Raw genomic sequence first — 53,782 nt, forward strand, 5'->3', positions numbered from 1 at the left:
GGCTATGATCACCGAAACCGCATAGGCTCCTTTAAACTTTGCCCCTGGCATGGCGCTCTTTACTTATCGTGAAATAACTTATCACCTCTGGCAACATGGTAAATACGACAATGCCCAGGCCAACGATCATGACCAGTGGCTGCAGCCAGAAATAAGTTGTGAGTACTATTTGAACTGTAATCCAGGTAACCGTTAGGATACCTGTAAAAAGCGAATAGGTCCAGGCCCAGTGTTTAGCAGGGTAAATGTTCAGCAGGCCCGCCCACGCCCAATCAGGCTTAAACAGAAGCCCGACCAGTGTTAGAAGCGGGAACACGCCCATACAAAACAGCAGCAGGATACCCGGCAACAAGTAAGTACTGAAGGGCGAATGCCCCAACCAGGCTGTGCTCATGCCCAGCAGGCTTCCCCTTGGTTCCAGGATCAACAAGGCTCCACCGACAAGCCCGTTCAGGCCAAGTAGCAGGTGTAGCAAGCCAAGCAGGTACAGTGCAGCAGGAGGCTTCATTTCAGTAGGATTAAGGGGCACATTACTGCTATAAAGTTATATCTCCCTTTAGCTGCATACACTGATGTTTATCAACGCACGGCATGATGCTCATCAGCTTAACGCGCTAATTCCCATACGTTAACCGACTCAACCCGCAAAGTAAAAACGCGGTTTAGTTACGGTGCCCCTCCTAAACGATGCCCCTTAAAATACCAGTGGGAAATTAACCAATAAGATTGCTCTCCGTTTTATAGTTTAAGTGTAATGAGAAACGAAAACCGCATGAAAACTAACAAAGGCAGAACGGCTGAAAGGCCTTCCGATATTCCAGGTTCTGGCTGGAAACAAGTGATGCTAAGGGTAAAAGATCAAATCAGCAGCGACAACATAGGCATTGTGTCTGCCGGTGTCGCCTTTTACTTTTTCCTGGCCCTGTTCCCTACCCTGACGGCCATCATCTCAATTTATGGCCTTGTAACTGACCCGGCTACGGTAGAGCAACAAATGGAGCAGCTCACGAATGTGTTACCGCAGGAGGCACACCAGTTGCTGACGGAGCAGCTGCGCTCAATTGCAGAGAAATCAGGTTCCTCCTTGGGCTGGGGGGTAGCACTGAGTATTCTTCTAAGCCTGTGGAGTGCCAACAGTGGTACGAAGTCCCTGTTTGAGGGCATCAACATTGCCTATGACGAAGAGAACGATCGTAGCTTTTTGAAGCTAAACGCCATCACCCTGCTCTTTACGCTGGGGGGGATCATATTGGGTATTATTACGGTGACCCTGGTGGTGGGCTTCCCGGCCCTGGCGGGTAATCTTGGATTGTCAGACACGATACAAACCGTTATCAGTTGGGGCAGGTGGCTTATACTGGCAGCCATCGTGATGTTCGGATTAGCGCTGATCTATAAAGTAGCCCCTACCCGCGACGATCCCAAGTTCAGGTGGGTGAGTTGGGGCTCTGCCATCGCTACTGTTTTGTGGCTGGTGGGCTCGCTGCTGTTCTCCTGGTACGTCAACAATTTCGGTAGCTACAGCGAAACCTATGGTTCGGTGGCTGCCGTGATCATCCTGATGCTGTGGTTTAATCTGACAAGTTTCATTATCCTGCTAGGGGCCGAAATCAACGCAGAACTGGAGCACCAGACAGCAAAAGATACGACTGTTGGCAAGCCTGAACCGATGGGGCAAAGAGGTGGCTACCATGCCGATCACGTGGCTGACGGACAGAAGAACAAATAAAAAATAGAGCAAACAGTAAAAGCCCGCCGGGAGTGCAGACGGTGCATCCGGCGGGCTTTTACTGTTTAACTAACTTCCTTAAAATTTAGCAGTAAGGCGGGGTTAAATGGTAAACTTGGTACCTACGTTTTTGCCTTCCACGATATCCAGGATCACGTTTTTACGCTTTCCGTTGGCGATATAGGTCACGATGTTCTTGGCAGCCGTTTCTTTTGCGATCTTTAACTTAGACTGCATTCCGCCTCTGCCCTCGGCCTCTCCTTTTTCCGTTTGCTGCACGTACTTCTCTACGTTCTCTTCCACTTGCACCTGGTGCAGCAACTCAGAGCTCTCATCATCCGGATGCCCGGTGTACAAGCCATCTGTATCCGTTAAAATAATCAGCATGTCTGCACTGATCAGCTCAGCCACCAGGCTGGCTAACTCGTCGTTATCCGTAAACATCGACATCGTCAGGGACACGGCATCATCTTCGTTCGCGATGGGCGTTACACCTTCCGATAACAGGCCCTCATAGCAATTGAGCATGTTCTCGTGGTGCCGGCCCGGGCTAAAGTCCCTTTTGGTGGCCAGTACCTGCGCGCACCGCAGGCCGTAATCATGAAACAGGCTGTAGTAATGCCGCATCATGCGGGGCTGGCCAACAGCCGAGTACACCTGCCTGCGGACAGAATCATCCTGTATGCTTATCTCTCCCAGGATCTCCTTTCCGGCAATGGCAGACCCGGAAGAAACTAACACGCATTGTATCCCCTGCTCATACAGTTGGGCGATTTGACGTACCAGACTTTTTAGAATTGGTCCTACAATCCGGTTGTCCCGGTTGGTCATTACGTTGGTACCAACTTTTATAACTACTCTTTTCTTATGCATTAGAAATCATTTTAGTACAACAACCTATTCCTTCCCTAATTCAACTGCACGGTTAAACGCTGCATAGGCTGCTTCTTTAATCCGTTCTTTTACATTGTTGTCTTCCATGGAGTCCAGCGCTGCCCTGGTGGTACCTCCTTTAGAGGCTACCCGGTTCATCCAGGTGCTTGGCGACAGGTCATGCTGGTTGAAGAGTTCTACTGCTCCTTCAAAGGTCTGGCTCACCAGTACTTTGGCATCGCTGTCACTAAAGCCCATCTTTAACGCAGCTTCCATCATCGACTGCATAAAGTAAAAGACATAGGCTGGGCCACTACCAGATATGCCGGTAGAGGCATCGATAAAGTTTTCGTTCTTAACCTTGATTGACTTACCCGTGGTGTCCAGTAAGTTTTTGATCGTGAGCAATTCTACCCGCGACACTTCCTCTGATCCGGTGTAGGACGTCACGCCTTTCCCTACCAGGGCAGGCAGGTTTGGCATCGTGCGCACCACTTTGCGAATGCCCAGGGAACTCTGTATTTTGTCGATCGTAACACCGGCCATCAGGGAGATAAAGATCTGCTGCTGGTTAACCATCCCCTTTATGTTCTCGAAAAGCTCCTCGCTGTGAAAGGGTTTTACAGCAATAAAGATCAAATCGGCCTTTGGTACGCAATCCTCCAGTGTTTCATACACCTTGAAATACGAGATTTTCTTTAACTCCAGGATCTTCTCCGGAGAGATGTCATAAATCATCAAATTGCGACCACTCAGTAATGGGGACTTCGCCATTCCTTCGGCGTACGTGAGGCCCATGTTACCTGCACCGATTACTAGTACTTTCATGCTTATTTTTAATTTTTTTAATACGGCAATACTGCCATTTTGCAATGCATACCATTTACGAAATGCGCAAAGCATTTTTGCGGGCATTATCGAAAATGTAAGGTGATAGCTTTAAAATTAATAAAAATTGCACTTTATCCCTAGCTTTACTTCATAAGATTTGCCCTTGTAGTTCTTTCAGACTGTTTTACAGGTAGATGCAGCCATGGATTTTTCCCGGGAAGCCAGGCCGCATATACACAGAAGCGGCTGGGCAATTCTGTCAAAAAAAACTATTTGCAGCAACTTTCGGAGCTATTTGGGGTAGTAGAAACCTACAGACACTGAAAGAAGCAAATAGAATTATTTAATGGGACTTTTCGACAAGAAATACAGTGCAGTAACAGCAAGTACCTTTACGCCCCAAAACGAACAGGAAGCCTGGATTGCCATTATGCACGCCTGCATTGCCGTAGACGAGGACATCGCCGATGAAGAACTGGATGAGTTAGCAGAAACGTTAGCTTATAAAGACTTCTTTGAGGGGCATAACGTGCGGGAGTATTACAAGGCGGTCTTGTTGGCGCACGCTAAAATTGGCAGCAAACAACTGATCGACAACAGCGTGGAATATATAAGCCCTGAGAGTAAAAACACCCTTTTTGCCTTAACCATTGAATTACTTCTTGCTGATGAGGTATTAGCCGATAAAGAAAAGGAGTTAATCGGTTACCTGACTTCTGCCTTGGATATAGAGGAAGAAATTGCTGACAGTATCGTAGATAAAAAGCTGAAGCAGCACAAAGGAAATGAGGGGGTATAAATGCAGCAAGTACTGTATTTATACCCCGGCCGCCGGCAATCTCGTGCACGGTGGATAAAAAAAGGAGCTTCAAGCTCCTTTTCTGATAGGTCTTACCATCTATCCTTAAAATCTGTCTGAGGTATCTGCTTCACCGGCTTCTTCGAAGTGGGTGGCTTGTTTTATCTTCTTTTCTTTGCCCTCCGCATCTTCATAAGAACGCTCCTCCACTTCAATGGACAGGACTTTTCCTTTCAACTCTTTAGAGTCTACCTCTGTCTTTTCTATCCCAGCTGCTTTTAAAAAGGCTGCCAGTATTGGCTGGCCGGGTTCGCTCAAATAAAAGCGTTGGTTGATAAAACCATCCTCGTTCTCAAAACGACAGTTGATGAAGGGCACATCTTTGTTTTCACTTCTTCCTTCATCTACTTCCGTTATTTTTACCACGTGCCGTCCTTCCGGCAGATAGGGCTTTTCATGTACGTTCAATTTCATAATGTTCTTCTTTTTGCTAATTTTTTACGCAAAAAGAGTAAAAAAGGTTAAACAGCAGAAGTAATCACACCATATTAGCTAATATTATTAGTTTTACCTCCACAAAATGTGCCCCCTAGCATTTTCCTATCTAAACCGTTGGATTACCCGTACAACAAAGTAGCCCGGGAGAAATCCTGGGCGGAATTAAATTTTGTTGAATAAAAGAAGGAGACCGATTATGGCAGATCAGAAAGATAAAAGCAATGAATTAAAATCACACGCAGGCGAGGGTGGAAACCTAAAGGACCAGCGCCAATCCAATACAGGTCCACAGGCAGGAAGTGCTGCAAACACACGCGGCGAGAACAAGCCTCATACAGAAGGTGACAGCGCTGGGGCCAAGAAAGCGAAGCCAGACCTTGAAAAGGACAGCCCGCAAGGCTCGCACAGAAACTCAACGACCACGACTCGTGGTGCAGACAGTACTGACAAGGAGTTCCGCAACAACCAGCCGAACGCCAGTACCCTGAAAGGGCATAAGAGCAGCTCTGGCTTGGGTAACGAAAAGCAGTAGTAAAAAGCTATAAAGTTATATAGGTGCTTTGGCACCTGTAGCAAAAGCCTCGGATATCTCCGGGGCTTTTGTTTTGTCTACCTGTGTCCGAGCTTCATGACTGCACGCTCTGTTTCCTCAACCTCTGTCATTTCTTGACCATTTTGTCTAAGCTAGCATAGTTACTGCTAATCCTATAGAATTACTTGCTTCCTTTTTTTGTGGAGTCAGTCACTGTACACAAGCGGACGCTTGCCCAGGGACGGGCATCTCTTAACTATGAGACAGACACCTTTGCCCAGAACATGAATGATGTTTTTTTGTAGAGCGTTCAACGAGTAGGTGCAGGGTTCTCAACAAACAAATTTGCTTGGCTCTTTTGCACTCCCCTCCTTTTTTCAAGGAGGGGTGCCGAAGGCGGGGTGGTTCATCTCTTTTTCGAAGAGAAACTCAGGCCCAGCCGGCGAGGTGAGAAGCCAGCCCAAAGCTACATAGTCTCAGTCTTGCCAACCCCTCCGTAACCTGGACAAACTTTTCTGAGCTAAGCTCTCCTCATACTACCTTCCCCTTAAAAAACGAGCTAAGTAAGGAGCGGTTCGGCTTTCTGATGAAGCCGCTATTTCTGCAGGAATGCCCGCTGCCACTACCATACCTCCCTCCTCTCCTGCTCCCGGACCGATGTCCAGTACCCAATCACTGCCTGCCACTACCCGCATGTCATGCTCGACCACCACGACAGTGTTACCAGCTTCTATCAGGCCGTTTAATTGCGTCATTAGCTTTTCCACATCAGCGGGGTGTAGCCCTGTGGTGGGTTCGTCTAACACATAAAGGGTATTTCCGCGCTGCATCTTTTGAAGCTCAGTCGCCAGTTTGATGCGCTGGGCCTCGCCGCCGGATAACTCCGTAGCGGACTGCCCTAACCGCAGGTAACCAAGGCCTACTTCGCGTAAGACTGTGAGCGGCCGCAACACTTGGGGCTCTTCGCTAAAGAACTCCCAGGCCTCATCCACTGTCATACCCAGTACTTCCGCGATGTTTTTATCGCGGTAGGTTATTTCCAGGGTCTTCACATTGTAGCGTGTGCCATGGCAGGTAGGGCAAGGCGTGTACACACTGGGCAGGAAAAGCAGTTCTACCATCACGAAGCCTTCTCCTTTGCAGGTTTCACAGCGGCCTTTCGATACGTTAAAAGAAAATCGGCCGGCATCGTATCGGCGTTTCCGGGCCTCTTTTGTTGCGGCAAAAAGCTTACGTACATGGTCGAAGAGACCTGTGTAGGTGGCCATGTTAGAGCGCGGTGTACGACCGATCGGTTTCTGGTCTACCCGCACCAGGCGCTTGATATGCTCCATCCCAGCCGTGATCTGGCCGCCACTTTTGGCCTGTTCCTGTCGCTCCAGTTCTTCGCTTTCCTCTTCCTCAGCAAGTACCTCCTGCCCCAGGTGCTCCGACACTAACTCCACCAGGGCCTGGCTTACCAGGCTCGATTTACCGGAACCCGATACACCTGTTACGGTCGTCAGCACACCAAGCGGAAAAGCAACATCCAGCTGATGCAGGTTATTACGCGCCACCCCTGCTAATTGCAGCCATGCAGTTGGTTTACGTGGCGTATGACTGGTACCCTCAGAATGGTCAAACAAGTAGCGCCGCGTTTGGGACGTTTCCACTTGCTCTAAGCCTTGAGGTGGGCCACTGTAGAGTACCTCCCCGCCTTTTTCCCCGGCGGCCGGGCCTACGTCTACCAGCCAATCGGCCTTTCGGACGACATCCAGGTTATGCTCCACGATGAATAAAGAGTTTCCGGCCTCCTTCAGGCGCGCTAGGGCCGAGAGGAGTGCTTCGGTATCCGAGGGATGGAGCCCGGCAGAGGGTTCGTCGAGCACGTACACCACCCCGAAAAGATTCGAGTACAGCTGTGTGGCTAAGCGCAGGCGTTGCAGCTCTCCGGGAGATAAGGTAGGCGTGCTGCGCTCCAGAGACAGATACCCGAGGCCAAGATCGAGCAAAACCTCAAGCCGTGCCAACAAATCCGCAGCAATCCGCTGGGCCACGAGTACCTGCTCCGGGTGCTCGTTTTCCTGCTGCCCGTCCTTCGCGCCTGTGCCAATAGCGTAAGGCTGCAGGAGGCTGACGAGCCGTTTCAGGGGCAAACGGGAGAAATCCGCAATATCCAGGCCCGCAAAGGTTACCGACAGGGACTCGGGGCGCAGGCGCTTGCCGTGGCAGAGCGGGCACGCCACGCTAAGCATGTACTGGGCCACCCGCTTTTTCATCATCTCACTGTTGGAGTTGGCAAAGGTGTGCATCACATGCCGCCTGGCACTCGAGAAGGTGCCCATATAGTTCGGTTCTGCCTTCCGCTGTAGGGCCCGCTGTGTCTCCTCGGGTGACAAGCCCGGGTATACCGGCACTACAGGCTGTTCCTCCGTGAAAAGGATCCAATCCCGCTCTTCCTGCGGCAGCTCGTGCCAGGGGCGGTCCACATCATAGCCCAGCGTCACCAGAATGTCACGCAGGTTCTGTCCGCCCCAGGCCGTTGGCCAGGCAGCAATAGCCTTCTCCCGAATCGTGAGCGAATCATCCGGCACCATCGACTGCTCTGTCACCTCATAGATTTTGCCCAGGCCATGGCAGGTAGGGCAAGCACCCTCTGCCGTATTCGGTGAAAAAGCATCGGCATAGATAATGGATTGCCCCGGCGGGTAGTTACCGGCACGGGAATACAGCATGCGCACCAAATTGGAAAGGGTCGTTACGCTGCCCACCGAGGAGCGCGTTGTAGGCGTGCCCCGCTGTTGTTGCAGGGCCACGGCAGGAGGCAAGCCATCCACTGTATCTACCTCTGGCACCGACATCTGGTGAAACAGGCGCCGGGCATAGGGCGAGACAGACTCCAGGTAGCGCCGCTGCGCCTCTGCAAAGAGGGTCCCGAATGCCAGCGAGGATTTTCCGGAACCAGAGACACCGGTAAACACAACCAATGCGTCACGGGGAATGTCGAGGTCTACATTCTTTAAATTGTGCTCGCGTGCGCCCCGCACACGTACATAACCACTACTTTTATCTGAATTTGGGAAAGAGACAGGGATATTTTTTATCATGTTGGAGAGGCCCGGCTTCTTTGCTGACACCGGGCTTTCGACTGTGCTTTACAAAAAGTGACAGCTGCTAAGTTAAGCAGCTTTGTCCTAAATTATAAATCAGCCTTATAGACAACTGCTTATCAAATACCTAGCAGGCACAAAGGAATTTTGCTTTATAAAAAGGGGTTATTGGAGTACCTTTCGTGCCTAAACCGATCATGATTGGAGGTAAAGATACCAGACGATGAGACTTACAGGAAATTTACGCGACATCAAAACCCAAAGAGACGACCAGCTTCAAGACATAGTGCTGCACATTGATAAAGTAGAGTACCTTACCCAGAAGAAGGATGGCAAATACTTTCAGCCCTTTGAGTTTGTGGATGAACTGGATACCCCCCTGGTGATTACCGGTGATCGCCTGTCGCGCACAGACACTAAGCACCTGGAAGAGGGAGAGCACGAGTTTAACGTGTACGATAAGGTGGATGGCGCGTACGAGCTCAACCCAAACAAGCACCTTTCAGTCACCACAGAATACGATTTCGACCTGGACCTCACCATCCTCACTTCTGTGTCTTACGTGGTAACAGTATCGAACGAGGAGTTCACAGAGATAAAACAGGAAAAGCATAAAGCCAGGAAAGGAAAAAGGAGGCACAGGTAAATGTTTCTTCCTGCTTGTGAAAGAACATTGCCTGCCCACCCGCCTTCACCTGTGCTCATGGCCTCAGTCATTGCCTGTTAACCGGCTTTCGCTGCCGTTGTTCCCGGTAAACCAGTCCACACCGCTCCTGCGGATAAGCTCGGGCACCTCATGCGCTCCGTTAAACTCCTGGTAGTTGACCTGTAGGCCCCTGCGCTGCAACTGCGCTACAATACGCCGGCTACATGGGTCAACCGGGAGCACAGCGTCTTTGATGCCGTGCGAGATAAAAACGTCAGGCTCCCCTGCTGTCGTAATGGTATAGGCAAAGCCGGGCGAAAAGGCAAGGAGGTGCGTAAACAGGTCACCATTCGTCAGGCCGAGGCAAAGCCCATAGGAAGCTCCATCAGAAAAACCACCGATGGCGATGCGGGTTGGATCAATATGGTAGCGGGAAAAAGCCTGTTCAAGCGCCTGGTCTATGAAAATTACGTCGGCGCCAAAAGCATCGCTGGCGATAATATCCCAGGAATATTCCCGGGAAGCGGGAGCAATAAGGATCATATTATGCGCATCGGCATAGCGCTGCAACAAGGACAAGCCTTGCTCGGCAGGAGCCCCTGCCCCATGTAACATAACGGCCAGGGCAGCCGGTTTGTCCTGGCTGTAAGTATCGGGCACATACAGAAAGCCGTCTTTCTGGTCATCCAGGCCCAGCCGTTGTACACCTCTTTTAAAGTCGGCTTTTTTCGCTTCAGTGTCTGGCCTTGCCGTTAAGCGGCCCACATCATAAATGTCTCTGTTCGTAACCATGTCTTTCCTTTCTACACTTTCCATTGTTTTTCGACAGGCTAGCAAGCGTGCGAGTATTTAATGTACAGCTGCTAAGCCTGACTACCGGGCGCCACTCTACGCTTACCCTTCGTCTACGGTAAGAGAGGGCTTTAGTCCGGAATCATTTAAGTTTCGAACCCTAGTTAGAAAAGCCAGCACTAGAGGTAGGAAGCAGGCGCTTGAGGGGAGACCTTGGACCAGGCTTAACTATTCTGGGCCATTCCCTGTTATAGAAAGAACGGGGAAGCTAGATCAAAAAGCTGTACCGGAATAACATACCATTTAAACCAGACCTATGGAGAGCCTGAGCTCAAAAGAATATAAGAATGAATTTGTAAATACCTTCGAAGGCGATGACAGCGGCGATAAACGCCCGCGCCAGACGCCAGGCGTACTGTACAGTAAAGTATCCCCTACCCCTGTTGCGGAGCCAAGATTACTGGCGTGGTCCGAAGACCTGGCCAGAGAGCTAGGCGTCCAAAAACCAAGTACCCCCGAGGAAATGGCTATACTGGGCGGAAACCTTGTAACTGATTCCATGCAGCCGTATGCGGCCTGCTATGCCGGTCACCAGTTCGGGCACTGGGCCGGCCAGCTAGGCGACGGACGCGCCATTACCTTAGGGGAGTGGGAGACGGCTTCCGGAAAGACCTGGGAGCTGCAGTTGAAAGGCGCTGGGCCTACCCCCTATTCCCGCCGTGCCGATGGCAGGGCCGTGCTGCGCTCTTCGGTGCGGGAGTACCTGATGAGCGAGGCCATGTATTACCTCGGTGTACCTACCACCCGGGCCCTGAGCCTTGTTTCGACCGGTGACCAGGTGCTGCGTGATATGTTTTACAACGGCAATGCCGCCTATGAGCCCGGAGCCATCGTGATGCGCGTGGCCCCAAGCTTTTTACGCTTTGGCAACTACGAAATGCTGGCCGCCAGAAAAGAGGTCGAGCACCTGCGAAAGCTGGTTGGCTGGACCATTGAGCGGTATTACCCGCACCTACAGGGAGAGGACAAAGTGCTGGCCTGGTTTAAGGAAGTGGTGGAGCGTACCGCCAGCCTGATGGTAGCGTGGCAACGGGTAGGCTTCGTGCACGGGGTAATGAACACTGATAATATGTCCGTCCTCGGCCTGAGCATTGACTACGGCCCCTTTTCCTTCCTGGATAACTATGACCCGAATTTCACGCCGAACACCACTGACCTGCCAGGCCGGCGCTACGCCTTTGGCCAGCAACCCGGTATTGCTTACTGGAACCTGGGCTGCCTGGCCAGCGCCCTTGCGCCCCTGTTCCCGGATACCAAGGCACTGGTGTCCGTTTTAGAGGAGTATAGCGACCTCTACGGACAGAAATACCTGACGATGATGGGCCACAAGCTGGGACTGGACCAGGTAAAGGGCAATGACGTGAACCTTATTGTTGATCTTGAAGAGGTTTTAGCTACCCTGCAGCCCGATATGACCATCTTTTACCAACTGCTCATCGACCTGCCGCTAGACCTGAAGGATGCCCAACAGGTGGCAAGCCATTTCGCTGACAGCTTTTATACAGCACCGGATGCAGCAGAAAAAGAGGCTCTTTACTCTTTCATACAGCGTTATACAGCGCGGATCACAGAAAACACCTGCTCCCGGGAAATATCCCGAAAGCGTATGCGCGAAAGTAACCCGCGCTTTATTTTGCGCAATTACCTCCTGCACCAGGCGATAGAGGAGTTAGAAAAAGGAGAGGACCAGCTCTTCCGGGAGCTGCAGGAAGCGATAAAAGCACCTTATTCTGACAAGTCTGATGCCTTCCTGGTTAAACGGCCGGCGTGGGCAAACCAAAAAGCAGGCTGCTCCATGCTCTCCTGCAGCTCTTAATAGTTTGTTGAAGGGCTCAGACATTTGCAAGCTAATTACACAAGAAAGGCTACCGCTCTGATGGCCTTTCTTTTTTTTCACCTCTTTCGTACGCCTTCTTCCCTTGCCTTTACAGCCATAGCTGTCTGCTCACAGCTAACAGTGAGATGGCTCTCTTTCACTACTATCCTGGTATAAAATTAGGCCTTAACATTAGCTGTAATCCCCGCTTTACCGTTTAAGAAGAAGCCTTATCAAAAGATAACAACACACAGCTTTGAATAAACAACACCGATGATAGAGGACCTTTGGTATAAAAATGCCATCATTTACAACCTGGACATCAAAACCTTTATGGATGTAAACGGTGATGGCATCGGGGACTTTGAGGGGCTGACCCGCCGGCTCGACTACCTGGATGCCCTGGGCGTTGATGTTATCTGGTTGGCTCCCTTTCAGCCCACCCCTGATAAAGACAACGGCTACGACATCAACGATTACTATGGCGTAGACCGTAAGTTCGGCTCCAGCGGCGACTTTGTGGAGTTCATGCACCAGGCCAACAAGCACGGCATCAAGGTGATCCTGGACCTGGTGGTAAACCATACCTCCAACGAGCACCCCTGGTTCCTGGAAGCCCGAAGCAGCGCGGCGTCACGGTACCGGGACTGGTACGTGTGGTCCGAAAAGAGACCCGCTAACTGGAACAAGGGCATGGTTTTCCCGGGGGTGCAGGAGGCCACCTGGACCTATGACAGAGAGGCCGAAGCCTATTACTTTCACCGTTTCTACAACTTCCAGCCTAACCTGAACATGGATAACCCGGAGGTGCGTGCGGAAATACGGCGCATTATGGGCTATTGGCTTCAGCTGGGGATCGCGGGCTTCCGGGTGGACGCCGTGCCGTTTATTCTGGAATGCCCTACCCCCGGCCTGGAAGAGCACGAAATGAAGTTTGAGTACCTGCGCGAAATGCGTCACTTTCTGCAATGGCGAAAGGGAAACGCGATCCTGCTGGGGGAGGCCAATGTATTGCCGCACGAAAGCGAGAACTACTTCGGTGAAGAGGGAGACGGGGTGCACCTGATGTTTAACTTTTATGTGAATCAGCACTTGTTCTATGCCCTGGCAACCGCTGAGACGGAGCCTTTGGTACAGGCACTGGAAGCCACCCGCCACATATACCCCACCTCGCAGTGGGCCCACTTCCTGCGGAACCATGACGAGTTAGACCTGGGACGCCTGACGGAAGAGCAGCGACAGAAAGTTTTTGACCGCTTTGGCCCGGAAGAGCACATGCAGCTGTACCACCGCGGTATTCGGCGGCGCCTGTCCCCCATGCTGGGAAGCCGCCAGCAGACAGAACTGGCCTACAGCCTGATGTTTTCCTTGCCGGGCACCCCTGTCTTACGCTATGGCGACGAAATAGGCATGGGCGAGGACCTTAGCCTACCGGAGCGGGAGGCAGTGCGTACTCCCATGCAATGGTCTGATGATCTTCATGCTGGTTTCTCAAGGGCCGGAAAGATAGTCCAGCCCATTATTGACCAGGGCCCCTACGCCTACTCACACATAAACGTGGAAGACCAGCGCCGTAAGCCTGAGTCCCTGCTTAACTGGATGACGGCCCTGATACGCCTTCGGAAAGAATGTCCAGAAATAGGATGGGGAGATTGGGAAATACTGCCGACCGGCTTACCCCAGGTGCTGTGCCTGTACTACTGCTGGCGCGGCAACTCCCTGGTCATATTGCACAACTTCGATGTAAGGCCCCATGTAATTTCACTGAACCTGAACCTCCAGCAAAAGAAAGAGTACAGGCTGGTGGACCTGATGGTGAACGATGAGAGCATGGCAGACGAGAAGGGAAACCACACCATAATGCTGGAAGCTTATGGTTACCGCTGGTTCCGGGTAGGCGATCTAAGCCATTTGCTTTACCGAAGTAAACAGTAAGAACAGGAAGGCGCCGCGCAGCAATGCAAGCAGACTGCGCTGCTTATGCTTCTAAATTGCCTTAATAAAAAAGAGCACTTCTGTTAGAAGTGCTCTTTTTTTCATCTTTGCGTTAGCTTTTTACTCACCAAAGAAGGTATCAAACCGGTCCGTAAACTCATCGTCACTCAGGAAATCATCCCCATCGTCATCCCACAGTCCGAAGATGCCATCGGTAAGCTCCTGTTCGTTTACCATATCGTTATTGTCCGCATCAAAGTCTGAGAACATTTCTGTTCCAGACAGTCCGGTCATGAACTCTTCCTGACTTAGTGATCCGTTGCTGTCCGTGTCCCAGGCAGTAAAGTTAGCCGTCTCCATTCCAAAGGCCGCCGCAAAGTCGTTAAACTCCGTTTGAGAGATGGCGTCGTTATCGTCCATGTCTGCAATGCTAAAGAAACTGCCTCCGAACTCATCCTCGTCCAAAGAGGTATCATCGTTCGCATCAAAGTCCTCGAACCAGGAGGTGGCAGCAAAAACAGAGTTAAATCCTGCAGCATCCATTTGCGCCGCGTTCACCGTCACATTTCGGACTTGCTCTGCTATATTACCTGCCTCGTCTTCTGCTTCCACAGTAAACACATAAGCGCCAGGGGTTGCATCTTCTGGTAGGGTATAATCCAAATCCAGGTCATAGTTCCTGTTGTCATTCAGGAAATCGCTGATCTCTTCGTCAAATTGAGAGAGACGGGTACCATTCGGACCGGTTACAAACACCCTTACTTCCTCAAGGCCCATGTTGTCTGTTATGTCGGCAGTCATTTCAAACTCGTCACCTGCCGTAAAAACAGCGTTTTCGGCCGGATTAGTAATGTTGATCACAGGATCAACGGTGTCAAGCTCAATATCATCGTCATCGTCGCAGGCCACGAAGGCGAAGGAGAAGAGGAACAAGAAAAGCCAATTAAATTTTTTCATAGCTGTAAAAAATTAGATAGAAAATATGAACATAGTAACAACATTTATCACAAAAGAGCCCTTTGCCATGATTTATGCTACTTCAACAGTATAAACGGTATGGCGGGAACAAGGTTATCGCTCGACCTTAATTAACAAATTGATTCACAATAAGATATATAAGTATAACCCCATAATTGAGTATTCAAATCCTACCGTTCACTTGATTGGAAAGAAGACTTGCAAGACGCACGGCAAGCACCTGGATAGGAGCCAAAGGCCGTGCAGAAGGGCCTGGGAGCCAAAACAAACAAGAAGGGATAACAAATTGCTCCTGCAACAGGGGCATAAAAAAGCTTTGCAACAGCACTTAAAATAGTACTGTTTACACGGCGACAGCAAAGTAGAATTGGACTGTTTTTTTAAGTTTAAACGCCGAGCCAACGGAGGGCTTCCTCCTGATCAGAGAAGTTCTTTACCTCAAACTTGGTATAGCCTCCTGCCTCCGCCCTGGTCACCACCGACTCCAGGGCTATTCTGTAGAACAGGGTGTCTGGCAGCACGCGGGCAAGCTTTTTCAGGTTTGTCCGGGAAAGCAACTCATAGAACTTTGTGGCCATCCACTCCTTCGTTTCCGGGGTGAGCGAGGCCAGGGACTGGGCATTGGCGACCGCCCGCTCTACCTGGGTGTCGCGTAGCACCTCGTACAGCTTTGTCCCGCCCGTTATCATCTCGTCCCCGCCTATTGGCCGTAGCCACTGCGCCCTCAGAACACCCAGTCGGTGGTTCACCTCTATTCTGTAAAAGTCAGACTCATATTTTATCACAAATGGCATAGGACGTGGTCAGGTAGGTGGATCTAAAAACAAAAAGAGGTTTATCTATATACCGCGTTTTATATACGCATAAGCAGGAAAATCATTCCACGAACTGACCAAAAGCAGCGACAACAGTTGCCGTGTACCTCCTACTAAAGCTTTGCCAGGTAATGGAAGCCAAGAAGGCTTCATTTCGCCGCCTTAAAGTACAGCCTGAAAGTGGTTCCGCTCCCCTCCTCGCTCTCCACTTCTATTTTACCGCCGGAGTTATCCATCATGCGTTTCACAATGTAAAGCCCCATGCCGGTACCCTCTACTTCGGAATGGAAGCGCTTAAAGAGCGTGAACATCTTCGGAAGGTTGTCTTCACTGATCCCCGACCCGTTATCCTTCACTGTCAGCAACACGTGCCCGTCTATCTGTTCTGCTTTAATGTTTATTTCCGGCTGCCTTTCTGATGAGCGGTACTTAATGGCATTGCTGACCAGGTTGTAAAGAATGCTGTAAAGGTTCTTTCTGGAAAAGTTAACCTGCTTGCCACCACTAAAATCCGTCCGTACCCTTGCCTTGGTCTGAGCCACAAGATCCCCGATGTTCACGGTTACATCATCAAACACCTCCTGCAAGTCGACCAACTCTGCCTCCCCGTCCACATCACGCTGCACGCGGGCTACGTCTGTCAGGTCTTTGATCACATTTTGAAAGCGCCGGATAGAGTTCTTCATCATGTCGAAGACGGGCTGGGTTGGCTCTCCGACCAAAGGCGCCGATGACTCAATCTGCTCCTCCAGCAAGAGCAAGAGCCCCTCAATATTCGCGACCGGTGCCTTCAGGTCATGGGAGGCTGTATAAACAAAGGTGTCCAGATCCGCATTTACCTTTAGCAGGTGCTCGTTCGTGTCCTGCAGGCGCTGCTGTATGGCCTTCAGGTCCGACAGGTCTATAAAGGAGCCTAGCACGCGGTACGGCATTTTGTACTCGTTGTGCAGGATGTAAGCCCGGTTGGACACAAAAGCATAAGAACCGTCCTGCTTGACGATACGGTACTCCCCTGCCCACTGGTCTTTGCCCTGGTTAATGGCCTGGTTGATGCCTTGCCTGGTTTGCTCTCTGTCATCAGGATGCACCATGTCGAACCAACCGTTCACACCTTCTCCCATCTCTTCGGGGCCATAGCCCAGGATGCCTTTCAGGTTCTCACTCCACCACACCTCGTTTGTCACCAGGTTCCAGTCCCACACCACATCATTGGTGGCCATCGATACCAGCCTGAACCTTTCCTCACTTACACCCAGTGCCTGCGTACGCTCCGCTACCCGTTTCTCCAGCTCATTGTTCAGCCTGATCAGGTCTTCCTCGGCCTTCTTGATCTCTTCATAGGCCTGCAGCACCTTCTCTTCGCTTACTTTCTTCTCGGTGATGTCGGCCATCGTGACCGTGATACCGTCCCCCATTTTCACGGCGGCAATCTCGTACCAGCCTTTGTGGGCGTTGATTTCCAGTTGCTGCTCGATGTGCAGTTGCTGGCCTGTCTCGACCACCCCCACCAGTTTTCGGAACAGGCCGCTTTTCTTCAGGAAGGGCAGGTCAACCAGCACGCTCTTGTCCAAGATGTCGGCATTTGCCTTGCCGACCAGCTCCTCCCCTTTCCTGTTCAGCAGGCTCCAGGTAAAGTCCGTGATCTTTTGCTTTTCGTCGCGCACTGCCCGGAAAGCCATTATATTGTTCAGGGAGCTGTTGAGCACGCCCTGTACCACGTTGCTGAGTTCTTTCAGGGTAGTTACCTCCACAAAGCTCAGCACCACGCCGTCCTTGTTGCCGTCGTGCTTCAGGTAAGGGATAATGCGCATCAGGAAGAACCGGCCTTCTTCCGTCTCCACTTCCTGCTCTACCTCCACAGAGGTATTGTTCACCTTCTGGATGTCCTCCAGCAGGTGGGCATACTTCAGGTTATGCGACAGGTGGTGAATCGGGCGACCCAAGTCACTATCGATAATGTTGATCAACTCCTTGATGGAGGGGGTAAACTTACGGATCACGAGGTGATGGTCCACAAAGAGCTGGCCGATGTTCGAGCTTCTGATATAGTTGTCCAGGTCCTCGTTCAGTTCCTGCAGTTCCTTTATCTTCAGTTGGTGCTCTGAGTTAACGGTATGAAGCTCCTCGTTGAGCGACTGCATCTCCTCGTTAGAGCTCTGTAGTTCCTCGTTTGAGGACATCAGCTCCTCGTTGCTGGACTGCAGTTCCTCATTAGAGCTACTTAAATCCTGCACTGTCAGATGCAAGCCTTCCCGCGCTTCTTTCAGCTCCTGCTCCAGCGCGGCAAGCTGCTGGTAATAGTCCGAGCCGGACAACATCGTCAGGTCCGATGCCTTTACAGGGTGGTTCATTTTGCCTAATTCCTGCAGCAGCACCAGGATTATCCGCGGCTGGTTCTTTTCCGGGGCAATAGGCCGAATGGTCACATGCACGTAGCGCTCTTTCTTCCCTTTCTGGATGGCAACCTGCCGTACTACTACCTTCTGGTTCTGCTTCAGCGCCTTCCGGATGCCCACACTCAGGGCAACGGACAGTTCCTCGGGCACCATCTTCAGCAAGTTAAAGTGCAGGCGCCTGTCCGGGAAATTCAGGAAGCGGCTGATGTCCCCGATCCCGTGCAGCAGCTGGTAGTTCTCGTCCACGTAAAGGCCGGTCACCTTAAAGTCCTCCGCCACCGCGTCCATAAAGGTATCGTTATAACGACTGAGAGGCGATCCCTTAAAGGCTGAGCTGCTTTCCGAAGCGGTAGCTGGCCTGTAGTCTGTAATACCATAATTCGGCTGTATGCCCCGGCTTTCCTTTACCTTGCGGTACAACTTCCACTTACGGTTTTCCTCCGAGAAAAAGGACTTCATGTCCGCAATGTGCTCACTAGGGCCTAGGAGCAGGTAACCGTACAGGTTTAGAGCATAGGGGAACAGGGAGAGCACTTTGTTCTGAAGACCTGCATTGAGGTAAATGAGCATGTTACGGCAGGTAATCAGGTCCAGCCGGCTAAAGGGAGGGTCTTTTTGCAGGTCGTGCTGGGCAAACACCACCAGCTTCCGGATCTCTTCGTTGATGATGTAGCGCCCGCCCCGCTGATGGAAAAAGCGCTGTAGCCTTTCCTCAGACACGTCTTTACTGATAGTTGCAGGGTATATGCCTTTTGAGGCCTGGGTGATGGCCCGCTTGTCGATGTCTGTCGCGAAGAGCTTTACGTTTGGCTCCCGCCCCAGTTGCTGAAAGCACTCTGTAAAGAGTATCGCAAGAGAGTACACTTCCTCCCCCGTGCTGCAGGCAGTCACCCATACTTTCACTGGTTCACTGGCGGGTTTGGAAGAGACAATATTAGGAATCACCTCTTGCCTGAGCAGTTCGAATGCCTCCGGGTCGCGGAAGAACTTCGTCACGCCAATGAAGAACTCCTGCGAGATGTGGTTGATCTCGGCAGGGTTTTCGTGCAGGTAGTTCAAATAGCCACGCAGGCTTTTCAGCTTCAGGCTTTCCAGCCGTTTTTGGAGCCTGCGGTAAATGGTGGGCTCCTTGTAGTTCGAAAAGTCCATCTGCGTGTGGTGGCACACCACATCCAGAATTTCACGAATCACGGCACTGTCCTCACCGCCATTCGCATCTTCTGTTAAGGCGCGCACCAAAGGGACTTTCTGTGTATAGTCAATAATGGCCACTGGCATACGATCCGGCGACAGCACAAAGTCTCCCAGGCCTGCACTGATGGCACTGTGCGGCATGCCATTGAACTTGGCGGAACCGGGCTCCTGCACGACCACCATGCCGCCCGCCGCCTTTATCGCCTTACCTCCTTTTGTGCCGTCCGTACCGGTTCCCGATAAGATCACCCCAATGGCGTAGCGCCCACGGTCTTTGGCCAGCGATTCAAAAAACACATCGATGGCAAAGTTAGGCTCCCGGTCCCTGGTTTTGTCTACCAGGCGAAGCCGACCCTTCTTCAGTGTCAGCTGTTTGCCGCTGGGCAGCACATACACGCAGTTCGGCTTGGTGAGCATATTGTCCTCCGCCTCCTGCACCCGCATCTGGGTATGCTTGGTCAGCAGCTCCGCCATCAGGCTTTTGTGGTCGGGCGACAGGTGCTGAATAATGACAAAGGAAAAGCTGGAGTTGCTCGGGAAATGGTCGAACAGCTGGTGAATGGCCTGCAGCCCCCCGGCAGAGGCACCGATGCCCACCAGGTAATGGTCGGCTGCCTGCGCCGCTTCTTTCTTTTGGTCCACTAGTGTGTTTGGGTCACTCATAGAAGCACTGACAGAGTGTGACTCTGGAGAGAAGATGAATTAATATCTTTCCTTTAAGATTTTTTCCAGCACAGCGTTGCGCAGTGTTTCCCCTGCTTCTACTTCCTCTTCCGACCAGGCCAGGGACGTGTGCTTTACCGTTTCCTGGTAGGTGGCAAAGGAGTTGCGTGGATGATACGACTTCCCGTCCGGCTCCAGTTGGATCGCCTGGTTCGGGTTTCCTCCCCAGTTCACGGTTTGCAATACCTCTGGCCGGAAGCCAAGGATGTACTCTCCCTGCTCTGCGTTGAGCGGCAGTGCGATGAGCCCGCTCGCTACGTCCTTATAACCTTTGCTCTGCGGGTAATGTTTAGGCAGTTGATCGGTGACATACACCTTGTCTTTATGGTTGCGCCGCAGCCAGGACACCAGTTCTTTCATCTCCTGTTTCCCCGGCGTGTTTCCGCTTGTCTGTGAACTGCCCTCAAACAGCACCGCCGCCCCTGTCAGGTTCAACAATTCCTGCAGGTTAGTGGCTCCGTCCAGCAGCCCTTCGGCTAAGCCAGGGCTGGTGTAAAGCTGCTCAAGTAAGCGGCCGTGCAGGCCCCGCAACCTGGCCTGTAGTAAGATGGCCTGCTCCCGCTCTTTAGCCGCAATCTGGGCCGACACAATGCCGGAAAGTAACTCCAGGGCAGAGCGCAGCTCATAGCTGGGGTTTTTGGCGGTTTTATGATGGCAGGAGATCAGGCCCCACAGGTTATCGTTGATGATGAGAGGCAGGGACATGGAGGCCACAATGTTCATGTTCGCCAGGTACTCTAAGTGCACGGGTGCCACACTGCGCAGGTTACTGTCGCCCAGGTCGGTGAAGCGCTGTGTCAGGGGATTCACGACCGGGATCAGGCGCACAGGCGTGTAGTCGCGTGTCGGGATAAGCCGGTACGGATTGGTGAAATAAAGGTCCCGCGCTTGTTTGGGAACGTCCGATGCCGGAAAACGCAGGTCCATGTAATCATCCATGTCTTTCTCTTTTGCCTGCGCAATTACTATACCGTTCCATTGCGGATCAAACTGGTACACCAGCACGCGGTCGAAACCCGTAAACTTTTTGATCTCGGCCGCCACCAGCTGCGCAATTTCCTGTGTGTTGGCCGTCTGCTTCAGCAGGGTGGTGATGTACTTGATGTGCTGATAAAGGGATATAAAAGACTCCTGCGTTCCGGGGGTGGTATTCTCCTCCAGTTCCAGTAACACATGCTCTTCCCGGGGATGCAGCAGGGCTGTAAACGCAACATCCTTTTCCGCTACCTTTATTACAAGGCTAAGCGGTATCTTATCCGGGCTATCCTGCTGCGCCATCTTTGCCTGCAGGTCCTCGTACTGGCTGGCGGGCAGGTAAGAAGACAGGGGCTGCCCCAGCAGGTCATCTACTGAAATGGAGAGAAAAGACTCGACATTGGCACTGGCCTGCCTGATGCGCAGCTCCGGTTTATCCAGTACCAGCAACATGCCATGCGGCTGTATCAGGTTAACAAGGTGAAGGGGAATGCTCCCGCAAAACTCTGAATCGTAGTTTTGGTCGATGGTTACGTTAACCATAGCCGCTGTATTTTCCATAGTTGAGAGGTAATGATGCTCTGGTTGAGCAATTGCAAAATCTATAAAAGTAAGAAGGGCGGCAACAGGCGCCCTTACTACTGCGTCACTTGGTCGAAGAAGCGGACTTTCGTGCTGCCCGGCACCAGTTTCAGGCCTTTGGGCACACCTTCGTGGGCCTCCTTCATGTGATGTTTGTACCAGTCTTTATAGCTGCTATCATCCTCCCAATAGGTCATCACCCAGATCTCGTTCAGTTTATCCTGTGGCGAGAGTACCTTCATGCCCAAAAAACCGGCAGCACTGTCCACCAAATGAGGCCTCTTCACAAAAGCTTCTTTTACCTCTGCCTCCATGCCGTTGGCGACCTCAAACACGCTTAACGCTACAAACATTTCCTATCCTTAACAGATGTCACTATGTGTTTCATATTGCCATCCGCTAAGACAGCTTCCTGTAAAAGTAAGAATACCTTTGCCCCATTCAAAATTAAGCTTGCTATACCTTTAAGTAGGGGACAGGCCCGGAACAGAATCTCCCGGTGCTTCTTACAGCTTGAGGTATACTTTAAAGGTGGTCCCCTTGCCTATCTCACTCTCCACGGCAATGTGTCCGCCTACGTTGTCCACGATCCGTTTTACCATGTAAAGTCCAATGCCGGAGCCCTCCACGTGGTCGTGAAAGCGCTTGAACATGGAAAAAAGCTGTTCCTGCTGCTTTTGGCTCATGCCAAGCCCGTTATCCTGCACGTGGAGCACCAGCAGCCCCGCCTCCTCCTGGCAAAACAGGCGTACCACCGGGCGCCGCTCTGGCGCCCGGTACTTGATAGCGTTAGACACCAGGTTATAGATGATGCTGCGCAGGTTTTTCTCCGAAAAAGAGACAGCCGGGCATTCCGCTACCGCCACCTCTACCTGTGCTCCCGCCTCTTTCACCAGTTTCTCCAGGTCCAGCAGCACCTCCTCCACCACGGTCTGAACATGGACTAGGGTAGCCTCCTCGTTGTGACCTTTCTGTAACTTGGTCACCTCTGTCAGGTGCTCAATTGTTTTCCTGAAACGCTCCACGGAGCCCTGTATCATCCTCGTGATCTGCTGTATCCCTTCCTGTTGCAGGCTTTCCGCAGGAAGCTGGTGCAGCAGCTCCTGCACCAGTCCTTCAATGTTGTAGATGGGTGCTTTGAGGTCGTGGGAAGCCGTGTAAATGAAATTATCGAGGTCGGCATTGGTATGTCGCAACTGCTTGTTTGCCCTGCCTAGGTCCTGGTTCGCCACCACTAGTTCCTGATTCATGCTGGCCAGTTGTTCGTTCGCTGAGGCCAAGGCCCGTGTCAGCAACTGCAGCTGCTCTTCCGACTGCTTATGCTGGGTAATGTCGTTACAGGAACCAACAAAGCCGGCAAAGGAACCGTCACTTAAAAAACGGGGCACTCCTTCTGCCGCACACCAGCGGAAGGTTCCGTTAACGTGACAAATGCGGAAAGCAATGTGGTAGGCACTACGCGCATCAAAAGCCACCTTCAGTTTCAGTAATGCCCGCTCCCGGTCTTCTTCCGCTACAGACATCTCCCAGCCCTTGCCCAGGTGCACTTCAAATGGCCTGCCCGTCCAGTCTACCCATGTTTGGTTCACATAGGTAATGGCCCCTGTGGTATCGGTTAGCCACAGGGCTACCGGTGAGGTATCGGCCAGGCCCTGCAGTAAAACTTCGTTCTGTTCCCCCTCTTGCTTCCTCAGCACCTGCTCCGTCACGTTCGTTACCTGGTGAATGATATAAAGCACTTCGCCCTTGTCTCCCAATACTGGGGTGTTCAGGGGTAACCAGTAACGCGTTTCAAAACCGCCACCCTGCGCCGCTGCCCTTGGCACATCATAATGTTGCAGGGGCATCTCATGAGGTTTTCCGGTAGAAAGCACCCGTAACAGCGAAGCTTTTAAATTTGTAACCGCGTTTGCCTCCGGAGCTTCCGGATTGTCTGGGAAAGCATCAAACACGTACTTCCCCAACAGCTCTTCCCGCACAGTAAGGGTTTCCCGTAAATAAGCATCACTTACAGCCTGGATGACCAAATCCGGTGAGAGAATAAGGTACAGGGCAGGCAAGGATTCAAATATCTTTAACGCTGGAGCTGCGCTGCTGTGGGTGGCACTTGAAATTGAGGAGTACGGGTTATTCATGGTAAAAAAATTGCTACAATCAACGCAAAGGGGCATCAGCCCCCTGCTCTGAAAAAGCACGAGGCCTTTGCGAGAAAGTCTCAGACGCTCGTTTTGGGAACCCTGTAAGATACAAATAATTACGCCATCTGGCCAAGCAAGCCTTTGTTGCAGTGCCCTGTTTGTGTCCAAATCAGTTTCACTTTTATTGCCCTTCGACGAAGGGTAAGCTTAGCAGTTCCTGTCCGGCCAGGCGTTGTTCGGGCAAATGAGTGAGGGGCTATCATGAGCACTTTGAGAATCTCATTCCTTTAAAAGGAGAAATAAAGCGGCTTTAAGCCGCTCCGCTTTTTACTCGCTCCAATTATTTGTAAGTTAAACACTCGAAACAAAACACAACAAAGCATGAAGCATCCCTTCTTTCTGTTTGTTTTGCTGATGACATTCGGACAGTTTGCCGCATTAGCACAACAAAACTTTACCGTTCAGTCACCCGACGGTAAAATCAAAGCAACAGTAGACCTAAAAGACAAGATTACGTACGCTGTTTTCCACGAAGACGACCAGGTCATTGCCCCCTCTCCTATCTCCCTGCAGCTGACGAATGGAGAAACCCTGGGAGCAAAGCCACGCCTGAAGAACAGCAAGCGAAGCGCCGTGAACAAGACCATCCAGACGCCGATCTACAAACGATCTGAGATAAAGGACCACTACAACGAGCTGGTGCTGAATTTTAAAGACGATTACAGCGTCATCTTCAGGGCCTACAACGACGGTGTGGCGTATCGCTTCACCACCTCAAAGCGCAAGGACTTCAACGTGCAGCACGAGGAGGCAAACTTCAATTTCAACAAGGACTATACCGCCATTGTGCCCTACGTAAAGCAGGAGCGCAAAACCAGCATTGAGGAGCAGTTCAACAACTCTTTTGAAAACACCTACACCCATGCCCCCCTGTCTCAGCTAAACCCGGAGCGCCTCGCTTTCCTGCCGCTTGCCGTGGAAGTGGCGAATGGTAAAAAGGTGGTGATCACGGAGGCCGACCTGGAGAGTTATCCTGGCATGTACCTGATCAACAGGAACGGGCAGCCATCGTTATCAGGCGTGTTTGCCGCTTACCCGAAAAGAGTAGAGCAAGGCGGGCACAACCAGTTGCAGCTCTTCGTGAAGGAAAGGGAGAATTACATCGCCAAGGCGAAAGGCACGCAGGAGTTCCCATGGCGTGTGATGGTGATTGCCGAAGAGGACAAAGAACTGGCCGACAGCGACATGGTGTACAAGCTAGCGGACCCATCGCGGGTGAAGGATGTATCCTGGATTAAGCCGGGCAAAGTAGCCTGGGATTGGTGGAACGACTGGAACATCTCTGGTGTGGACTTCAGGGCTGGTATTAACAACGATACCTACAAGCATTACATCGACTTTGCCGCCGAGAATAACATTGAGTATGTGATTTTGGATGAAGGCTGGGCCGTAAACCTGCAGGCCGACCTGATGCAGGTAGTGCCGGAGATAGACCTGAAAGAGCTAATTGCGTACGGCAAGCAGAAGAATGTGGGTATTATCCTGTGGGCTGGCTTCCATGCCTTTGACCGCGACATGGAGAATGTTTCCAGGCATTATGCCGACATGGGCGTGAAAGGCTTTAAAGTAGACTTTATGGACCGCGACGACCAGAAAGCCGTGGACTTTTACTACCGTGCTGCCGAAGTAGGGGCTAAGAACAAGCTACTCATCGATTTCCACGGCGCCTACAAGCCAACCGGCCTGCAAAGAACCTACCCGAACGTGATCAACTTCGAAGGCGTGCATGGCCTGGAGCAAATGAAGTGGTCCAGCCCGGATGTGGACCAGGTAACCTATGACGTAACCATGCCATTTATCCGGATGCTGGCCGGGCCGATCGATTACACCCAGGGGGCCATGCGCAATGCCACGCGCAGCAACTACCGCCCGGTTAACTCAGAACCGATGAGCCAGGGCACCCGCACCCGCCAGTTGGCAGAGTACGTGGTGTTTGAGTCGCCTATTAACATGCTGGCCGACAGCCCGACCAATTACAGAAAAGAACAGGAAAGCACTGATTTTATAGCGGCTGTACCGGAAACATGGGATAATACTGTCGCCTTGGACGGCAAGATCGGGGAGCATATCGCCGTTGCGCGCCGCAAAGGAAACGAGTGGTATGTAGGTGCCCTCACGAACTGGGACCCACGCGAAATGGAACTGGACCTGTCTTTCCTGGGAGAGGGTAATTACAAAGCAGAGGTGTTTAGGGACGGCATAAATGCCGATAGAAAAGCGTCAGACTACAAGCACGAGGTAATTGACGTGCCGCAGGACAGAAAACTGAAGATTACCATGGCCCCAGGCGGCGGTTACGTAGCCCGCATTTACAAGCAATAAGTAAAACCAACTGACATAGAAAAGGGGCTTAAACAAGTGCTTAAGCCCCTTTTCTATGTCAGAATATGGATTCAATGGCAGGCATTCTTATGGCTGAAGCAGACGAAGCAAGGTTAGCTTTCAGCAAAAGCCTCCTTTAGGCATAGGTCGCACGTATACGGCGGCTCATCTCCTCCCCGATCTGCATCAGGTCCTTGGTCTCTTCTTCTGTAAAGTCATAGGGAACAGGCTTTGCAATTCCCAGCACACCATATAGCTCTCCTTCCAACAACAAAGGAACGGCAATAGAACCCTCTACCCTGGTCTCCTTGGCAGCTGGCCGTGCCACCCCTGACTCATCTGTTTGCAGGTTACACATCTCCACCGGCTCCCGACGCTCTGCGGCAATACCGGCCATGCCCTTCCCGATCGGGATCGCGCTCATCTTGGGCAGCAGGAACGGCGGAATGCCCTGGTGTGCCTGCAGCATCAGCAGGTTTGTTTTCTTGTCCAGCACATGAATGGTTCCGGTAGAACAGTCAAAAGCGGAGATAATGGCAGGCAGTAATTGTTGCCAGTCAATAGGAGTTTGACTGTTCTTAAGGGCCGAGTAAATGAAGGTAGAAGAGGATGGGGACAACATGGCTAATATATTTTAATGAAGTTACAACGTCAAATATCTTTGTATAGAACTAATGTTATTAACGAATATAGCATAAACAAGGATATGAAGCTATAGCGGATGTAGGGAAATTATAAGCATGAAAAGCAATTTCTTCTTTAAAGCAAACGCTTGTTTATCCCGGAAGTGAGACAGAAATTTTTTAAACCTGTGTCGGAATAAAGTTTCTTCTACTCCTAATGCAAAACTGCTGTCATGACGTAGGGCCTCCTGCTCAAAAAGAAAAGCACATAACTGTTTTAAAGGCAAAGGCATGCCCCCTACTTGTATTGTAGCCTTGTTGTAAAAGCCTTTTATACTTCCTGAGTGTGTTTCCCGGAAATTGTCTGCGCGTGGTTTAGTGCTGCTACGAGGGTTACCCCCCCTAAAATATTTCCAAGTAAAGCCGGAACGAAGTAATTGGTCAGTATGCTTAGCCAGGAAGCCTGCCCCATGGCTGCTAATGTAAAGATTTCTACAGAGCCAGCTATCACATGGCTGAAATGCCCGATCCCGACCAGGTAGGTCACAAGGATAATGACCCAAATGCGGCTGGTCTCTGCGAAAGGCAGCAGCCATACCATCAGCGCTATGAGCCAACCGGCGAAAATACCCCGCAGCATGGTGGTTACGAAGCCGGGTTTCATGGCCATGTGTCCAATTTCGGCAAAAGCATTTAGTACATGCCGGTCAAACGTTTGGGTATGGGCTACGGCCAGCGACATAAGCAGCGCTCCCAAAAGATTGGCAATCAGCACTACAGTCCACAAACGAAGTACATTACCGAATGTGGCTACTTTCATCCGGTGAAGGAGGGGTAAAATGGGGGTGAGTGTGTTTTCTGTAAAAAGCTGCTGTCGGCCGAGTATCACAATCAGGAACCCCGCACTGTAACCGAAATTAGATACCAACGGTCGCCACTTTTCGTCAGGTAAATAAGCTAGCAATAAACCTTCAGCAATCATAGAAAAGCCCATGGCCAGGCCGGCAGCAAGCCCCGACCAGAACAAAGCGGAGGAGGGACGGCTTAACTCCTCCTCTCCTTCTTGTAGGATCGCCTTATGAATGATTTTCGCAGAAGGTGAGCTTAACTTCTTTGCCTGCTGGTCTACTGCAATTTCCTTTTCTTTTTCTATCATAGCTACTCTATACTGCCTGAGCCCGCTTCTTTGTTGTGTTAACTCTTAAGGCCGTACGCCTTGCCCCTGCAATTCCAAGCGTCCTTTTTTTCCTAAAGTAGTTCTGCAAACACCAGCTCTCCCCTGCAAGCAGCAGTATGCGCATAAAAAAGGAGCACCTTGCTGGTGCTCCTTTTTTATGCGCATACTGCCTTAGTCTTATAAACCAAAGTAGGTATTGTAGGCGCCAAACTCGTTCGTATCGAGCACACCGTCTCTGTTCTCGTCCCACATTCCAAACATACCAGTGCCGTACTCGTTCTCGTCCAGCATGCTGTCCCGGTTCATATCCCAAGTTGAAAAGAAGTCGTTCTCGCCTATGTTCACGCTAAACTCATTCTCATCCAGCATACCATCCGCGTTCGTATCCCAGTCAGACCAGGTCTCGTTCTCCAGGCCCCAGTCGTTTGCGGCGGTATTCCACTCGTTCTCATCCAGCATGTTGTCCTCGTTGGTGTCCCAGGTGTCATACAAGCTGCTGTTGAACTCATTTTCATCCAGCATGTTGTCATCATTCTCATCCCAGCCACCATAGTAACCCGTAGAAGCGAATGTGGCATTGAACTCGTTATTGTCCCAGGTATCAGCGCCAACATCTGCTGTGGCAGCATTAATATCGTCCAGCACCTCGTCTTCGGTAGTCACAGCTTCGGTTTCTCCGTAAGCTTCATTACCTGTTACGGTATCAGCTGTTTCTCCGGCACAGGCAACCGTACCCGCTAACAGAAACAGGAAAAATCCATTCTTAACCCCTTTCAGGATGTTTATTTTGTTCGTTTTCATAGTTTGTTCTCACTTAAATTAGTTAGACATACATTCATTAATATACTGAATAACAGCTCAATGTGTTATAGTACGTAAAAACCAGGAGCTTTGTACACAAGGCACAAAAGCAACAGTACATTGCCCCTGTCGCCCATTATTCCTACCTCCCTGGCCTTTTATCAGCACAATCCAATGCTTTGTTCCATTTACCTTCCGTCTCTACACCTGCTTATCAGGTTTAGGGACACACGCTCCTTCCTTTACCAGGTCTAAGTTGGATTATTTTAAAACAACAAGTTAAAAGAAGACTTGCCTAAGCTCTCCTTGTAAAACGAGAACTCGCTCTTACCTAAAGGACATATCTTTGTTTGAACGCTATTTTTAAAGTGTGTCGCCATTGATGCAAAGACAGCATTCCAAGAAGAAAGCGCGTTAGGAGGCCATCTAAAATTGTATTGTTTTAAGCCGGTTCTTCGTACTTGCGACTATCACTTCAGATTTTCCCTTAGAAAAACAAGGCCCTCACAAGGAATAAACCTAGCTGTACTGGTATTTGCAGTGCCTGCCGCCGCTCTTACTGTAGCAAGCCGTACAAGACTGTATGCTCTGAAGCAACGCTGCCCTGGTACCAGGGCATCTTTGCCCCATCCACCTACTACCCCTTGACCCGGGGACACCCTACAGATAGTATTAACTACTTTTTAACCAAAACTAAGTACCTATGAAAAACAACTTATTACAAAAGATGAAGCTTAATGTGCGTAGAAGCGCGAAGTTTTTTGCTGCAGCGTTCCTGATAACTTTTATGGCAAGCTGCGAGCATGTGCCGGGCCTGGAGGACGTGATAAAGGACAGAGACAAGGACAAAAAAGTAAAAACCTATGTTACTGATTTGCATCCGCTCAACAACTCCGGTGTGATGGGCACAGCTACCTTCATGTACAGAGAAGGAGGCGACTTTAAAGCCAAAGTGAAAGCGGAGGGTCTTGTGCCGGGCATGCCGCACCCGCAGCATATTCACGGCTTTGTGATGGAGAACATGGCCGACCAGGACGCTGTCTGCCCGCCTGAAAGCGCTGCCGGAAGTGACGGGCTGATCACCCTGCCGGACGGCCTCCCTTTCTACGGCCCTGTGCTCATCCCGCTCGATGACCGGTTAGTGCCGCTTGCAGTCAACGACTTCCCGGTTGCAAACCCGGCCGGCATCATTACTTACCTGGAAACAGTAGGCCTGGGCATGTTGGTCTCAGCCTTTGACGCGGCAATGCCCGGAAGCCAGTCTGCGAAAGACCTGAACCTGGAAAAACGCGTGGTAGTGCTGCACGGCGCTTATGTAAAAGACAACATGATCGTACCGGCAGGCACAGAGGGAGCCGAGTATGTGGCGACATTGCCAGTGGCTTGTGGCGAGATCAGAGAAGTACGATAAGCAAAACTATTAACACTACCCTCTGAGGTAGTACTTCTCAAAGCGCCGCTTGCTCATAAAAGAGCAAGCGGCGCTTCTTGTTTACCTGAGCGAGCACCACCCCTACTATTTACTGTTCTTCTCTTTATTTCTAAGGCAACCCTAGGCGGAATTAACAGGAACTGAAAGCAAAAGGCCTCTTGCGCATTAAACGCTTGTGCAAGAGGCCTTTTATACAAGAACTAACTCCGAAACGCTTCCAAGCGTTTACAACAGCTTGTCCAGTTTAATGGGCAAATGTCGGATACGCTTGCCTGTGGCGTGGAAAACGGCGTTCACGATGGCGGGTGCGATACTTACAATACCGATCTCCCCCAAGCCCTTCGCTCCTAAGGCATTGACGATGGTATCCTGCTCTTCCACAAAAATTACGTCAATGTCATGCACATCAGCATTCACGGGCACATGGTACTTCTCCAGGTCGTGGTTCATGAAGCGGCCGTAGTTGTTATCCATCACCGATTCCTCCTCCAAGGCCACGCCAATGCCCCAGACAGCGGCCCCCATGATCTGGCTTTTCGCGGTCTTGGGGTTGATAATGCGTCCGCCGGCAATGGCCGTTACAATACGGGACACCTGGATAGCGCCGAGGTCTTCATCCACTTTCACTTCCACAAAAGCGACCGAATGCGCAAACCGGGCAAACTTTTTCTGCTCTTCAGAAGGCTTGCTGGAAACTTCTTCTTCCAACTGCTCCCTTTGCCCCAGTTGCATGATTTCTTTGAATGAAACGGCTTTGGCCGTATCGCTTTTTAAGTGCAAGCGGCCATCGGTAAAGGTAACATCTTTCAGCTCTGCATCTTTTAGAGGAGAGTTTGCCTGTTGTTGGGCTAGCCGAAGCAGCTTTTCACCGATCTTCTCACATACTTTCTTCACTGCCGAGCCTACGGTAGACACCGTTTTGGAACCTCCCTCTAAAGGAGCAAAGGGCAGCGACGTGTCTCCCAGCTTAAAGGTCACATCCTCTAAGGGCAGCCCCAGTGTTTCCGCAGCAATCTGCGTCATCACGGTATAAGTCCCCGTTCCGATGTCGGCCGTGGCACTGCTTATGGTTAGCTTCCCATCAGTCGTTAAAACAGCTTTAGCGCTGGCTTTCGCTTGCTGGGCTTCCCAGGCACCATGGGCTACTCCCCAGCCTACCAGCTGATGGCCATTCCGCATCGAACGCGGCTCCTTGCTTCGCTGCTCCCATCCAAACTTTTCGGCTCCCTGTATATAACATGCACGTAGTTCTTTACTGGAAAAAGGCAGGTCGTTGTTTTGGTCTTTGTCGGTGTAGTTCTTGAGGCGAAACACCAGCGGGTCCATGCCCAACTTGTAGGCGAGTTCATCCACAGCACTCTCCAGAGCAAAAATACCGGTGGTACCTCCCGGAGCCCGCATGTCCAGGGGTGTGTACTCATCCAGCGCCACGAGTTTGTGGCTAAACTTCATATTGTCGCACTTGTAGAGCAGCCCGGGCCAGATCACCACATCTTCGCTGTAGTCTTCGAAGGTGGATGTCTCCGCAAAAACATCCTGTATCAAGGCTTCCAGCTTGCCATCTTTAGAAGCTCCGAGTGCAAAACGTTGCGTGGTTCTCGGCCGGTGGCCGAAAGAAAACATCTGTGGCCTCGTCAGCATCACCCGCACCGGTCGCTTTAGCTCCAAGGCAGCCAGTACGGCTAAAAAAGATTGGTATTGGGGCCGCAAGCCCGAACCGAAAGCCCCTCCTACAAAGGGCGACAGGACATGCACCTTCTCTTTGGGCAGTCCGAAAGAACTCGTAATGTACTGCAGGGTATTTTCTACGCCCTGTATTTTATCATACACGGTTAGTTTTCCATTCTCTTCCCATACCGCTACAGTGGCATGCATTTCCATGGGGTTGTGGTGCTCCGTCGGGTGCGCGTACTCTACCTCCACTTTCACATCCGCTTTGGCTAACGCCTCCTCCGGGTTGCCCCATGGCTTGGGAGGGGTGGTTGAATTATACTTCTCCGGCACATAAGCCTCTCCCCTGTTTGCTTCAAAGTCTGTTTCGTGTGCTTCCTCCTCGTAAGCCACTTCCACCAAGGTTGCGGCATAACGCGCCAGTTCCAGGGTCTCGGCTACTACGAGGGCGACTGGTTGCATGTTAAAAAGTATGTTCCCATTATACAGCGGGCGGAATGGCGAGCCAGGCGGGGCATCCATGTCCTTAAAGTCTTTGTCGTAGCAGGCATAGTCCTTCCGGTTCTCGTGCGTGATCACTTTAAAGACACCCTCCACCGCCATTGCCTTACTTGTGTCAATCTTCTTTATTTTCCCTTTCGCAATCGCACTGTTCACCACTACCCCATGCGCCAGGTCCGGAACATGAAACTCTGCGGCATATTTGGCTTCGCCAGTTACCTTGGCACGGCCGTCTACCCGGTTGGTTGGTTTCCCTATCTGATTCGTGCTCATGATTTTCCCTCCATTTCTGTGGCTAGCAGTAGTGCCCGTACAATTGCCCGCTTTGCCAGTTCAATTTTAAAGTCATTATCCCCGTAGCCTTTTGCCCCCTGCAGGTAGGCTGCTGCCACTTTCCCGAAGTTCTCTTTGCTGGCTTGCTGCCCCTGCAGCATCGCTTCTGCTTCGGGTAGGCGCCATGGCTTTTGGGCTACGCCCCCTAAGGCAACCCGTGCTTCTTTGATCGTGTCCCCATCTAACTCCAATCCCGCAGCTACCGATACCAGGGCAAAAGCATAGGAGGCCCTATCGCGTACTTTTACATAGGCATAATGGTCGGCAAATCCCTTTGCAGGTAAGTCAATGGAGGTGATCAGTTCATTTTCCTGCAGGTTCGTATCGATGTGGGGTGTGTCGCCAGGCAAGCGGTGAAAGTCGCCCATTGGTATGACGCGGTCTCCGTCCGGACCTGTGACGTTCACTTTCGCTTCCAGTGCTGCCAAGGCCACTGCCATGTCGGAGGGGTAAGTGGCGATGCAGTATTCGCTGGTGCCTAAGATGGCCAGGTTACGGTTATAGCCCTTGATGGCTGAGCAGCCTGTCCCGGGTTCCCGTTTGTTACAGGCCGTCTGGGTGTCGTAAAAGTAGTCGCAGCGCGTGCGCTGCAGCAGGTTACCGCCATCAGTCGCCTTGTTGCGCAACTGGGCCGAAGCCCCTGCCAGAATTGCATGCGACAGCAAGGGGTAGCGCTGCTCTACCAGCGGGTGATAGGCCGTATCCGCGTTGGTTACGAGGGCACCAAGGCGTAGCCCCCCTGCTTGGTTCTCCTCTATGGCCTTCATCCCCAAGTGCGTGATATCTACCAGGTGCGCTGGCTGCATCACGTTCATCTTCATCAGGTCAAGCAGATTTGTGCCTCCTGCAATAAACTTCGCCCCTTTGCTCGCTGCAATTTCCTTTACTGCTGCACGCTCTTCGTTGGCTCTGGAATAGGTAAATGGTTTCATTGTGCCTTGCTCCTTTCCAGTTCTTCCTGAACTACTTTTACAATGTTGTTGTAAGCACCGCAGCGGCAGATATTGCCGCTCATCAGATCCCGGATATCATCCAGCGTCCTGGCTTTGCCTTCGCTGACTAAGCCTACTACCGAGCAGATCTGGCCGGGTGTGCAGTAACCACACTGGAAGGCATCGTGGACAATAAAGCCTTGTTGCACCGGGTGCAGTTCTCCGTCTTTGGCTAAGCCCTCTATCGTTGTGATCTCAGCCCCATCGTGCATCACTGCCAGCGTGAGGCAGGAATTGATGCGCTTGCCATCGAGCAGGATAGTACAGGCCCCGCACTGCCCGTGGTTGCAGCCCACCTTTGTGCCCGTTAAGTGTAGCTGCTCTCGCAGCATGTCGAGCAAGGATACCCAAGGCTCCAGCTCCAATTGCCGCTCTGTCCCATTTATGGTTAAGGTAACGGTCTGCTTCGGAGGCAGTGCACGGGGTTGTGCTGCTTCTTTCTCTTTTTCAAGCTTGTCTTTCATGATATGCTAGGTTGATGTTTCCCTGGATGTGTTGCAGTTAAAGAACCTATAAGGGTAAGTTGCTCCGCTAAGCGGGGTGCTACTGTTTTCTTCCGATAGTAGCCCCTGCTTTACTTTTGTAGTAGCCTGCCCCTCGGAATTAGCTTAAGCGTACGCAGGCTTAGGAGTTTATGTTAGTGGCAGACCAAATAGAAAAGCACGACCTCTTCCCTCTCCTTGCGTAACAGTAGGCTCGTGTTTTGGGAGTAACCGAGCGGCGGCAGACATTTGCAAAGCTTTTTTAGCTTGCTTCAAGGCCTATTAGTTCAGCTGCAGCTTGTAAACAATAGTTATTTGTGATTACTTTAAAGGTGCCAAACCCAGGGGGTACAGCCGCATCAATCGGTTTAGAAGAGGCTACAGCTTATACAATATTTAGGACCACTTAATTATCAGAATATGTTAAAAGGCGTTTTACTTGCTGTTTTTATTACGTCAGGTTATCTGTTCGCTTCACAGGGAGACAGCAAACTGCAGGAAAGTATCAAACGGGGAGAAGCGGTTTACACCGCCAACTGCCAGGCCTGCCATCAGGCCGAAGGTACTGGCATACCAGGTGCTTTCCCTCCACTGGCGAAGTCTGACTTTCTGAAAGACCAGAAGAAAGTGATTGGCGTTGTGGTGCACGGCCTCAGCGGGGAGATCAAGGTAAACGGGGAGACCTATAACATGCAGATGCCTGCCCAGTCGCACCTCACAGACCAGCAGGTAGCGGACGTGCTGAACTATGTACAGAACAACTGGGGGAACAAAGCAACGGCGGCGGTAACCCCTGCCCAGGTAGCAGCAATCAGAAAGAAATAGGCCGGAAAAGTTCTCTATGTCCTGCTTTCACAAAAGTCGAAGGCCGTAGGACATAGAGGGCCTTAATTGCATAACAGCCAAGTTTACCATGCCGCACCTGGAGCTCATGCTTTTCTTTCTTGTCATTGCCTTTGTGTATGCATCGGTAGGCTTTGGCGGGGGCTCCAGCTATCTGGCCATCCTGGCCCTGTACGGCTTGCCTTTCAAAGAGATCCGCCTGATCGCCTTGCTGTGTAACATTGTGGTGGTAACAGGAGGCACAATTCTCTTTGTCCGTAACAAGCAGGTAAACTGGCGAAAGATTCTTCCGCTGGCGCTCTTAAGCGTCCCGATGGCCTTTGTAGGAGCCATGCTCCGGATAGAACAGCAAACCTTCTTCATCCTGTTAGGCTGTAGTTTGCTGGTAGCGGCCGTCTTGCTTTGGTTTAGAACAAGACCAAAGGACCCGGAAGGCACGGTTTCTGCCAAGGTAAGCTTTGCACAGGACAGTGTACTAGGCGGTAGCATTGGCTTTTTATCGGGGATGATCGGTATCGGAGGAGGCATCTTTCTTTCTCCGCTACTAAACCTGATCGGCTGGGACACGCCCAAGAAGATCGCGGCCACAGCCAGCGTTTTTATTCTGGTAAACTCCATCTCCGGAATCGCTGGTCAGTTAACGCAACTGCCTCCTTCGATCAATTACCAGTTGATCGGTATGCTGTTGCTCGCTGTGTTTGTGGGAGGCCAGCTGGGTTCGCGCATGGCGATCATGAAGTTTAACCCGGTCATGATCCGGCGGATGACGGCTGTGTTAATCTTTGTAGCGGGCGTAGAGGTGTTGTACAAGCATTTGGTTTGATTTAACGGTGTGAAGATGAAGGTAAAAGTATTAGCATTTGGAATTGCAAGAGACATCGTAGGGGGTTCTTCTGCGGAAATAGAGGTGACCGACGAGGCTAATGTGGACGATCTGAAAGAGGTTCTTGTAGCACAGTATCCCCGCCTGAAGCAGCTTACCTCCTTTATGGTGGCCGTAAACAACGAGTATGCGCATGGAGAGGATATATTACAGCAGCATGATGAGGTAGCAATCATTCCACCTGTTAGTGGTGGATAAAAGAAACAGCTATGATTGACCTGAACGTAACGGAGGAACCTTTAGACATATCGTCCTGCATTGATTGGGTGATGACACCAGAAAGCGGCGGCATAGATGTGTTTATCGGTACTGTGCGAAATGCCACCAAAGGAAAACAGGTGTTACGCCTGGAGTTTGAAGCCTATCAGCAAATGGCTTTAAGCGAGATGCGAAAAATTGCCGAACAGGCCATGGATAAATGGCCCGTACATAAGCTAGCGATCCACCACCGCACGGGTACTTTGCAGGTAGGTGAGGTACCTGTGGTGATCGCTGTGTCTGCTGCCCACCGTGCCGCTGCCTTCGAAGCCTGCCGTTATACGATCGATACCTTAAAGCAAACGGTTCCTATCTGGAAAAAGGAGTTCTTTGAAGATGGCGAGGTATGGGTTGCCGCGCATCCTTAGCCTCCTACATTCAGGAAAAATCCTTTACAGCATCTTCCCTACTCTCTCCAACTCATCCGGCGTATTCACATTCATCAAGGCATCCGGATGAAGAGGCTGCAATAACGCGATATCCGTATTCCGTAGCACTTTTCGGGGGCAGGTGTAGCCTTGGGCTAGAAAAGACAGCAAGACCGGGTAGCTCTTCGGTTCCCAGATAGTGATCAAGGGCTCAGGAAAACCGTCATGCGGACTGGCATAAGTCGTAGCAAGGGCTGAACTGTTTCTGTTTTGGATTAAATGCTGTAGGGTGGCTTTGTCCAGCAAAGGCAGGTCACAGGCGACCACGAGCCAGGCAGCATCCGGCTGCTCCCGAAAGGCGGACAGGATGGCGCCATAGGGGCCTAAGCCTGTAAAGGTATCCGGCAGAGCAGTATAGGCACTCGCTATGTCAGACTGCTGCTCAGGACGGCAGGAGATAAAGGTCTCCGTGCAAAGCCCGGCAAGTAAATCGGCCATGTAATAGCGCTGCTCTTTTCCATGCCAGGCAATGGCTCCTTTGTCCTGCCCCATCCGTACACTCTTTCCTCCGGCTAACACCAGCCCATTCAGTTTGGGTTTAGCCTCCTGTAACTGCTGTTTCCAGAAAGCGATGATCTTGTCTGTCTCCTGCAAGCGGTACAAGGGGATGCTTTGCCAGTCAGGCAGCGCCTCTTTCACAAAGTCAAACACCTCCTCCGTGTCATTTGCTAGTAAAAGCAACTGCACATTTGTTAGCTGTGTTACTCGCTTCTGCAGGGAGGTCTTTTTAGCAGTATCGATGACCACTACCTGTGCCTTTGCTTCCCGGTGGTTCCCGTTCACCAGCACCACATCCATTTCAGAGAAAAACTGCCGGTATTGAAAAGCATCGAAGGGCTTATGGTAGTCCAACTGGTGGTAATTGATTTGGTCTGTGTATGCTGCTACAGCACCGGAGGACAGCCGTCCGGGTAAAGCCTCCTCCCCATCTCCATGCAGTGCATCTACATAAGCACATTTATAGGCAGGCGACAAGGCTTTTATCAGGGTATCTGCCAGGCTTTTAATCGCTCCACAAGGGGTACCTACGATAGCCCACTCCTGACTTCCAAAATTACCGTAAGCCGGTCTTTTTATGATACTATGCTTCTTATGCTCTTTTAAAGTCACGCTTCCCTCCTGTTTTTTCAATCAGCTTTGTTTCCTTGATCACAATGTCGTGGCTCAGGGCTTTGCACATGTCATACACCGTCAAAGCGGCGACAGATGCGCCCACCAAGGCTTCCATTTCGATGCCTGTTTTCGCTGTAATGCTTGCCGTGCAGTCAATAACAAGTTCCTGCTGCTCATTCAGGCGAATGGTTACCTGGCAGTTGTCCATGCCAATGGGGTGGCACAGTGGGATAAGCTCCCCTGTCTTTTTTGCCGCCATAATCCCGGAAATGATGGCGGTTTGAAATACGGAGCCTTTTTTTGTTTGGATATCGTCCTCCGTAAACTTCGCCAGCACTTCGGGGGGCAGGGCTACGATGCTTCTGGCTGTGGCGGTACGGCGCGTTGCCTGCTTCGCCCCCACATCCACCATGGAAGCGTTTCCCTGATCATCTAAATGTGAAAATCCACTCATGCCTTTATTATCTTTAATATGCTTCTCCGTCCCTTAATACAATGGCTTAAAGGGCCACACCCGGTATACCTCCCCTGCTTTAAACTCCTGCTGATTCGCCGGAAGCTCCAGAAAAGCATCTGCTGCCACTAAATTAGCGAAATCCCCGGAACCGTTCCCTTCCAGCGGAGTAGCCAGAAGTTGCCCTCTGTCATTTACGGACAGGGCCACCTGCAAAAAGTACTGCAGGGGCGCCATAAAGGTCGTATCAGCATGCAGCACAGCATGTAGTTGGGGCTTATCACCTACACCCAGTGAAGCCTCCAGCCAGGGAACAAAATAGCGATGCAAACACATAAAGGTAGAGACGGGATTACCTGGCAAGGCAAACACTAGTGCACCCTCAGGATGTATACCAAACCAGAATGGCTTGCCAGGCTTCTGCTGTACCTTGTGGAATAGCTTTTCTACGCCTAGCCCTTCCAGGGCCCGCGGCACATAATCGAACTTGCCCATCGACACCCCACCACTGAGGAGAAGCGCGTCGTAGCGCTGCAGGCATTCTTTTAGCTGCGCCTGGGTTGCCTCCATATTATCTGGCAGGTGCAGAAGATCTGCCTGCACACTGTACTTTTGCAGAGCAGCTTTCACCGTGTAACTGTTGGAGCGCCTGATCTGGAAGGGCAAAGGTGTTGTGCCTACCTCCACGAGTTCGTCACCTGTCGAGATAACAGCTACCTTCGGCAGTTTCTTTACGGGTAATACTGTTGCCCCCACAGATGCCGCCATACTGATGAGGGCGGGAGTTACTAACTGGTTCGCCTGGGCTACGACGTCCCCCTGCTGCTTATCTTTCCCCTGCCGGTGTATGTTCTGCCCTTTTTTTACCTGTTCTACCAGCACGGTAGCGGTTCCCTCCCCTATCGAAAGATCCTCGTAACGTATCACCGTATCGGTAGAAGGCGGAAGGACTGCACCTGTCATAATCTCGATGCACTCTTCTTCGGTTTGTATGTCAACCGGTGCCTCTCCGGCCGCCTGCGTTGCCCGGATCTGGAAAGTATGAAGACCTTTTTCAAAGGCATGATAGCTGATCGCTACCCCATCCATGGCGACCCTGTTATAGGGGGGCAGATCCCGGTCGGCTTTCAGGTCTTCGGCCAGTACCCTTCCTAAAGCCTGTTCAAAGGGGACACTTTCTTTGCCAAAATCCCTGACTTGTGCCTGAATGACCGCTTCCGCGTCTTCAACTGAAATCATGTTGTGGTGGTGCTTTTATGGTAGATGCGGTAGCATATACGAAGGTGATGATCATACATTGCAGCGGCGTGTGTAGGATTAACCGCCGATGGTCGCCATAGAGGCATTGAGCCGGGACTGTACGGACTGCTTCTTCTCTGCCTCCCAGCCGTCTTTCTCTTTCTCCCAGACAGCCTTGGCCACAGCTGCTCCTAAGCCTTCTTCATCGAGTCCTGACCGCATCAAGTCCCGCACATTCAGCACGCTGTCCCCGTACAGGCAGGTTTGGAGTGCGCCCTGCGGCGTCAGCCTGATCCGGTTGCAGGTGCCACAGAAAGAGCGCGTATAAGCCGCAATAACGCCTACATTTCCTTTATGCCCCGGTATCTGGTAATTGTAAGAAGTTGAGAAAGGAGGATCTGGCACTTTTTTAATCTCCGGGAACTTCTCCCTGATCGCATCCAGGATGCGGAAGTGATCCCAGGTAAGGTTGGCATAATGGTTCCCCTCCCCGTTGAAGGGCATTTCTTCGATAAAACGCACACTTATGGGTAAGTCCCTGGTGAGTTCTACCAGCGGCAGGATATCCTCCGTGTTTTTCCCCTCCATCACAACCGCATTCAGCTTTACCGCTATGCCATGCTGCAGTAAGGCTTCCATTGTCTCGAGTACGCGGGGTAGTTCATCCCGGCGGGTAATGGCAAAGAAACGGTTTCTATCTAAGGTGTCAAGGCTCAGGTTGATGCTGCGTACGCCAATCTTTTTTAGCGCTGGCACAAAGGGTGCTGTCAGTACCCCATTGGTGGTCATGGTTAACTCCTGCAGGCCCTGGAGCTTTGACAGGCTGGTTAAAAAGGACATAAAGTCTTTGCGGACGAAAGGCTCCCCACCGGTGATACGTATTTTCTCGACTCCCATCTTTAGCAGCACAGCACTAATGTGCAGCATCTCCTCATAGGTCATCAGTTCTTTTCTACCCAGCCAGTTGATTCCTTCTTCAGGCATACAATAAAAGCAGCGCAGGTTACACCTGTCCGTAACGGCCAGCCGCAAGTAGTTTACCTTTCTTCCGTGTTTATCTAACAGCATATCTTGTTCCCGCCAAAGTGGGTGTTTCGCTTTGAAGCGACCTGCTTCTTGTATCCCACTTAACTATTCTTCTGACACTATGGTTTAATCTAGCACCTTTTTGACTTGTTTGCAACAGTACCGGGAGGTGCAAATGAAAACATGCCGCTGGTATACAGCAAACCCGTATACCAGCGGCATGTGCTTGTACAAGCCTTGCTTCCTATTTAAGCACTCTTAAACTCGGCCTGCTGCATGAAAGGCTGGTTACGCAAGCGCTTTCCTGTCGCTTTATAAATTGCGTTGGCCACGGCACCACCGGTTGGTGGAAGCGCTGGCTCACCCAGGCCTGTCGGGTCAATTCCGTTATTTACGAAATGCACGTCAATCTCAGGCACCTCTTTCATTCGGATCAGGCGGTACGTACTAAAGTTGTTTTGCTCCGGTGCACCGTCTTTAAACGTAAGGTTGCTGTACATGGCATGGCCTAAGCCATCTACAACGCCTCCCTTTACCTGCTGGTTTGCACCGCTTAAGTTGATCACCTGCCCACAATCGGCAGCCGCATAGATTTTCTTCACCACAGGTGCTCCGTTTTTCAGCTCTACTTCGCCTACCTGCGCTACATACGACCGGTGCGAGAAGTACACGCTGAAGCCTTGTGCCACCCCCTTTTTCTTGCCCCAGCCTGATTTCTCCGCTGCCAGCTCTATCACCCCTTTCATGCGGTCGATGTCGTACTTGATCTCGCCTACCGGTGCTTTCTTCGCTTTCTCTAACAGGGCAAGACGGAACTGCACAGGATCTTTTCCTGCCGCCTCCGCCACCTCATCCAGAAAGGCTTGTTCGGCAAAGGCCAGGAAGTTGGTGATAGGCGCGCGCCAAGGACCGGTGGTAATAGGTGACTGATGCTCTACGGAGTCAATCAACAGGTTATCGACAGCGCCGGACGGGAAATTGTCTTCGCGCGTCGGGTTACCGGAATTGATGCCTACCCCTCGCAGCTTGTAACCTATCATGTTTCCTTTCGCGTCCAGGGCGGCCTCGAAACGGTAGCGTACTGCCGGACGGTAGGTACCTCCCGTCATATCGTCCTCACGCGTCCAGATCACTTTCACCGGTGCTTTGATAATGCTGGATAGCTCTGCCGCCTCCAGCACGTAATCTGCTGCGAGCCTGCGACCAAAGCCACCTCCGAGTCGCGTCAGCTCTACTGTAACTTTCTCCGGAGAGATGTTCAATAGTTTGGCTACCTCTCCACGAGCTCTTTCCGGCGTCTGTGTCGGGCCCACTAGTTCCACCCCATCCGGACGCACGTGCGCAAAGAAGTTCATTGGTTCCATGGGGGCATGAGACAGGAAGGGACACTGGTACTCTCCTTTCACCACCTTTGCCGCATTTTTAAAGGCTGTGTCCACGTCACCATCCTTACGGCGCACAGTTGCCTCCTTACTATCTAACAGTTCCTTGAACAGACGATCATGGTCTGCGCTGCTCTCCAGCGCACCTTCTTTTTCGTAAGCTATTTTCAGGGCTTTGCGGGCCTTATTCACCTGCCAGGTAGACTTACCCACTACCGCTACGTTGTTCTTGAACGTTACAACATCCACAATACCCGGCATTGCCTTCGCCGCTGCAGCATCTACAGATTTTAGCTTCATGCCGAAGGCTGTGGGGCGCTGTATCATGGCGAACAACATGCCGTCTCTGTAAAAGTCGATGCCATACAAAGGCTTGCCTGTCACCATCTCGTGGTTATCCACGTTTCGGACGGCCTTGCCAATCAGCTTAAAGTCTTTCGGCTCCTTCAGCTTTACCTCTGCCGGCACAGGCATCTTGGCAGCCTCTGTCACCAGTTCCCCGTAACTTAGCTTACGGCCACTTGCCTTATGGATGACCATGCTGTTTTCGGTGCTAAGCGAACTGGCCGGTACTTTCCAGCGTTTGGCGGCCGCTTCTATCAGCATTTGCCGCGCCGTGGCTCCTGCCTTACGCAGTCGCTCCCAGGAATGCGGCACAGCACCACTACCACCCGTTACCTGCCGCTCAAACTTGTTCGTATCCAGCGGCGCCTGTATCACCTTTACCTTTGTCCAGTCCGCATCCAACTCCTCGGCCACAATCATCGGGAAAGAGGTTTTGATGTTCTGGCCCAGCTCCGGGTTTGGAGAGAAGATGGTGATCAGACCGTCCGGCGAAAGGGCCAGGTAGCTGTTAAAATCTATTTTGCCGGCGGCCAGGGCTGTGTCACTTACAACTTCCAGCGCCGAAGCTACTGAGCTGGTCCAGCTAAAGCCAAGGAAAAGGCCTCCCCCCGCTGTCGCGGCCAGCTTCATAAAATTACGTCTGCTTGGTTTTGATAGAGATGACATGGCTATTTCAGTTTAGTGGCGGCTAAGGCAACAGCTTCACGAATGCGATGGTAAGTACCGCAACGGCAGATGTTACCGTTCATGGCATTTTCAATTTCTTCCGTGTTCGGATTTGGATTCTTCTGGAGTAAGGCCGTAGCCGTCATGATCTGGCCTGCCTGGCAATAACCACACTGCGGCACATCCACTTCATCCCAGGCAAGCTGTACGGGATGATCTCCTTTTTCAGAAAGACCTTCGATCGTTGTGATCTTGGATTCCCCCACGGCCGACACCGGATACACACAGGAGCGGATGGCATTTCCGTTCACGTGTACCGTGCAGGCGCCACACTGCGCAATGCCGCAGCCATACTTGGTCCCGACTAAGCCCAGGTTATCGCGCAGCACCCACAGTAAAGGGGTATCTGCTTCTACGTCGGCCTCGTAGCTCCGACCGTTGATTTGCAGTTTATAGATGGCCATAGATGAAGTAATTTAAATTTAAAACCAAGTTAAAAAAATAATTATAATTCTTACCTGTAATTTTACAAAACCCACAAAAAAACAAGGCTTTAACTCCCTGGTACTGATCGCAATAAGGAGGTATAATCTTCTTTCGTATCAATATCTACCGCACCTGCGGGAAAGCCAACTGAGGCTACATCTTCCTTATGCCTGAACAAAACTTTCTTTGCGCCTTCCTGCCCTTGCAGGGCCAGTAACTCAGGAAAATATGTTTTGTCAAATAAAGCAGGGGTACCTACCGTCTCCTGGTACGCAGAAGCAACTATCTTTTTGCTACGCTCCTGTTTTACCTGAATCAGGCTGTTTAGTAGCGATGCCTCCACGTAGGGCTGGTCACAAACCATAAACACGACACCAGAGGCTTCAGGCATCAGTTCCAGCAACTTGCTAAGGCCACAGCGAATGGAGGAGGCCATTCCTTCCTCCCAGGCTGGATTCAGCGCCACTTTTACAGGCAAGCCTTCTAACTGGGGCAACAGTTTTGGAGAGTTAGCGCCCAACACCACAACGACAGGTTGACAAGCAGAAGTTAAGGCTGCCTGCATGGCACGCTGCAGGAGCGTTTCCCCCTGGTATGCCAAGGCCTGCTTCGGCTCCCCTAAGCGGGTGGAGGCACCTGCTGCCAATAACACAAGTCCAGTCATGGTTTCCAATTTTAAGTTTGAATTGCAGGCCTTGGCCTGAAAAAGGCTCTAAGCACAAATAACAGAAAAGCTTTTTAAGCAAACTCATTCTAAGAACCCACTCCAATCCCCCTCGGGGAGGGAAATAACTTATTGCCTGTTTTCCCGGCGGCAACGGAACTTCCCAGGAGAAAAACGCTGCCTTTTTTGCCCTAACGGAGCGACTTGTGAGTGTTTCTGAACATGCCGCTCCGCTGGAGCTCAAATATTATTCTTATATCAAGCTAAAACATGTCGTCCCGCTGGGACAATAGCTAAACAGTTGCTCACAGCTAAAGCCCACTTCACTCTTCTTTTCTAGAAAAGACCTAAAGGAAGTGGCAAGGGTAAATACAAACTAAAAAGCTCTTATAAAAGATTCATGCTTACTTAAGCGTCACCTGCTTAATTTCTGCCTGCTCCCGGGAATGAATAACACCTACTTTATCGCGCAGAAAAGTGCCTGCTCTTTTAGATAGGATGGCTTTTATCTCTGCCAGGATGGCCAGCGCAATCTCTTCTGAGGTCTCTGCGCCAATATCCAGCCCCACCGGTCCGTAAAGGTTCTTTAAAACTTCCTCATTTAGTTGCAGGCCCTCTTCCTCCAACTCATCCAGCAAGCGCTCCAGTTTCTTTTTGGGCCCTAACACCCCGACATAGGATAGCTGGAGCGGTAGTAGCTGGCGCAGCATAGCCAATTCATAATTGTAATTATGGGTCATCAGCACCAGCACCGTTTGCTCATCCAGTTCCAATTGAGGCAATACTTGCTCTGGCTTAGCCACCAATACGCGCTGGACAGCCGGAAATCTTGCCGCAGTAGCATAGTTTGCACGCCCGTCTACTACGGTTATTTGCCAGCCTAAGATAGCCGCCATTTCTGTGAGAGGAACAGCATCGTTCCCTGCTCCAAAAACAACAAGGGAAACAGCAGGTTTTAGGATCTCTACAAAACCAGTTAAAGCAGTTTGTGGTGTTGCATAAGTTTTGGTAACTGAGGTACGGGTCTGTAGTACTTGCTGAACGTCTGCAACTAACGCCTTTTGCAAATGCTCATCCGAATGTTCCCCCACTAACTTCCCCGCTTCCGACATAAACAAACAGGTACCAGGTTGCTCTTTCGCCTGGTAGTCCAGCGAAAACAGCGTGACAAGTACTGCATGCTGGCGGCGGCTAAGGAAGGCCTGCAGAAAAGAAAGGGGATTACTTGGGCTTTCAGGATTAATAGGCTCAATCAAAATCTGAATGATGCCATTGCAACCCAGCCCTACGCCCAACTTGGCATCATCCTCATCGGAGGTATCATAGGTCACGAACATGGCCTTCTGCTGCATCATCGCTAAACGGGCTTTCCGGAGGGCGTCCCCTTCCAGGCAACCGCCACTGATGGCACCCGTTAGCTGACCATCCTCGGTCACTAACATACGGGCACCTGGTCTCCGGTAAGAAGAACCCTGTACATGCACCACGGTTGCCAAGGCAGTTTGCTTGCCTTCCCTTTGCGCTGCATCAAAAGCCCGTACAATATCCTGTATCTCTTTCATGGCAGGAATACTTGGTAATGAGTAATGGAGAAAACTTTCAGACGAAGTTACAATATACGGAATATTGAACCTGCTTGCTGCTTTAAACCGCTCCCTTCATTATTTGTTCCATCTATTCAGGGATAAAAAACGAAAAGCCACTGCTCTTTTCGCAGTGGCTTTTCGTTTCTGTGGTATGGTTAAGCAGGCTGTAAGACTCCTTTCGTTTAAAAGATCCCCAGGAACTTCTTTTTCTTGTAAATCTTCTTCAGGTCTTTCTCAAACAAGGTGTAAGGATCCCGATAGAACTTCATAAAGTTAGGCACGCTTACCTGGCCCGGAAAAGGGGCATAATAATGTGTGGGACTACGCGTGTCGTTACGCCACACCAACACATAAGCCAGGTCCACGTCTTCCTTTTTCATCGCCTGCAAGAGCGTATTTGTCCACCAGGTCGTGTCCGGGATAGACTCCAGGCCTGTTTCGGTGAAAGCAGCCAGCTTGCCTGCTTTGCGGGCGTAGTCCGATACGATCTTCAGTTTCATAGCTGCTGTGTCCACCGCATAGCGGTCGCGTCCGAAGTCCCCATAGTTGTCCATGCCCACCATGTCTACCCATTCATCCCCCGGGTAACGCTCCAGAAACTCCTCTTCTGTGCTGAATCTGTTGTCTGGCGAAAAAGCATAGATGAAGTTGTGCACGTTCAGGCTGTCGCGCAGGTAGGAAACCGTGAAGCGCCAGAGAGAGATAAACTCTTCCCGGCTGGCATGCGGCTTCCCCCACCAGAACCAACCACCGTCGAACTCGTGGAAAGGCCGGAAGATGACAGGAGCCAAATTGCCGTCTGCTCCTTTTAGACTATGTGCCCAGTCGCCTATCTCATTCAGAATTACTTTGTACTGTTCATGCGCCTCTCCCCCCGGTATAATATACTTTACAGCAGGCAGCGACAGGGTATCTACCCAGTAAAAGCCTCCTCTGGACACAGGATTGGAGAAATGCCAGGCAGCTGTTGTTACGCCACCCCGGTTATAGGTATCGATAACATTCTGCCGAAGCGCCTCCTTTGCTTTCGCGATGGCCTCCGGCGATCTTCCTGAGAAGCCACTGAAATCTACCCCGATTACGGCAGGATGAGAGCCCGTTACTGACTTTACATCAGAGCGGTCTGCTTCCCCATACCAGCCATGCCCATACTCTGTTGCATGTTGATGCCCGAAAAGGGTGTGCTTTTTCGATAGCTTCCCCAGGTTCTCGTAGAGGGCTTTCGTCTCTTTGGTGGCATGTGCATCAATAGGCTCCCCCTTCTGTGCGTTTACAGAAAAAGCAAACAAAGCCAGCACCACTGACAGCAAGAAGGTCTTCTTCATAAGGGTTTGTTCTGTTGTAAGGTCAAATTATAAGCAAGCAAGATAACAGCACCTGTCCGGCTTTGCAAACAGACGCTCTCCTTAAGCTTAGCCTACTATCCTGTACCTGGATGGGATCGGCTTTAAAACGAATACCTATACCTGCTGTTATATCCCTACACCAATTCGTCGAACAAGCCCAACTGCACCTGCCCGAAGTCCGGCGCCAGCTTTCTGGCAGGTGTTCCTGCTGAATAGATAATCTTGAAGACAGGCGTTTCCTCGAAGCGCGAGGCCACAATTACTTCTGTATCTCCTGCGTTGGCCTCGAAAAGCGCTTTTACCAGGTCAGGATCATTATTATCTTTCGATAAGTGTGAAAGCAGCACATGGCTCATAAAGGAGGGCTTGTACGCCATAAACAATTCCAGGGCCTGCTTATTGGCTAAGTGTCCTCTTCCCCCACGGATGCGGTTCTTCAGGTAGTAAGGGTACCTCCCCTGCTCCAGCAGGTCCTCATCATAATTAGCTTCCAGAAAAGCAGCATGGCACTCGGCGAAGTGGTACTTCAGGTGCTCGCAAACCACTCCGATATCGGTAAAGACACCCACTTTAATGCCTTTGTACTCCACCACAAAGCTGTGCGGGTCGGAGGCATCATGGTATTTCGGGAAAGCGGTAACAGAAAGCTTGCCGACCTGTACCGGGTCGTAAGCCAGAAAAGGCCTTAAAACAAGTCCCCCCAGGTCAAATCGCGTGCGCTGTTCAGTACCGGGTGTTATGTAAACAGGCAACTGGTATTTTCTGGCCAGCACCGCTAAGCCCCGCACATGGTCCGTGTGCTCGTGCGATATGAAAATCGCCTTTACTTTATTCATAGAAAGCCCCAGCCGCTTCATGCGTTTCTCTGTCTCACGGCAGGAGATGCCCGCATCCACGAGCACAGCCTCCTTTTCATTTCCTATGTAATAGCAGTTGCCATTACTCCCTGAGTTTAAAGAGGTAATGGCTAACTGCATAGACCTTGTGTATTTACAATCATTAGAATTTATAAGGAGTTAAAACAACTCCTCGAACTTTAAAGCTTAAGGGCCGGCTGGGCTTATTACAGTTGGTGTACGCTTCGGTGCTATCCTGCTAATCGAACGGATAGCTATAACCCGTTGTCCAGGTAGTCCTGCACATTAATTTCATCAACATAAGGCTCAAAGATAGCCAGTGTACTGGCAGACTTTTTAAAAGCACCGATGACCTCCGCCTCCTTTCCCGACCACAATTCTACAAAAGAATCACCTAAAGCGTATAGGGTCACTACCCACTCCTTATGCTGTCGCTGTGCCAGTATGGTGCCATCCTTCGCCAGCACCTCGGCCTGACTCCTCAAAGGGAGCCGCTGAAACATAGAATATTCAATCATACAATTTCTCTCTAACAAAAGTGACAAGTGTACCGAGCCAAATGGCAAAACCACAGTCTCTTCACGTCCTGTCACCTTATCAACAATAAAACCAAAATTAAATAAGTTTCATAGTCAGGAGCCAAGGAACAAGGCAAATCACGACAGGAAGTACAATTTACTGACAGTGTTTTACTTAACGCTGGTCGGTAAAGAGAAACAGCGACTACTTATTTTTTTAGCCAGGAATTCGGAACTTTGGTTTCTATGTCATCTACCCGCTTACTTCCCAATCTGCCTGACCTGCCTGTAAAGGAAACGCTTCCCAGGCTGCTTGATGCCCTGGATACGCATACAAGAGTTGTACTGGAAGCCCCACCGGGCGCCGGTAAAACCACCCTCGTGCCGCTGGCCCTGCTGGAGGCTTCCTGGCGGAACGAAGGGAAGATACTGGTACTGGAGCCCCGGCGTTTAGCGACACGGGCAGCAGCCCAACGGATGTCTGACCTGCTGGACGAGGATCTAGGGCAGACGGTTGGCTACTGGATACGGATGGAGCACATGGTATCGAGCAAGACCCGGATAGAAGTCGTGACAGAAGGAATTCTGACCCGGCTCATACAAGACGATCCGGCACTGGAAGGAATTGCCGCGATTATCTTCGATGAATTTCATGAGCGGAGTTTGCAGGCGGATCTAGGTCTTGCCCTGGCACTGGACGCTCAGGCCGTACTGCGCCCTGACTTGCGCCTGCTGGTAATGAGTGCTACCCTCGATGCCGCTGCCGTTGGCAATTGGCTAGAGGCACCAGTGGTACGAAGCGAAGGCCGACAGTTTCCGGTAGAAACACATTATTTACCAAACGCAGCAGTTGCCGCAGCAGGCAACCGGCCAACCGAAAGACTCGTGAACCTGGTGCCTAAAGCGGTTCGGGAGGCCCTTGAAAAAGAGGAGGAAGGAGACATCCTGGTGTTTTTGCCGGGTATGGGGGAGATACGCAGAGTTGCACAGCAATTAGAGGGCAAGTTAGGCCCGTACGTAGACCTGCATTTACTGCACGGAGAGCTTGCTTTGTCCAAACAGTTAGCTGCCATAGCCCCTGCCCTGGCAGGACGGCGAAAAGTGGTGTTGACCACCAGCATTGCTGAAACGAGCTTAACGATAGAAGGGGTCAAGATCGTGATAGACGGAGGCTTTGCCAGAGTGCCCCGCTTCGTTCCCCGTACCGGTCTTACCACCCTCGAGACGCTTCCTGTTTCCCAGGCTGCCGCTGACCAGCGGCGCGGACGTGCCGGACGTTTGGGACCGGGCATTTGCTACCGGCTGTGGTCATCTGCTGATCAGCTTCAACTGTCTGACCGACAAGCTCCGGAAATTTGTGAAGCCGACCTTACCGGATTGGTATTGGAGTTGGCCATTTGGGGTGTAAAAGACGCCACTACCCTGAAATGGCTGGATACGCCTCCTCCTGCTGCTTTAGCCTTGGGACGAGACCTTTTGCAAGGTTTAGAGGCGATAGATGCGGCTGGCAACCCTACCCGCCATGGGAAAGCCCTGGCAACGCTAGGCCTCTCGCCCCGCTTAGGCCATTTGGTGGTGCGCGGGAGTGAACTGGGGCAGGGTGCCACGGCCTGTGCACTGGCTGCCCTGCTCTCCGAACGGGATATTCTAAAACCCGTGCAAGTTTCCCGGCCCAGCCCTTTGCCTGACCTGCACCTCCGGCTGGAATTACTTTCAGGAATAAGACCGCCTACACCCGGCTTTGTGGTAGACGAGAACACCCTGCGAAGGGTGCGGGAACAGGCCCAGCACCTGCGGCAACGGATACGAGAACCGGAGAAAAGCATACACCCCGATGCAACTGGCCTGCTGACGGCCCTGGCTTATCCCGACCGGATGGCGCAACGGGAGTCATCAGGAAAGGTGCGGTTAGTTACAGGACAAAGAGCCGGCCTACAGACAGAGCTTTTCGGAGAAGCAGCGTTTTATGGAGTAGCGCACCTGGAGATTGGAAAATACCCGCGCGTGCTGTTGGCTGCCCCTGTAACGAAAGCAGAGCTGCTGGAGCACTTTATCGAACACATAGAGCAGGTACAGGAAGTACGTTGGGATGCAGCGGCAGCGCGTGTAGTAGCACGACAATTTACCAGGCTGGGAGCATTAGTGGTAGAGGAAACAGCCCTGGCAAAACCTGACCCGGAGCTTGTAGCGGAAGCACTGCTGCAGGCACTACAAGAAAAAGGCGTCGAACGCCTGCCTTGGTCCGATTCGGCTCTGCGTACCCGCCAACGCCTTGCATTTCTACATCAGTTTTCACCTGAAGACTGGCCTGAACTCTCAGATCAGGAATTAGCAAACACCATGGACCTGTGGTTGGGCCCGCACCTGGCTGGCATGCGCTCCATGGAGCAGGTATCGCGGCTGGATTTTAATGAAATCCTGCTTTCAAGCCTTTCCTGGGAGCAACGCCAGGAGATGGATCGGCTTGCGCCAACGCACCTGGAGGTTCCGAGCGGTTCCCGCATAGCACTTGACTATTCGGATCCGGCTACTCCTGTTTTAGCAGTGCGGCTACAGGAAGTTTTTGGTATGTTGGACACGCCCCGCATTGGTGGCGGTAAAGTGGCTTTGCTCATTCATCTACTCTCTCCTGCCTCCCGTCCTGTGCAGGTAACGCAGGACCTAAGGAGTTTCTGGAACAATGGCTATTTTGAGGTGCGCAAAGACCTGCGGGGCCGCTATCCCAAGCACCACTGGCCTGAGGACCCGCTTTCGGCACAACCTACCAGAGGCACCAAGAAAAGGCCACAGTAGGCTTAACACTACGGCTTGGTTACCTTTGGACGGAACAAGTCATACAGGGCAGACACGAGGGCCAGGGCATAAAGACTTGCACTGGTAAGCACCACTATGAAGCGGCTCAAGCTTCCACTCCATTTCTCGGACCAAAGCTTTAAGCCCACTATGCTTGCCGTTCCTAATAAGATACTTCCCCAGAAAGTCAGCTTTTCTGTTGCAGAAAGAAAATTAACATTTGTTTCCCTGGCCTCTTTCCGAAAGAGCAGCCAGATTAAAAAAACCAACCCTAGCACAGAGCCTGTCCTTTCAATAAGATGATACAACTTATTGTGGACCGGGCCAACCCGCACTTGCTGGCTGAAAAACTCTGGGTTCAGGTAGTATACCCAGCCATCCGGGCGGGCGAAATCATCCCAAAACAAGTGGGAGAGCGTCCCAATAAAGGCCGAGAAGGCAAAGACCAGCCAGGCCCGCTTCAGGTACTGCATGAAATCAAAAGACAAACAATCTGCATACTTCCTATCCATTGGGGATGGGAGGTGTAGGATCAAGCTGTTTCTAACCCAAAGGTGAAAGGCAATAGCTACCAGGAAAGAAAGCGGCAGGTCGATGAGAAAGATACCCGGCAGCGTGTGCCCGAAATCCGAGCCAGTACTCATTTTAAGGAAATATTGTAGATCGGGTGCGATACTGCCCATGATCAGGCCTGTCAGGGAAAACCAGGAAGGTTTTAGCTTTTTTAAAGGCACGACAATGGCAGGGTGAGAAAATGTAAACGGCATGGCGGGTAGTAAACTTTATCCTTGTAATCACTCTTATCCTGAACCTGCTGAAGCTTACGTAAGTCCTGTGCCCTCCGGTTGGTTTAAGCGTACTATAACCTTGGCTCCTTTCCTAAGTGCTGCAAACGCTGCGCTTGCTTCCGCTCCTTTTAGAAGAATAACGGTAAACTTAAGTCCATAAAACTCGTTCTTGTGCTCTAGTTATCATAAACGTGTACAACAACTCAAACGCACTGGATTATTAATGGAAAACACCCGGTCTGAAAGCATCGAAGGTCTTGTCAGAGAACAACTAGTAGAACTTCTGAAAGGAGGTTTTGCCCCAAATGTAATTTTACTACGGGAGTTTGACCACAGGAAAGCAGGCATTGTGCTGGACGGGCTACACTTTTCTGCTTGGGTTTTGCTTGGGCACATTCATGCCCGCCACACTACCTTGCTCAACTTCATGAAAGACCCCGGCAAGCATGGAAATGTGTGGCCAGATGCTCCCTGGCCGCAAAATTATGCCCCCCAAAGTCAACAAGAGTGGAACGCTGCCATAGACCGCTATGAAGCCGACCTGGAAGAGATGATGGCGATTGTAAAAAGTCCGAACACCGAGCTTTTCAGAAAACAGGAAAACGGAAAGACGCTTTCCTGGGCAGCCATGACGACCTTACACCACACCGGGTATCATATCGGACAGTTGAAGACAATTGGAAGGCAATTAGGTGTTTGGTAAGCTATGTCTTAATACAGCACCATTTGCGAGCTAATAATTTCATCCTTTAAGAGTTCAAAGTCTTCATGCGAAGGTTGATGCGTGTAGCGCATAGCCTCCCCTCTTTCTTGTGGGTAGTTCAGGTAACGGATCAGAGGGCCTGCTATAATGTCTGCCTTCTCTACCTGCTCATTGGTTAGCTGATCCATCCAATATCCTGACTGCCCTTTCTTCAGGTGCTTGGGGTTGTTACGCTTCATCATTGTAAAGCTCATCGCCTCTTGTAGTGCTTCGCGTTGGCTGTCATTCAGATCAACTTCCAGATAATCCAATAATAAGCTCAATTCCTCCTGGAAGTCTAGCAGAAAGCCTTCGTAAAAGGCTATGTGTATGTTATAGGCTTTGCTTAAACGCAAATGGTCAAACACATGCCAGACCCATTCCTGTACAAGTTTGTCAAAGTTCTTTTTCAGGAACTGTTTCGGGTCCTTTTCCTCCTGCGGATAGTACTTCAGCATGTACTCAGAAGTATAGTACTTGGCTGCTGAAACGGCTCTGTCCCGCGGGTCACGCACGATATATACTTTCTTATCGAACAGGTCTAGTAATTCTCCACTCCTTTCACAGATCGGGGAGTGTGTCCACACGTGGTTTGTTTGCCGCACATAATCCACTATACACTCCACAGGCATTCGAAAGATACTGCTGATACGGTAACTATACTGCAGGTCTGTCACATCTAACACATCAATGCTGGCCTGGCTCGGGTAGTTCAGGTCCCAGGTTTTAGCTAGGTTGTAAATGGGCTGTGTTTGTATAAAACTGGTAGTGTCCAGGCCTTGTGTGCGAAGTACGTTCTGTATGATGTTGTAAAGCCAGAAATTACCACATTTAGGTGCTCCACCCTGAAGAATTTTCATGCTCGTGCTTATGCTGTTTTATTCATGGGCTATACGTGCACCTATAGGATAGGATATAAATTAAACGTTTATGAAAGGGACGTTCGTGGAAACAAGCAGTAGCAAACCACTAACGGATTTTCTTTATAACTTTCATTCAATTCGATTGCATTACCACCTACCAACACCTTATTGGTTTAAACTTCCATTTAAACAGACGCTTTTTAAAGGTCTGGTACTGCACTCGGGACTTACCTTATCCTATCCACCTTTACCACTCACCGTACGCCATCCCCCTCCTATTGTGCTCAAACTGAAGAAAGAAATATGGGACAACAGAGCTAGAGCATTCTAAAAATGATGAAAGACGACCTACAGGTTGTTTGGCTGAAGCTTAACTTCTATTGTTGCAGAGGTATAATTGATTCTCTAAATGCTAAACATTAAGAGAGTCCCCTTCTCGCATAAATCTGGTTTGACAGCTGTTCGACGTACCTGTCCTATCGAACTTTATACTCGTTTCGAGCTGAGCGGGAAAGCTACCGGGGATTCTGTTTGGTCTCACAAGGGATGAGATGACAAAAGAGGAGTGCCACGCCTGGATAACACCATAAAGGCCCTTCCCGGGTGGCTATAAAAAGCAAACACCCCCTGCCGCATTGGCGGAGGGGGTGCTGGTTGTTGGGGTTGGCGGCCACCTACTCTCCCGGCTGTGACACCAGTACCATCGG

At 51.1% G+C, this 53,782-nt stretch carries 46 protein-coding genes (1 of these 46 only partly in view); 14 read left to right on the top strand and 32 right to left on the bottom strand.

The features are described from left to right. Positions 1-51 carry the 5' end (the start) of a hypothetical protein gene (locus tag CHB92_RS16340; RefSeq protein WP_089320299.1) on the bottom strand. It extends 753 nt beyond the left edge of the window, so 51 of the gene's 804 nt are visible here — the first part of the coding sequence; its start codon is at positions 49-51; its stop codon lies beyond the left edge, outside the window. Continuing rightward, on the bottom strand, positions 32-508 hold the full coding sequence (locus CHB92_RS16345) for a hypothetical protein (protein WP_089320300.1): 477 nt from the start codon (positions 506-508) through the stop codon (positions 32-34). The genes CHB92_RS16340 and CHB92_RS16345 overlap by 20 nt, the downstream gene beginning before the upstream one ends. Before the next feature lie 264 nt (positions 509-772). Between CHB92_RS16345 and CHB92_RS16350 the strand changes: the two genes are divergently transcribed. Further along, complete coding sequence (locus CHB92_RS16350) at positions 773-1,729, top strand: YihY/virulence factor BrkB family protein (RefSeq protein WP_245842646.1); 957 nt, start codon at positions 773-775, stop codon at positions 1,727-1,729. Positions 1,730-1,831: 102 nt separating this feature from the next. Here CHB92_RS16350 and proB read toward each other — a convergent pair whose 3' ends face one another. Continuing rightward, complete coding sequence (gene proB, locus CHB92_RS16355; protein ID WP_089320302.1) at positions 1,832-2,602, bottom strand: glutamate 5-kinase; 771 nt, start codon at positions 2,600-2,602, stop codon at positions 1,832-1,834. Between the two features lie 24 nt (positions 2,603-2,626). Further along, positions 2,627-3,430 (bottom strand): pyrroline-5-carboxylate reductase, encoded by an 804-nt coding sequence (proC, locus tag CHB92_RS16360; RefSeq protein ID WP_089320303.1) that lies wholly within the window; start codon positions 3,428-3,430, stop codon positions 2,627-2,629. A gap of 349 nt (positions 3,431-3,779) precedes the next feature. Between proC and CHB92_RS16365 the strand changes: the two genes are divergently transcribed. Further along, positions 3,780-4,232, top strand: a complete 453-nt coding sequence (locus tag CHB92_RS16365; protein WP_089320304.1) for a tellurite resistance TerB family protein — start codon at positions 3,780-3,782, stop codon at positions 4,230-4,232. 105 nt (positions 4,233-4,337) lie between these two features. Here CHB92_RS16365 and CHB92_RS16370 read toward each other — a convergent pair whose 3' ends face one another. Then, a complete protein-coding gene (locus CHB92_RS16370) occupies positions 4,338-4,706 on the bottom strand; it encodes a hypothetical protein (protein WP_089320305.1) in 369 nt (122 codons plus the stop codon). A 220-nt stretch (positions 4,707-4,926) separates the two neighbouring features. On the opposite strand from CHB92_RS16370, the gene CHB92_RS16375 reads away from it, so the two are divergent. Then, the gene (locus CHB92_RS16375) at positions 4,927-5,262 is read left to right on the top strand and encodes a hypothetical protein (RefSeq protein WP_245842648.1); all 336 of its coding nucleotides are present in this window, start codon (positions 4,927-4,929) and stop codon (positions 5,260-5,262) included. A 536-nt stretch (positions 5,263-5,798) separates the two neighbouring features. Here CHB92_RS16375 and uvrA read toward each other — a convergent pair. After that, positions 5,799-8,348, bottom strand: coding sequence for an excinuclease ABC subunit UvrA (uvrA, locus tag CHB92_RS16380; RefSeq protein ID WP_089320306.1), 2,550 nt, complete (start codon positions 8,346-8,348; stop codon positions 5,799-5,801). Between the two features lie 226 nt (positions 8,349-8,574). Between uvrA and CHB92_RS16385 the strand changes: the two genes are divergently transcribed. Then, positions 8,575-8,997, top strand: a complete 423-nt coding sequence (locus CHB92_RS16385; protein ID WP_089320307.1) for a hypothetical protein — start codon at positions 8,575-8,577, stop codon at positions 8,995-8,997. A gap of 63 nt (positions 8,998-9,060) precedes the next feature. Here CHB92_RS16385 and CHB92_RS16390 read toward each other — a convergent pair whose 3' ends face one another. Continuing rightward, positions 9,061-9,813, bottom strand: coding sequence for an alpha/beta hydrolase (locus tag CHB92_RS16390; RefSeq protein WP_245842650.1), 753 nt, complete (start codon positions 9,811-9,813; stop codon positions 9,061-9,063). A 292-nt stretch (positions 9,814-10,105) separates the two neighbouring features. On the opposite strand from CHB92_RS16390, the gene CHB92_RS16395 reads away from it, so the two are divergent. Beyond that, a complete protein-coding gene (locus CHB92_RS16395) occupies positions 10,106-11,665 on the top strand; it encodes a protein adenylyltransferase SelO (protein WP_089320308.1) in 1,560 nt (519 codons plus the stop codon). Between the two features lie 273 nt (positions 11,666-11,938). Next, positions 11,939-13,600, top strand: coding sequence for an alpha-amylase family protein (locus CHB92_RS16400; protein WP_089320309.1), 1,662 nt, complete (start codon positions 11,939-11,941; stop codon positions 13,598-13,600). A 120-nt stretch (positions 13,601-13,720) separates the two neighbouring features. Here CHB92_RS16400 and CHB92_RS16405 read toward each other — a convergent pair whose 3' ends face one another. From CHB92_RS16405 to CHB92_RS16430, 6 genes are all read right to left on the bottom strand, one after another. Beyond that, on the bottom strand, positions 13,721-14,557 hold the full coding sequence (locus CHB92_RS16405) for a DUF4625 domain-containing protein (RefSeq protein WP_089320310.1): 837 nt from the start codon (positions 14,555-14,557) through the stop codon (positions 13,721-13,723). 407 nt (positions 14,558-14,964) lie between these two features. Beyond that, complete coding sequence (locus tag CHB92_RS16410) at positions 14,965-15,372, bottom strand: hypothetical protein (RefSeq protein ID WP_089320311.1); 408 nt, start codon at positions 15,370-15,372, stop codon at positions 14,965-14,967. 170 nt (positions 15,373-15,542) lie between these two features. Further along, positions 15,543-19,646: a chemotaxis protein CheB gene (locus tag CHB92_RS16415; protein WP_089320312.1), complete on the bottom strand. Its 4,104-nt coding sequence runs from the start codon at positions 19,644-19,646 to the stop codon at positions 15,543-15,545. A 39-nt stretch (positions 19,647-19,685) separates the two neighbouring features. Continuing rightward, a complete protein-coding gene (locus tag CHB92_RS16420; protein ID WP_089320313.1) occupies positions 19,686-21,242 on the bottom strand; it encodes a GAF domain-containing protein in 1,557 nt (518 codons plus the stop codon). Between the two features lie 77 nt (positions 21,243-21,319). Continuing rightward, positions 21,320-21,616, bottom strand: coding sequence for an antibiotic biosynthesis monooxygenase family protein (locus CHB92_RS16425; protein ID WP_089320314.1), 297 nt, complete (start codon positions 21,614-21,616; stop codon positions 21,320-21,322). 153 nt (positions 21,617-21,769) lie between these two features. Continuing rightward, positions 21,770-23,398: a sensor histidine kinase gene (locus tag CHB92_RS16430; RefSeq protein ID WP_179223081.1), complete on the bottom strand. Its 1,629-nt coding sequence runs from the start codon at positions 23,396-23,398 to the stop codon at positions 21,770-21,772. A gap of 384 nt (positions 23,399-23,782) precedes the next feature. Here CHB92_RS16430 and CHB92_RS16435 point away from each other — a divergent pair, with 384 nt between their 5' ends. After that, a complete protein-coding gene (locus CHB92_RS16435) occupies positions 23,783-25,783 on the top strand; it encodes a glycoside hydrolase family 97 protein (protein ID WP_089320316.1) in 2,001 nt (666 codons plus the stop codon). A gap of 136 nt (positions 25,784-25,919) precedes the next feature. Here CHB92_RS16435 and CHB92_RS16440 read toward each other — a convergent pair whose 3' ends face one another. The 3 genes from CHB92_RS16440 to CHB92_RS16455 all read right to left on the bottom strand — a co-directional run bounded on the left by CHB92_RS16440 (position 25,920) and on the right by CHB92_RS16455 (position 28,384). Then, positions 25,920-26,405, bottom strand: coding sequence for a GAF domain-containing protein (locus CHB92_RS16440; RefSeq protein ID WP_089320317.1), 486 nt, complete (start codon positions 26,403-26,405; stop codon positions 25,920-25,922). 332 nt (positions 26,406-26,737) lie between these two features. Then, positions 26,738-27,562, bottom strand: a complete 825-nt coding sequence (locus CHB92_RS16450; protein ID WP_089320319.1) for a formate/nitrite transporter family protein — start codon at positions 27,560-27,562, stop codon at positions 26,738-26,740. A 198-nt stretch (positions 27,563-27,760) separates the two neighbouring features. Further along, positions 27,761-28,384 (bottom strand): EF-hand domain-containing protein, encoded by a 624-nt coding sequence (locus tag CHB92_RS16455; protein ID WP_089320320.1) that lies wholly within the window; start codon positions 28,382-28,384, stop codon positions 27,761-27,763. 703 nt (positions 28,385-29,087) lie between these two features. On the opposite strand from CHB92_RS16455, the gene CHB92_RS16460 reads away from it, so the two are divergent. Continuing rightward, positions 29,088-29,795 (top strand): hypothetical protein, encoded by a 708-nt coding sequence (locus CHB92_RS16460; RefSeq protein WP_089320321.1) that lies wholly within the window; start codon positions 29,088-29,090, stop codon positions 29,793-29,795. 246 nt (positions 29,796-30,041) lie between these two features. Here the strand turns inward: CHB92_RS16460 and CHB92_RS16465 are convergent, their stop codons facing one another. Genes CHB92_RS16465 through CHB92_RS16475 form a run of 3 tightly spaced genes read right to left on the bottom strand, consistent with a single transcriptional unit; the run spans position 30,042 to position 33,777 of the window. Continuing rightward, a complete protein-coding gene (locus tag CHB92_RS16465) occupies positions 30,042-32,261 on the bottom strand; it encodes a xanthine dehydrogenase family protein molybdopterin-binding subunit (RefSeq protein ID WP_089320322.1) in 2,220 nt (739 codons plus the stop codon). Further along, complete coding sequence (locus CHB92_RS16470) at positions 32,258-33,253, bottom strand: FAD binding domain-containing protein (RefSeq protein WP_089320323.1); 996 nt, start codon at positions 33,251-33,253, stop codon at positions 32,258-32,260. The genes CHB92_RS16465 and CHB92_RS16470 overlap by 4 nt, the downstream gene beginning before the upstream one ends. Then, positions 33,250-33,777 (bottom strand): (2Fe-2S)-binding protein, encoded by a 528-nt coding sequence (locus tag CHB92_RS16475; protein WP_089320324.1) that lies wholly within the window; start codon positions 33,775-33,777, stop codon positions 33,250-33,252. The genes CHB92_RS16470 and CHB92_RS16475 overlap by 4 nt, the downstream gene beginning before the upstream one ends. Positions 33,778-34,215: 438 nt before the next feature. Between CHB92_RS16475 and CHB92_RS16480 the strand changes: the two genes are divergently transcribed. The 4 genes from CHB92_RS16480 (at position 34,216) to CHB92_RS16495 (ending at position 36,147) form a co-directional block, all read left to right on the top strand. Continuing rightward, positions 34,216-34,620, top strand: coding sequence for a c-type cytochrome (locus CHB92_RS16480; protein ID WP_089320325.1), 405 nt, complete (start codon positions 34,216-34,218; stop codon positions 34,618-34,620). A gap of 88 nt (positions 34,621-34,708) precedes the next feature. Next, entirely contained in the window at positions 34,709-35,461 is a 753-nt protein-coding gene (locus tag CHB92_RS16485; protein ID WP_089320326.1) for a sulfite exporter TauE/SafE family protein, read from the top strand. 15 nt (positions 35,462-35,476) lie between these two features. Continuing rightward, complete coding sequence (gene moaD / locus CHB92_RS16490; protein ID WP_089320327.1) at positions 35,477-35,719, top strand: molybdopterin converting factor subunit 1; 243 nt, start codon at positions 35,477-35,479, stop codon at positions 35,717-35,719. 11 nt (positions 35,720-35,730) lie between these two features. Then, positions 35,731-36,147 carry a molybdenum cofactor biosynthesis protein MoaE gene (locus CHB92_RS16495; protein ID WP_089320328.1) on the top strand — a complete coding sequence of 139 codons (417 nt, stop codon included), beginning with the start codon at positions 35,731-35,733 and terminating at the stop codon, positions 36,145-36,147. Between the two features lie 24 nt (positions 36,148-36,171). Here the strand turns inward: CHB92_RS16495 and CHB92_RS16500 are convergent, their stop codons facing one another. From CHB92_RS16500 to CHB92_RS16550, 11 genes are all read right to left on the bottom strand, one after another. Beyond that, a complete protein-coding gene (locus CHB92_RS16500; protein WP_245842652.1) occupies positions 36,172-37,338 on the bottom strand; it encodes an NTP transferase domain-containing protein in 1,167 nt (388 codons plus the stop codon). Continuing rightward, positions 37,298-37,774 (bottom strand): cyclic pyranopterin monophosphate synthase MoaC, encoded by a 477-nt coding sequence (gene moaC / locus CHB92_RS16505; protein WP_089320329.1) that lies wholly within the window; start codon positions 37,772-37,774, stop codon positions 37,298-37,300. Before moaC ends, CHB92_RS16500 begins: the two co-directional genes overlap by 41 nt. 33 nt (positions 37,775-37,807) lie before the next feature. After that, the gene (locus tag CHB92_RS16510) at positions 37,808-39,013 is read right to left on the bottom strand and encodes a molybdopterin molybdotransferase MoeA (RefSeq protein WP_089320330.1); all 1,206 of its coding nucleotides are present in this window, start codon (positions 39,011-39,013) and stop codon (positions 37,808-37,810) included. 78 nt (positions 39,014-39,091) lie between these two features. Beyond that, entirely contained in the window at positions 39,092-40,081 is a 990-nt protein-coding gene (moaA, locus tag CHB92_RS16515) for a GTP 3',8-cyclase MoaA (RefSeq protein ID WP_089320331.1), read from the bottom strand. Between the two features lie 206 nt (positions 40,082-40,287). Then, positions 40,288-42,432, bottom strand: coding sequence for a xanthine dehydrogenase family protein molybdopterin-binding subunit (locus CHB92_RS16520; RefSeq protein ID WP_089320332.1), 2,145 nt, complete (start codon positions 42,430-42,432; stop codon positions 40,288-40,290). Between the two features lie 2 nt (positions 42,433-42,434). Beyond that, positions 42,435-42,896, bottom strand: coding sequence for a (2Fe-2S)-binding protein (locus CHB92_RS16525; RefSeq protein ID WP_089320333.1), 462 nt, complete (start codon positions 42,894-42,896; stop codon positions 42,435-42,437). An 89-nt stretch (positions 42,897-42,985) separates the two neighbouring features. Next, on the bottom strand, positions 42,986-43,582 hold the full coding sequence (locus tag CHB92_RS16530; protein ID WP_089320334.1) for a nucleotidyltransferase family protein: 597 nt from the start codon (positions 43,580-43,582) through the stop codon (positions 42,986-42,988). A 404-nt stretch (positions 43,583-43,986) separates the two neighbouring features. Further along, complete coding sequence (locus CHB92_RS16535; RefSeq protein ID WP_089320335.1) at positions 43,987-45,144, bottom strand: XdhC family protein; 1,158 nt, start codon at positions 45,142-45,144, stop codon at positions 43,987-43,989. Between the two features lie 206 nt (positions 45,145-45,350). Continuing rightward, on the bottom strand, positions 45,351-46,493 hold the full coding sequence (locus CHB92_RS16540; RefSeq protein ID WP_089320336.1) for a glycoside hydrolase family 26 protein: 1,143 nt from the start codon (positions 46,491-46,493) through the stop codon (positions 45,351-45,353). Between the two features lie 155 nt (positions 46,494-46,648). After that, a complete protein-coding gene (locus tag CHB92_RS16545; protein ID WP_089320337.1) occupies positions 46,649-47,491 on the bottom strand; it encodes an MBL fold metallo-hydrolase in 843 nt (280 codons plus the stop codon). A gap of 134 nt (positions 47,492-47,625) precedes the next feature. Beyond that, positions 47,626-47,889: a hypothetical protein gene (locus tag CHB92_RS16550; RefSeq protein WP_089320338.1), complete on the bottom strand. Its 264-nt coding sequence runs from the start codon at positions 47,887-47,889 to the stop codon at positions 47,626-47,628. Positions 47,890-48,135: 246 nt separating this feature from the next. Between CHB92_RS16550 and hrpB the strand changes: the two genes are divergently transcribed. Then, complete coding sequence (hrpB, locus tag CHB92_RS16555) at positions 48,136-50,682, top strand: ATP-dependent helicase HrpB (protein WP_089320339.1); 2,547 nt, start codon at positions 48,136-48,138, stop codon at positions 50,680-50,682. Between the two features lie 8 nt (positions 50,683-50,690). Here the strand turns inward: hrpB and CHB92_RS16560 are convergent, their stop codons facing one another. Beyond that, a complete protein-coding gene (locus tag CHB92_RS16560; RefSeq protein ID WP_089320340.1) occupies positions 50,691-51,449 on the bottom strand; it encodes a DUF4184 family protein in 759 nt (252 codons plus the stop codon). Positions 51,450-51,693: 244 nt separating this feature from the next. Here CHB92_RS16560 and CHB92_RS16565 point away from each other — a divergent pair, with 244 nt between their 5' ends. Next, positions 51,694-52,173 carry a hypothetical protein gene (locus tag CHB92_RS16565; protein ID WP_089320341.1) on the top strand — a complete coding sequence of 160 codons (480 nt, stop codon included), beginning with the start codon at positions 51,694-51,696 and terminating at the stop codon, positions 52,171-52,173. An 8-nt stretch (positions 52,174-52,181) separates the two neighbouring features. On the opposite strand, the gene CHB92_RS16570 is transcribed toward CHB92_RS16565, so the two are convergent. Next, positions 52,182-53,072, bottom strand: coding sequence for a sulfotransferase domain-containing protein (locus CHB92_RS16570; RefSeq protein ID WP_089320342.1), 891 nt, complete (start codon positions 53,070-53,072; stop codon positions 52,182-52,184). Between the last annotated feature and the right edge of the window lie 710 nt (positions 53,073-53,782).

The organism is Pontibacter ummariensis, assembly GCF_900188175.1.
GTDB lineage: Bacteria > Bacteroidota > Bacteroidia > Cytophagales > Hymenobacteraceae > Pontibacter > Pontibacter ummariensis.

What these genes read in the sequence shown, in the direction of transcription:
- CHB92_RS16345 (WP_089320300.1), bottom strand. Translation starts at nt 508, where the DNA reads ATGAAGCCTCCTGCTGCACTGTACCTGCTTGGCTTGCTACACCTGCTA.
- CHB92_RS16350 (WP_245842646.1), top strand. Translation starts at nt 773, where the DNA reads ATGAAAACTAACAAAGGCAGAACGGCTGAAAGGCCTTCCGATATTCCA.
- proB (WP_089320302.1), bottom strand. Translation starts at nt 2,602, where the DNA reads ATGCATAAGAAAAGAGTAGTTATAAAAGTTGGTACCAACGTAATGACC.
- proC (WP_089320303.1), bottom strand. Translation starts at nt 3,430, where the DNA reads ATGAAAGTACTAGTAATCGGTGCAGGTAACATGGGCCTCACGTACGCC.
- CHB92_RS16365 (WP_089320304.1), top strand. Translation starts at nt 3,780, where the DNA reads ATGGGACTTTTCGACAAGAAATACAGTGCAGTAACAGCAAGTACCTTT.
- CHB92_RS16370 (WP_089320305.1), bottom strand. Translation starts at nt 4,706, where the DNA reads ATGAAATTGAACGTACATGAAAAGCCCTATCTGCCGGAAGGACGGCAC.
- CHB92_RS16375 (WP_245842648.1), top strand. Translation starts at nt 4,927, where the DNA reads ATGGCAGATCAGAAAGATAAAAGCAATGAATTAAAATCACACGCAGGC.
- uvrA (WP_089320306.1), bottom strand. Translation starts at nt 8,348, where the DNA reads ATGATAAAAAATATCCCTGTCTCTTTCCCAAATTCAGATAAAAGTAGT.
- CHB92_RS16385 (WP_089320307.1), top strand. Translation starts at nt 8,575, where the DNA reads ATGAGACTTACAGGAAATTTACGCGACATCAAAACCCAAAGAGACGAC.
- CHB92_RS16390 (WP_245842650.1), bottom strand. Translation starts at nt 9,813, where the DNA reads ATGGAAAGTGTAGAAAGGAAAGACATGGTTACGAACAGAGACATTTAT.
- CHB92_RS16395 (WP_089320308.1), top strand. Translation starts at nt 10,106, where the DNA reads ATGGAGAGCCTGAGCTCAAAAGAATATAAGAATGAATTTGTAAATACC.
- CHB92_RS16400 (WP_089320309.1), top strand. Translation starts at nt 11,939, where the DNA reads ATGATAGAGGACCTTTGGTATAAAAATGCCATCATTTACAACCTGGAC.
- CHB92_RS16405 (WP_089320310.1), bottom strand. Translation starts at nt 14,557, where the DNA reads ATGAAAAAATTTAATTGGCTTTTCTTGTTCCTCTTCTCCTTCGCCTTC.
- CHB92_RS16410 (WP_089320311.1), bottom strand. Translation starts at nt 15,372, where the DNA reads ATGCCATTTGTGATAAAATATGAGTCTGACTTTTACAGAATAGAGGTG.
- CHB92_RS16415 (WP_089320312.1), bottom strand. Translation starts at nt 19,646, where the DNA reads ATGAGTGACCCAAACACACTAGTGGACCAAAAGAAAGAAGCGGCGCAG.
- CHB92_RS16420 (WP_089320313.1), bottom strand. Translation starts at nt 21,242, where the DNA reads ATGGAAAATACAGCGGCTATGGTTAACGTAACCATCGACCAAAACTAC.
- CHB92_RS16425 (WP_089320314.1), bottom strand. Translation starts at nt 21,616, where the DNA reads ATGTTTGTAGCGTTAAGCGTGTTTGAGGTCGCCAACGGCATGGAGGCA.
- CHB92_RS16430 (WP_179223081.1), bottom strand. Translation starts at nt 23,398, where the DNA reads ATGAATAACCCGTACTCCTCAATTTCAAGTGCCACCCACAGCAGCGCA.
- CHB92_RS16435 (WP_089320316.1), top strand. Translation starts at nt 23,783, where the DNA reads ATGAAGCATCCCTTCTTTCTGTTTGTTTTGCTGATGACATTCGGACAG.
- CHB92_RS16440 (WP_089320317.1), bottom strand. Translation starts at nt 26,405, where the DNA reads ATGTTGTCCCCATCCTCTTCTACCTTCATTTACTCGGCCCTTAAGAAC.
- CHB92_RS16450 (WP_089320319.1), bottom strand. Translation starts at nt 27,562, where the DNA reads ATGATAGAAAAAGAAAAGGAAATTGCAGTAGACCAGCAGGCAAAGAAG.
- CHB92_RS16455 (WP_089320320.1), bottom strand. Translation starts at nt 28,384, where the DNA reads ATGAAAACGAACAAAATAAACATCCTGAAAGGGGTTAAGAATGGATTT.
- CHB92_RS16460 (WP_089320321.1), top strand. Translation starts at nt 29,088, where the DNA reads ATGAAAAACAACTTATTACAAAAGATGAAGCTTAATGTGCGTAGAAGC.
- CHB92_RS16465 (WP_089320322.1), bottom strand. Translation starts at nt 32,261, where the DNA reads ATGAGCACGAATCAGATAGGGAAACCAACCAACCGGGTAGACGGCCGT.
- CHB92_RS16470 (WP_089320323.1), bottom strand. Translation starts at nt 33,253, where the DNA reads ATGAAACCATTTACCTATTCCAGAGCCAACGAAGAGCGTGCAGCAGTA.
- CHB92_RS16475 (WP_089320324.1), bottom strand. Translation starts at nt 33,777, where the DNA reads ATGAAAGACAAGCTTGAAAAAGAGAAAGAAGCAGCACAACCCCGTGCA.
- CHB92_RS16480 (WP_089320325.1), top strand. Translation starts at nt 34,216, where the DNA reads ATGTTAAAAGGCGTTTTACTTGCTGTTTTTATTACGTCAGGTTATCTG.
- CHB92_RS16485 (WP_089320326.1), top strand. Translation starts at nt 34,709, where the DNA reads ATGCCGCACCTGGAGCTCATGCTTTTCTTTCTTGTCATTGCCTTTGTG.
- moaD (WP_089320327.1), top strand. Translation starts at nt 35,477, where the DNA reads ATGAAGGTAAAAGTATTAGCATTTGGAATTGCAAGAGACATCGTAGGG.
- CHB92_RS16495 (WP_089320328.1), top strand. Translation starts at nt 35,731, where the DNA reads ATGATTGACCTGAACGTAACGGAGGAACCTTTAGACATATCGTCCTGC.
- moaC (WP_089320329.1), bottom strand. Translation starts at nt 37,774, where the DNA reads ATGAGTGGATTTTCACATTTAGATGATCAGGGAAACGCTTCCATGGTG.
- CHB92_RS16510 (WP_089320330.1), bottom strand. Translation starts at nt 39,013, where the DNA reads ATGATTTCAGTTGAAGACGCGGAAGCGGTCATTCAGGCACAAGTCAGG.
- moaA (WP_089320331.1), bottom strand. Translation starts at nt 40,081, where the DNA reads ATGCTGTTAGATAAACACGGAAGAAAGGTAAACTACTTGCGGCTGGCC.
- CHB92_RS16520 (WP_089320332.1), bottom strand. Translation starts at nt 42,432, where the DNA reads ATGTCATCTCTATCAAAACCAAGCAGACGTAATTTTATGAAGCTGGCC.
- CHB92_RS16525 (WP_089320333.1), bottom strand. Translation starts at nt 42,896, where the DNA reads ATGGCCATCTATAAACTGCAAATCAACGGTCGGAGCTACGAGGCCGAC.
- CHB92_RS16530 (WP_089320334.1), bottom strand. Translation starts at nt 43,582, where the DNA reads ATGACTGGACTTGTGTTATTGGCAGCAGGTGCCTCCACCCGCTTAGGG.
- CHB92_RS16535 (WP_089320335.1), bottom strand. Translation starts at nt 45,144, where the DNA reads ATGAAAGAGATACAGGATATTGTACGGGCTTTTGATGCAGCGCAAAGG.
- CHB92_RS16540 (WP_089320336.1), bottom strand. Translation starts at nt 46,493, where the DNA reads ATGAAGAAGACCTTCTTGCTGTCAGTGGTGCTGGCTTTGTTTGCTTTT.
- CHB92_RS16545 (WP_089320337.1), bottom strand. Translation starts at nt 47,491, where the DNA reads ATGCAGTTAGCCATTACCTCTTTAAACTCAGGGAGTAATGGCAACTGC.
- CHB92_RS16550 (WP_089320338.1), bottom strand. Translation starts at nt 47,889, where the DNA reads ATGATTGAATATTCTATGTTTCAGCGGCTCCCTTTGAGGAGTCAGGCC.
- hrpB (WP_089320339.1), top strand. Translation starts at nt 48,136, where the DNA reads ATGTCATCTACCCGCTTACTTCCCAATCTGCCTGACCTGCCTGTAAAG.
- CHB92_RS16560 (WP_089320340.1), bottom strand. Translation starts at nt 51,449, where the DNA reads ATGCCGTTTACATTTTCTCACCCTGCCATTGTCGTGCCTTTAAAAAAG.
- CHB92_RS16565 (WP_089320341.1), top strand. Translation starts at nt 51,694, where the DNA reads ATGGAAAACACCCGGTCTGAAAGCATCGAAGGTCTTGTCAGAGAACAA.
- CHB92_RS16570 (WP_089320342.1), bottom strand. Translation starts at nt 53,072, where the DNA reads ATGAAAATTCTTCAGGGTGGAGCACCTAAATGTGGTAATTTCTGGCTT.